Below are 57,671 nucleotides of genomic sequence, written 5' to 3'. Positions count from 1 at the left end.
GTCGGCAACCTCGGTTATTGGCGATATGAGTTTGCTGATCCCGATGGCGGGCCTTATCGACAAAGATGCAGAAATTGCCCGTTTGAACAAAGCTATCGATAAGCTCAGTGGCGATGTCAAACGCACGGAAGGCAAGCTGGCAAATAAGAACTTTGTCTCTAAGGCTCCTGCTGCGGTCATTGATAAGGAGCGCGCTAAACTTGACGATGCGAAATCGCAGTTAGAAAAATTAAAACTGCAAAAACAAAGCATTGAAGCGTTATAAGCCGGCTTAGTTAGATTTAAACCTGACATTAAAATCCCCCGCTCACCTGGGGGATTTTTTTACCCCCTGCGCCACTAAGCACTTCCACCTCCCTCTTCCACCTTATTCTTCCACCTCCCTCTTCCCAGCTCCCCCTTGCCTTTGCCAGGCGCAATCTTAGATTGCATGCTAGGAACGATTTTCAATCGTGTGACAGGAGCTGGCTTGCCAGCCTGCTCCTAGCTTCAAGTTACCCGAAGTAACTCTTCGAGTTATATTCCCGGAGCCAATGTATTTTCATTGGCGTACCCGGAATAAGGTCGAAGACTTTATGTACCCCCTACCAAATAAGTAGACTTTTGCTAGGCGCAATCTTTGATTGCATGATAGGAACGATTTTCAATCGTGTGCCAGGAGCGAAGCGTGCTCGAAACAAAGTGTGCTCTCGCCTTCCACCTTCCAGTGCGATTCTTTGCTTTTTCCGCGAAGTTTCCTAAATTTAACAATAACTAATAATAATCAGCAGAATAAGAATCGCCTTTGTCAGATAAAGTATTTCGTCCCCCTGTTATCTTCCTAACCTTAGCGTTGTTGGTCAGTTTCGCTATGGTCAATAACGCCCTCGCACAGTGGCAGGAACCCGAAGAATGGCCAATAAACCGACCGACGATGCCGATTCGCTTTGACTGGGTACTGCTTGAAAATGGCGAACTGATTGGTGGCGATTTGATTTCGATGTATCGCAATACCCTTAAGATTGATAGTGATGAGTTTGGCGTACTGGAAATTGACTTTGATGATATTCGACAGATTCGTACCAATGATATCGTCAGCATTCGTCTGGACAACAATCAGATATATGAGGGTCAACTTCTTCTCGATCGCACCAAAATTACTTTTTTCAATAAACCCCAGCTGATCTTCCCACGGGAACAACTGTTATCGATTACGCCGTCGAAGCAAAGTGAGGATAGTATCTGGAGTGGCAATGTCAGTGCCGGTTTAAACTTCAAAGAAGGCAATTCACAGCGCCTTGACTACACCATTCAGGGCAGCCTGCTAAGGTTGACACCTCTTGACCGGTTGCAGGTAAGCTACCTCGGCGTCTTTGCCCGCTCGGAGGATATAGAAACCGACCAACAGGTATTGACGGAAGAAAATCATCGGGTTAACTTTTCTTACGACTGGTTTTACACCCGTAAAATTTTTTTTCGTATGCCGGATCTGGAATTATTCAGTGATCACTTTAAAAATATCGATTATCAGGCTACCGCTGCAGTGGCCGCTGGTTTAATTCTGATTGATGAAGATGATTTTTTCTGGCGCATTTACTCCGGTCCTAACCTGCAATATACCCGGTTTGTCGAAGTCGAACCGGGTACCTCCAATCGTAATACGTCCTGGGGGATCCTCGCCGGTACCGATATTAGTTATGACTACACCAAGGATCTGACGTTGCTTTTTAGTTATGTCGGAAAAACCGCTTCGGAAGAATCCGGGAGCCTGATCCATCGCATCGAGGCTGGTATTGATGTGGAACTGATTGATGATTTGCAGCTGGAAGTTAAGTCGATACTTGATTACGTCGCCGAGCCGAGCCCAAATGAGCTTGGCGAAGTGCCAAAATCAACCGATATCCTGTTGATTTTAGGTTTAAAATATTCCTTCTAATTCTTACCTAATCAGGTAGACTCTATTAGGTTAGATAATTTCTTACCATTAACAAAAACAACAGGTAACACGATGAAAACTTGCCTTTCCCGTCTGGCACTTTGTAGTGCTGCGCTATTTACGTTTAGCTCTGCTGTCATGGCAGATCAATATCAAACCGTTGAAAAACTGTCTCTGGAAAACGAACAACAAGTGATTGACTGGCGTCGTCACTTCCATCAATTTCCAGAACTGTCGAACCGCGAATTTAATACCGCAAAAACCATTGCTAAAGAACTTGAAGCGATGGGTTATGAAGTTGAAACCGGTATCGCCCATACAGGCGTCGTTACCGTACTGGATTCTGGTAAGCCCGGACCGGTTATCGCACTGCGCGCGGATATCGATGGATTACCAGTAACCGAATCTGTGGATTTGGATTTTGCATCAAAAGTGACAACGGAATTTAATGGCCAGCAAGTTGGCGTAATGCATGCCTGTGGCCACGATACTCATATCGCCATGCTGCTAGGTGCGGCAAAAATCCTTAAGGAAATGCAAGGGGAGCTTAGCGGTAAAGTTAAATTTGTGTTCCAACCGGCCGAAGAAGGTGCCCCCGCGGGTGAAGAAGGCGGCGCTGAACTTATGGTTAAGGAAGGCGTGATGGAAGGCGTTGATGTGGTATTTGGCCTGCATATTAGCTCAGATACCGAAGTTGGCACGATTGAATACAAACCTGGCGGTATCATGGCCGCCGTTGATTCATATCGCATCCTGGTAAAAGGACAGCAATCACACGGCGCTTATCCGTGGATCAGCGTTGATCCCATTGTCACATCCGCGCAAATTGTAATGGGATTACAAACCATTGTCTCGAGAGAGTTAAAGCTTATTGACGAAGCCGCTGTAGTGACGGTCGGTTCAATACACGGTGGTACCCGTTCTAATATTATTCCGTCTGAAGTAGAGATTGTTGGTACATTACGCTCATTAAATGAAGACATGCGGATGCAAATTCGTGAAGCGGTAACCCGTAAGGCTGAGACCATTGCCGCCAGCATGAATGCAGAAGTTGAAGTGCAGGTGCCTTGGGGCGCGAATTATCCGGTTACCTACAATGACCCTGAATTAATGGAAGCCATGTTACCGACGATTCGCAGCAGTGCCGGAGCTGACAATGTTAAATTAACCAAAGCAGTTACCGGTGCCGAAGACTTTTCCTTCTTCCAGCAGGAAGTCCCTGGCCTGTATTTATTTGTCGGTGGCAAGCCAAAAGGATTACCAGCCGATCAGGCACCAGGTCATCATACGCCGGAATTTAAAATCGATGAAAGTGGCCTGATAACAGGTGTTGAAGTGCTGACTAACCTGACCATCGACTATATGAACAAGAAAAAATAATCGCTTATCAGGGTTGATAAAAACTAGACGGGGCCTTTCGGCCCTGTTTTTATTTCAATATCGCAAAACAGATTGCGGTCAGAGCATCATATAACATACACCTGAAACCTGAAACCCAGAATACTAACCTTATTTAGAAAGGTTGGTATTCGGTCTAGAACAACTCGTCTTCAAGGTTATATAAATGCGCTGCAGCACTGCGTGCAGATGCCATTAGTGATAATCGTCTAGGTAGCAGGCGGGCAAAATAATATCTTGCGGTGTGAACCTTCGCTTTGCAAAAGTCATTACTTGCCGACTCAGGCAAAGCCGCCAATGCCATGCGGGCCCACATAAAGGCAACAGCGGTATAGCCAAATACGTGTAAATAATCGCAAGCAGCACTGCCCAGTTGATTCGGATCGGTGCCTGCGGCAATAAGAATATCCTGAGTTAATCCTTGCAAGTCATCGACCGCTGCCGTTAATGGCTGGATAAATTCCTGCATCTCGGCTTGCGGGTTGGCCGCAATAAAGGCTCGTACATCGGCAATAAATAATTGCATATATTCGCCGCGGTTTGCGGCAAGTTTGCGGCCAATTAAATCCATGGCCTGGATGCCATTAGTGCCCTCGTAAATCTGGGCGATGCGACAATCACGCACCAGTTGTTCCTGCCCCCACTCGCGCACATAGCCATGACCACCGAGCACCTGTTGACCGGCAATGGTATTTTCCAGACCAACATCGGTGAAAAAGGCTTTCGCCAGTGGAGTCATTAATGCCGCCAGCGCTTCACCTTTTTGCTGCGCTTCGCCACTGGCAAATTTACTCAAATCGAGTTGCTGGGAAATGTACATAGCCAATGCCCGGTTACCTTCATTCATCGCCTTCATGGTCAATAGCATGCGGCGCACATCGGCATGGACCATGATGGAATCCGCTTCTTTATCGGGAGATTGAGGCCCGGTAGCCGCTCGGCTTTGCAACCGCTCTTTGGCATATTCCAGTGCATTTTGATATGAACGGACACTCGCACCTAAGCCCTGAATGCCAACGCCAATGCGCTCGTAATTCATCATCGTAAACATGGCTGCCAGTCCTTTATTCACTTCACCGACCAAATAGCCTTTTGCGCCATCAAAATTGATCACGCAGGTTGCCGATGCATGAATACCCATTTTATGTTCAATTGAGCCACAACTCACACCGTTGCGCTCGCCCAGTGAACCATCATCATTAACGTTAAATTTAGGAACCAGAAACAGGGAAATGCCCTTTGGACCTTTCGGTGCATCCGGCAGTTTGGCTAAAACCAGGTGAATAATATTCTCGGTTATATCCTGTTCACCGCCGGTGATAAAGATTTTGCCACCAGTAAGACGATAACTGCCATCATCATTGGCAACCGCTTTAGTACGAATGATCCCCAAATCAGTACCCGCGTGAGCTTCGGTTAAACACATGGTGCCTGCCCACTCGCCGGCGTACATGCGCGGCAAAAACTGCTCTTTCAAAGCTTCGCTGCCATGAGTTGACAGCGATAACGCCGCCCCTGAAGTAAGCCCAGGGTACAATGAAAACGACATGTCGGCAGCGCAAACAATTTCTTCCTGCAATGCGGTCAGCATTTTCGGCATCCCCATGCCACCAAAATTGATATCGCCACCAAGACCAATCCAGCCGCCTTCAGCATAAGTGTCAAATGCCTGTTTAAAGCCCGGAGGAGTGGTAATCGATCCTTCATTAAATGTCACCCCGACCTCGTCCCCCTGACGGGAAATTGGCGCAATTTCCTGTTCCGCAATTTTCGCACATTCAAGTAAAATGGCCTGAGCCGTATCTTTATCTAACGACTCCGCCAACTCCGGCAACTGCTGCCACATTTTGTCTGCCTGAAATACATCAAACAGTAAAAAATTCATATCATCTAACGCTACACTGTATTCAGCCACCTTGGCCTCCATCTAACAATCTGTCGGGAAAAGATTTTTATCTTTTATAAGTTTATATAAAGGTTGAAAGTTACACGCGAAATTCCGCCAGAAAATTGCTTGCCGGAAATTTTTAAACCGGTGATTAAAACCATCAATTTAAACACATGTTTTAATATAGCGATAGCCTGAGCCTGCTGTAAAGTCTTTTTGATGGAAAAACCAGGTGGTAATTTGTCACCATTGCCACAATAGAGCAGACCATTTATCCGTGCAGATAATGAATTAGCCTGTGTAAAGGGTCAGACTGGCGAAGATTGTTAAGGGTTCACAAGGGACAGAGCCGAAGCTTTGTCCCTTTTGGCGTTAGGTAGGCAATTTCTGTTACAGGTTCTCTTCGGCGAATGATGCTAACGACGAGCGCATCACGCCATTGAGATTAATCGTAGCGCTGCCAGTGTAGTCCTTAAACCGCTCGACGATATAGGTAAGACCCGATGTCAGAGCGGTCAGGTAGTTACTGTCAATTTGTGCCAGGTTACCAGAACAGATTATCTTGGTCCCTTCACCGCATCGGGTAATGATGGTTTTTAACTGCGATGCGGTCAGGTTCTGGCATTCGTCGAGGATTACCAGTGAATTCTGAATCGAGCGACCACGCATAAAGTTAATGGATTTAAACTGAATGTTGGCCTTTTCCATGATGTAATTCATGCTACTTGCCATACTTTCATCCTGTTTATGCAACACTTCTAATGAGTCGGTAATCGCCGCCAGCCAAGGGGCCATCTTTTCTTCTTCGGTACCGGGAAGAAAACCAATCGATTCGGCGATCTCTGGAGTTGAGCGGGTCACGATCACCTTATCGTACTGCCCCCTCTCTACTACCAGCTCTAATGCCGATGCCAGCGCCAATAGGGTTTTACCGCATCCAGCAGGCCCGGTCAGGATCACCAGGTCGATACTGGGATCGAGTAAGGCATCAAGTGCCATGCCCTGATAAATATTCTTTGGATGAATACCCCAGGCCTGGCGCCCCATCAAGCGATCATAACCGATATCCTGAACCGCTACCTTGTCCTCCTGAACTTCAACAATTTTACCGGCAAAGGTTTTTTCCTCATCAATCAAATATTCATTGATGAAAGCACTGGGGATAAGGCTTTTGTCGAGCAGGTGCTGAGTGTAACGGCCATCAGTTTCACTCTGGCAATCATGAACCTGGCGCCAGAAATCCCCTTCAAACTTATGATAACCTTTGGTCAGAAATTTAATGTCATCGACCAGTTGGTCGGTCCGATAATCTTCAACATAGGCCAATCCGGCACCTTTACCTTTAAGGCGCATATTGATGTCTTTGGTGACCAATACGACTCGTTTGTCGGCATTCTTCTCCTGTAGATAGAGCGCTGTATTGATAATGCGATTGTCATTGTCATTATCCGACAAGGCTCCGGCTTTTTGCTGCAGTGTAAAATCATTAAAAATCGACAGGCGGCCAGGTTTGCTCTGGGTCTCATTTTTATTTTTTAATTCAACCCCAGCCATAACCTGTTCTGGCGATGCATCCACCAGGGTATCTTCAAGTGCCCGAATCGCCACCCTGGCATCACGGCTGACATCCTTGCGGCGGTCCTTAATATTATCGAGTTCTTCGAGTACGGTCATTGGGATGACCACATCGTGTTCCTGAAAGGAAAGAAATGCGAATGGTTCATGAAGAAGAATATTGGTATCTAATACATAGATGGTGCTTTGTTCTGTCATATAAATTCCTGCTACCTACAAAATCGTTGTGAGCCAATACCGGAGCTGTGCGGAGCAGAACAGAGGTGAAAGTTGTCGCGGGGTCACCGTCCATGTCCCTCCCAGACCGGCCATCGGAGCCAGTGGTGCTAAATGACCAAGAAATCCCTCCCTTTCGCGTTTACTTTAACACCACTTTGACAGTTTATTGCGCAACTGGCAAGTGACATTTTCAAGTCAATGAATGAAAGTTATTCACCAATATGGGCCTCGTTTTTTTTATGGTATCGGCAAGAAATACGAATCGAACTATTCTTATTAGGGGCTTGTCATTGCTGCCTGATAGTGCCGATAGCGAACCGAGCGCCGATTGTCTGAAAGTCGCTTGCTGTCAATGAACTTGCTGAAAGGCGTTTATTTTACAAACGATATGTACAAATATCCTTCCGTGAAAGTAAACATCCTCTAAATAAGTACAAAGGCTGCAGATAAACCGTTAACATAGCGCCCCTTTTGACAGGCGCAGATTTTTACGGAGAGTTTTATGTCATTTTTTCTTGGTCAACGCTGGATTTCAGATAGTGAGTCAGATCAGGGATTAGGTACCGTAGTTGCGGTGGAAAATCGATTCGTCACCATACTGTTTACCGCCACTGGTGAGTCCAGACAATATGCAATTCAGGATGCGCCATTGACCCGGGTAATATTCAGCGTTGGTGATACGGTTCCGAGTCACGAGGGGTTCTCCATCAAAATTACCCGAGTGATTGAACAAGACCACCTCTACACCTATGAAGGTGTGCGCCAGGATAACGATGAAACGGTGCAACTGAAAGAAATGATGCTGGATCATTTTATCAAATTCAATAAACCTCATGACCGCTTGTTGAATGGTCAGTTTGACCGCCTTGACTGGTATCAGTTGCGTAAATGTTCATTGGCGATCAGTAATGAACAGCAACAATCTCACCTTACCGGCCTGACCGGTGGCCGGGTGAGTTTAATCGAGCATCAATTATATATCGCCGAAGAAGTCGGCCAGCGTTATGCGCCGCGGGTATTACTGGCTGATGAAGTTGGCCTGGGAAAAACCATTGAAGCTGGATTAATCATTCATCAGCAACTCGTTTCAGGGCGTGCCCAGCGCGTGTTAATTGTGGTCCCAGAAGCCTTGACTCACCAATGGCTGGTGGAAATGATGCGTCGCTTCAATCTTAAATTCAGCATCTTTGACGAAGAGCGCTGCAAACAATACGACAGCGAAGAAAATCCATTCAGTAGCGAACAGCTGGTGTTGGTCAATCTCGATTTTCTCGCCAATAACGCCGAGCAATTTGAAAATATTGGTAACGAAGAGTGGGATTTGCTGGTCGTCGATGAAGCTCACCATTTAGCCTGGGACGAAGCCAACCCCAGCATCGAATATCAATGTATTGAAATGTTGGCAGAATACATTCCGGGCATCCTGTTGTTAACGGCGACACCGGATCAGTTGGGTCATAAAAGCCATTTCGCCCGCCTGCGCCTGCTCGATCGTAATCGCTTTTACGATTATCAAAAATTTGTAGACGAAGAACAACAATATGCCCAGGTGGCAGATGCAGCCAATGCATTACTGGCAGATAAAGCGTTAACTGACAATCAGCAACATAGCCTGCAGGCATTGTTCGCAGAAAAGGACATCAGCAGTGAATTACAAGCCATTAATAATAATGATGCACAAAGTGAGCAAATAAAAGCAGGACTGGTTGGGCAATTACTGGATCGACACGGCACAGGCCGCATTTTATTCAGAAATTCGCGAAATACCATCAAAGGGTTTCCCAAGCGCCAGTTAATCGCCACACCGCTGCCCCTGCCGGAAGTTTACGATGAGTGTATCCAGGATTTTATCTCTGCAGCCGATACGGACGAGTTGTTAGAAAGCCCTCGGTGTAAGTACTTATTTACTCCAGAATGTTTTTACCAATTAGGTATCCAGGATACACCATGGGTTGATATCGACCCGCGCGTTGATTATCTGATTGAACTATTAAATCGCGACCGCCAGGCCAAGATCCTGGTGATTTGTGCCCAGGCGCAAACCGCAAAAGATTTGGAAGAAGCATTACGGGTGAAAGAAGGCATTCGTGCTGCCGTGTTCCACGAAGGGATGAGTATCTTTGAACGGGACAAAGCGGCGGCTTACTTTGCCCAGGAAGAAGACAGTGCACAGGTACTTTTGTGCTCAGAAATTGGTAGCGAAGGGCGAAATTTTCAGTTTGCGCACCAGTTAGTGTTATTTGACCTGCCGCTGAACCCGGATTTATTGGAACAACGAATCGGTCGACTCGATCGCATCGGTCAAACCCAGACGATAAAAATTCATACCCCGTATTTTGAGCAGTCGCCACAGTCAATGCTGCTCAACTGGTATCACCAGGCGATGAATGCGTTTGAACAGACCTGCGTTACTGCGCGCGCCATTTATGAAGAATATTCGCGACCATTAATGCAAACCGCACTGCAGGGTATCTGGCATGATCAAGGCATCGACAACCTGATTAGCGCCAGTCGGGACATGCACCTTAAACTCAAGGCCGAACTGGAATCAGGCCGAGATAAATTACTGGAAATTCATTCTTCAGGTCATGGCAAAGCAGCTCAACTGGTAAAAGAAATTCAGGCCCAGGATGAAGACACCAAACTGGCTCAATATATGTTCTCGGTGTTTGACGTATTTGGTATCAACCAGGATGACAAGGCCGACAACTCATTGGTCCTGACCCCGAGCGAACATATGCTTAGTCCTAATTTCCCCGGGCTCAGCGAAGACGGCACCACGGTCACGTTTGATCGTCAAACCGCGTTAAGTTGCGAGGATTACCAACTTCTGACCTGGGACCATCCCATGGTACGAGGTAGTCTCGATTTAGTATTAAGTGATGAAATCGGTAACGCCTCCCTGGCTATTCTGAAAAATCCGGCAATACCGGTGGGTAGCTTTTTCTTAGAGTGTATTTTTACCCTGGAAGGGATGGCGCCAAGCGAACTGCAGCTAGGACGCTACCTGCCAACCACACCAATTCGCCTGTTGCTCGATAAAAACGGCAATGATTTAGCCGCTAAAGTCAATGAGGCAGGATTCGATCAACAGCTAAAACCGGTGAAAAAGCAAACCGGTATGCAACTAGTTAAGGCACTACGAGGGTTGATTCCGCCTCTGGTCGACAAAGCTGAAATGCTATGCAAACAGCAGGTTTCAGGACTAAAACAGCAGGCAATGACGAAAATGCAGCAAAGTTTACAAGACGAGCATGCGCGCTTACAGGACCTGGCGGCGGTAAACCCTAACGTCCGTCAATCCGAGCTTGAATTTATTCTTGCTCAGCAACAACAACTCGCTCACTATATCGAGCATGCACAACTAAAATTTGAGGCGATTAGACTCATCGTCGTTAGTCACTAAAAGGGAGAGCTGAGGTGGAAGTTAATTAACTCTTCCCACTTAAAGCTTACAGCTTACAGCTTACAGCGTTATCTTATGTCAGCCAATCCGGATTTTATCTACACACCGCCGATGAATCCTTATCTCGAAATACTTTACCGGGATGAGGATCTTATCATCGTCAATAAACCTAGTGGCTTGTTGACCGTTCCTGGTCGATTGCCAGAACACCAGGACTGTTTGCAACACCGGGTGCAACGGGTATTGCCAGCGGCAACCATTGTTCACCGGCTCGATATGGCAACCTCCGGGGTGATGGTGATGGCCCTGAATAAGCCGAGTCATGTCGCCATATCCAGACAGTTTGAAAAACGTCAGACCGAAAAATACTATCTGGCACGAGTGTTTGGCAAAGTCGTTCCAGATTATGGCGAAATTGATTTGCCGTTGATCTGCGACTGGCCGAATCGTCCCAAACAAATGGTCGACCATCAACGTGGTAAACAAGCCATTACTCGATACCAGGTATTGACACACGAGGATAAAACCACCCTGGTGAAGCTGATGCCCGTTACCGGCCGTTCACATCAGCTACGCGTTCATATGCTGAGCCTGGGACACCCCATTATTGGCGATCGCTTGTATGCACATCCCGAAGCATTGGCACTAAGTCCACGCCTGCAGCTGCATGCGAAATCTTTGAGCCTATATCATCCCCACAGCGGTGAGAAACTGAGCTTCACCGCCGACGATGCATTCTGAAATAGAGTCACAAGGCATACCTGACTCGCCTGTTTAGCCGCAGACATAAAAAAAGCGCAACGAATAACGTTGCGCTTTTGCCTGATCACAATCACGGGTTACAGGTGATGGCGTAGGTCAAAGCGATCCAGTTGCATCACTTTACTCCAGGCTTTAGCGAAGTCTTTAACGAACTTCTCTTTTGAAGTGTCATAGGCATACACTTCAGCTACAGCGCGCAGTTCCGAGTTAGAACCAAAAATCAGGTCAACCGTCGTTGCGGTGTATTTTTTCTCGCCGGACTCACGGTCAAGTCCCTCATATACACCTTGTTCACCGGATTTCTGCCATGTGGTTGACATATCCAACAGATTTACGAAGAAATCATTACTCAAGGTACCAACGTTGTCGGTGAAAACACCGTGCTTAGCACCATCAGTGTTAGCACCCAGTACGCGTAAACCTCCCATTAGTACGGTCATTTCAGGTACGGTCAGATTCAACTGATCGGCTTTATCAACCATCATTTCCGCCGGGCCTTCATAACTGGCATCAGCATCAAAGTAGTTTCTGAAAGCGTCCGCTTTCGGCTCAAGCAGTGCGAAAGATTTTACATCGGTCTGCTCCTGAGTCGCGTCGGTTCTGCCCGGTGCAAATGGTACTGAAACCTCATAACCAAAATCTTTAGCGGCTTTTTCTACCGCCGCGTTACCAGCCAGCACGATCAAGTCTGCCATTGATATGCCCATGCCGCCGGAAGCATCGTCATTAAACTCCTTCTGGATACCCGCCAGCTTATCAAGGACTTTACTCAATTCATCCGGGTTGTTAACTTGCCAATCCTTTTGCGGTGCCAGCATAATTCGAGCACCATTGGCACCGCCACGCATATCCGAACCTCTGAAGCTCGATGCCGAAGCCCAGGCAGTACGAACCAATTCCGATACGCTAAGTCCGGAGTCTAAAACTTCCTCTTTCAGTGCTGCAATCGCTTGATCATCAACCGGTTTAAAACTTGCTTCTGGCACTGGGTCTTGCCAGATTAAGGCATCATCTGGTGCAGAATCAGCCAGGTAACGACTTTTCGGTCCCATGTCGCGGTGCGTTAACTTATACCAGGCTTTCGCGAAGGCCAGACGATATTCTTCTGGATTTTCCAGGAATCGTTCGGCGATTTTACGATACTCGGGGTCATATTTCAGGGCTAAATCCGCAGTCGTCATCACCGGGGGATTGCGCTTGCCTTTGACATGGGCATCAGGAACCGACTCATGCATGGCCTTGTTCTTAGGTACCCAGATAATCGCTCCTGCCGGACTCGTGGTTTGTTCCCACTCATTGTTTAACAGGTTTTGCAAATACAGCGTCGTCCATCGGGTTGGCTGTTGCGTCCAGGCACCTTCTAAGCCACTGGTGATGGTATTTTCTGAATGTCCTTTACCACATTTGTTTTTCCAGCCCAGGCCCTGCTCTTCGATACCGGCAGCGCCAGGTTCTTTTTCCAGACATTCTGCAGCCTTGGCTGCGCCATGCATTTTACCGAACGTGTGGCCACCAGCGACTAAAGCTACGGTTTCTTCATCATTCATTGCCATGCGGCCAAATGCAACACGGATATTTTTCGCTGAACCAACCGGATCCGGTTTTCCTTTCGGGCCTTCCGGATTTACATAAATCAGACCCATGTGAGTCGCCCCTAAAGGACGCTGTAGCTTGCCATCGCGATCCTCACGGTCACTTGCGAGCATTTCCACTTCCGGTCCCCAATAGACCAGATCTGGTTCCCAGTCATCGGTACGTCCACCGGCGAAACCGTAAGTTTTAAAGCCCATATTTTCCAGGCCCACGGTGCCTGCCAGGATCATCAGATCGGCCCAGGACAGGCTTTCACCGTATTTCTGTTTAACAGGCCACAATAAGCGCTTAGCTTTGTCGAGGTTGCCATTATCCGGCCAGCTGTTCAGCGGATCAAAACGCATTTGACCACCGTCACCACCACCACGGCCATCCAGGGTGCGGTAAGTACCCGCGCTGTGCCAGGACAAGCGAATAAAGAAAGGTCCATAATTACCAAAGTCTGCTGGCCACCAGTCCTGGGACTCGGTCAGTAACTTATCAACGTCGGCTTTGACCTGATCTAAATCCAGGGCGTTAAATTTTTCCGCATAATCAAAATCGGCACCATAAGGGCTGGAACTCGGGCGATGGTCACGCAGTGGCGACAGGTCTAACTGTTCGGGCCACCAGAATTGATTGGATTTCGGTTGGTGCGCTTTAGCTTCACCAGACCCCATTGCCCCAGCCGGTTTGCTTGAGGTTTGTTCAGCAGCAGTGCTCTGGGCTGATGATTGATCCGCACATGCTGGCGTTGCCACCAGCACTGTGCTTATCACAGCAGCTAATGCTGAACGTTGAAATTTGTTTGTTAACTTCATTGTGTACCCTCCAGTATTCAGGTATCTATAGCGAGTTGTTATGCCTTGGTAAAACCACTCGGATAACGCCTCGATTGTTTTGATTGATTTCGTCTCCTTAAGTCTAGTGCCTGATTTAGAATAGAAAAATTGATTTAATAGATTGTTAAGATTGATTTTTTCAATGGATTAAACCATTGAGTCAAGGCTTGTTTTATTAATAGAATGAAGGTTTATCAATAGGGGGTAATTAGAGCAGGAATGTGCGCAAAAATACTGGAGCAGCCGGGCGTTACGCAACCGATGACTTTCAGGCTGTCTGCTTAATCGAGTGATTAGGGTAGCAAAGATTGTGATGGGTGCCAGAGTGAGCGCAAAGTTGAGGGAGCCGCCGAGTGCTACCCCATCGAAAAATGTTATACCAATCACATTAAGTTTGTGCACAACTCAGAGTCAGCAATAATTTAGTGTGATTGGTATTAAGCTGCCTGCTTACTGATTAATTCATAGGCGGCTTGAATATCCTGCGCCTTTTGTTTCGCATCTTCCATCAGTTGCGGCGGCAATCCTTTAGCAATCAGTTTATCCGGGTGATGCTGAGCCATCAGCTTGCGATATGCCTTTTTTACATCCCTGGCCGATGTCTGTGGTGTGACCCCGAGAATTTTATAGGCATCTTCGAGACGTTGCTTTTGCTGTGCAGGCGACTGCTGTCCTCCTTGTTGATGAAAATGTTCACCAGCAATAATGCGGTCTAACATAAAATCCAGGTGGCGGGCAGGGATCCCCAGGGCGGCACCAATACCATGCAAAATTTCCCGCTCTTTGGGGTGTAAGTCATCGTCGGCAAAGGCTGCCTGAATCTGAATTTCGACAAACATTTGCAGTAAATCCTGGCGTCCAAAGCATACCCGTTTCAGGGTTTTCATCTGCTCCTGCAGGTTAAAATGCGGCTGTTTACCATCACCAAAAGCATTTTGCGCGGCCTGTCGGGCATCACCTGTTAACCCCCACCGATTCATATGTCCGGAAGCAAAAGCAATTTCATCGGCACTAACCTGCCCCGAGGCTTTGGCGATATGCCCCATTACCGAGAAGGTCACATAGAAAAAATCATTTTGACGCTGCGTTTCATTTTGCTGATTAAAGGCGCTGAAATCACCGCCAAGCCCCTGATCAAATTTATAACCGAGATAAAAACCAACGGCGGCGCCGATAATTCGTCCAACCAGAAAGCCCAGCAAGGTACCAAATACTCTGCCCCAAATTCTCATTTAACACCCTTAACTTTAAAATCTATTACCCGCACACGGGTTCTGTTAGTGCTACTGCGAATAGCACATATTACAAAGTCCAGCTTGACAAGTACAATATGATTCTTGGATATAACCCCGGTAGACGGCAGAAAATTTTCAGCCTGTTATATTTAGCCCAACATTTCCCTGCAGCTAATGTATTTTACCGGGAATTGCTATATCATAGACGCCAGTGTGATTAATCGTAGGTATAGCCACGATACGCAGAGCAGGCCAAAGGGTACCAGGAGTACAACACTGGTATCAGGCCAAGACTATAATAATTGAATTATTTGATAAAAATAAATTGTCTTATTCTTTCGGAAAGTACATGCCAAGCTCCCGTATTGCTGTATTGTTAGCCATCTTTAGCATTCCTGTATCTGCTCAGGACTCGGCCGACGCTAGTCTGTCTGGCGAACTTATTCAGTGTCCATTACCGCAAGTCGTTCCCATCGAACTTAAAGAAGACCTCAGCGATAGCTATGACTCCATTGTCATAGAATCAAAGACCTCAGAGACAGTCGCCGATCAGGCTACCAAGTTTTCCGGTGGTGTGACCCTGGCCTACCAAGACAAACGTATCCTTGCTGAAGAGATTTTAATCGATCGCGATGCCGGTAAAATTCGGACTTCAGGCGATACCCGGTTTCAGGATGGCAATATTACCATTCAGTCTGCTCAGCTTGAGGCTGACAATAACCAGAATTCGGTGATTATGAGTAACTCAAATTACCAATTGGGGTTATCACCAGGTCGTGGCGCGGCAGAACAATTAAATATTACCGAACAAGGGGTAACCCTTGAGCATGCCAGTTTTACCTCCTGTATCGACGCAACACCAGACTGGAGTATTTCCGCCAGTGAAATCAACTTGTCGACCGAAGATAATGCTGGCAGTGCCTATCACACCGTGTTTCGGGTTAAAGATATTCCGGTGCTGTATTTACCTTACTTCACTTTTCCACTGACCGACGAGCGCAAGACCGGATTTCTGTATCCGCAAATTTCTTCGTCAAGTAAGTCAGGTTTTGAGTTGGGCGTGCCGTTTTACTGGAACATCCGCGAGAATATGGATGCCACCATTACCCCATATTTTATGTCCAAACGTGGTACCCAGATACGCAGTCAGTTTCGTTACCTGGTTGATGAACAATATGGACAAGTGGATTTTGAGTACCTTGGTGCCGACGATGAGTTATCCAGTAATGAAGAACGTTATCTCGGGCGCTACCAGCATATGGGAACATTTTCGGATAACTTTCGGGTCTTTGTCGATTACAGCGATATCAGTGATGACAACTACCTGGTCGACCTGGAAAGCGATCAATTTTCCTCAACCGATGCATATCTATGGCGCATTGGTGAATTGTCATACTTTGCTGAAAACTGGCAGTCGAGTATTAAGGTTCAGGGACTAAAAGTTCTCGGTGACCGCAGAGACAGTTACCAAACCCTGCCACAACTGGATTTCCAGGCGTATCAGCCGCTTGGCTTCATGAACACTTCTTTTAATGTGTTCGGTGAATATAGCCGATTTGAAATCGACGATCCGACGCAACCAGAAGCCGACCGGTTACATATCGAAGCCGGTTTTGCCCTGCCGTATGCGATGCCAGGCTGGTTTGTGAATAGCGATGTGCGTCTGATGCATACCCGCTTCCAACAATACAATATCGAAAACAGTCCTCTTCTTGAAGAGGATGTTACCCGCACACTTCCTAAAGCACGGATCCATGCGGGTTTGAAATTCGATCGGTTTACCAGTTATTTTAACCAAAATTACGTGCAGACCCTGGAGCCACAGCTGCAATACTTGTACATCCCGAATAAAGACCAATCGATGATTGGTGAGTATGATACCACTAAGCTACAAGACGATTTCGATGGCTTATTTCGTGACCGGCGCTATAGTGGCTTAGACAAAATAGCCCGGGCTAACCAGATTTCCTGGGGTGTCACCTCACGATTACTCGATGATTCTAACGCGGAACTTTTCCGATTAAGTCTTGGTCAAATCGTTTACTTCAATGACAGTAATATTAATTTTAATGAAGAAAATGAACCTCAAAGCGAGTCGGCCCTGGCCGCGGATCTGTTTTTGCAGTTAACCGATCGTTGGCAGTTTCGTGGTGACATTCAGTATGACGCCGCGCAAAATAGTACCGAAAAAAGTCAGCTAACTATTGATTATCGTAAAAATGAACGTAATCTGGTGCAGTTAAATCATCATTACATCCGCAATCTGTCAGGTTCCGGTGAAGAAATTGAGCAAGTGTCTGCGTTAACAAGTTTCCCAATATCTCGCCACTGGCAGTTTATTGGGCATGTCACTGAAGATTTAGTACGCAGTCGCTCCCTGGAAGCCTATACCGGCCTTCAGTATGAAAGTTGTTGCTGGGCGGTACGGGTTGCATACTACCGCAACATCAATACCAACCTTGACCAACAGGACTTTTTGGCAGAAGATCGCAAAGCCTTTGATACCGGGGTGACCCTGCAATTTGTGTTAAAAGGATTAGGCGGCGAACAAAAGCCACTTGCGATCGATGATATGTTACGCTCAGGAATATTTGGCTACAAACGGCCCTACTTCCTCTCTAATTAATGAATAGATGTATGTTAAAGAAAAGAATAATTCGTAAGACCATAATGGCATCTGGCCTGATGTTAAGCTCACTGGCATTCAGCACATTGCTCCACGCCGAGGAACAACCTTTAGATAAGGTTGCGGCCATCGTAAATTCAGGCGTTGTACTGGAATCCGAGGTCCAGGGCCTGGTTGACCAGGTAAAACAACAAGCCGCAGCAGAAGGCCAGAGCTTGCCCTCTGATCAGGCGCTACGTACCCAGGCCATGGAAAAATTGATCACCGACAGTTTAATGATGCAACTGGGTGAGCGCATGGGGGTTCAGATCAGTGATGCCCAACTTGACGAAACCATTAAAAATATTGCCCGCGAAAACGGTTTCAACAACATTGTCGATTTTCGTATGCAAATTATTAACAGCGGCATGCAATGGGATAGCTACCGTGAAGATGTGCGCAAGCAAATGATAACCGGTGAAGTACGCCGAGCCAGTGTTCGCCGCCGCATCTCTATCACTCCTCAGGAAATTGATAATCTGGTGAAGATTATGCAGGAGCAGAACAACGCGGATATTGAATACAACCTTGGTCACATTCTTATCGGTTTTCCGGACAATCCTACCCAGCAGGACATGGTTAGTGCTAAAGAACGTGCTGACAAAGTCGTCGATTTGCTGAACAATGGTTCCGATTTCAAAAAAATTGCCATTGCCTCTTCAAGTGCACCGACAGCATTAGAAGGTGGTGATTTGGGCTGGCGCAGTATCAATGAAATGCCAACCTTATTTGCCGAGTTGGTAGATGGTAAAGACAAAGGCGATGTTTTTGGCCCGGTAAGAACCGGTCTCGGTTTCAATATCATAAAAATCATGGATATTCGTGGCAAACAAATGGTTGAAGTGACCGAGGTCAAGTCGCGTCATATCCTGATCAAACCTTCTATTATTTTGTCTGAAGAAAAAGCCGAGCAAATGCTACTTGATATGCTGGCGCAGATTGAAGCCGGAGAAGCGGACTTTGATACTCTGGCAAGAGAACATTCTGAAGGTCCAACGGCCACCCGGGGTGGCGATCTGGGCTGGGCAGATCCCAACAGTTATGATCCAGCGTTTAAGAATGCCCTGGCAACATTAGATGTGGATGAATACCACAAACCGTTCCGCTCTTCTTTTGGTTGGCACTTAGTACAGTTGACCGGTCGCCGCACTTTAGATGCGACCGATACCAATAATTCAAACCGCGCTTACCAACTGATTTATAACCGCAAGTTTGGTACCGAATCAGAGCGTTGGGTAAAAGAGATTCGCGACGAAGCGTATATCGAAATTATGGATGAAGGAAGTACTAACTGATGATCGCTAAAATCGCAATTACTCCAGGAGAACCTGCTGGTGTCGGCCCGGATATTCTGGTGCAACTGGCTCAGCAGGACTGGCCAGCGCAGCTAATTGCGATTGCCGATCCCGACATGCTTCAACAACGAGCAAAAATGCTGGGGCTTAACCTCGACGTTGATATTTACGACAGTAGCGCCGATGCGACTTCTCACCAGGCCGGCCGATTAACCGTATTACCGGTATCCCTGGCTGAACCGAGCGTACCGGGAGCGTTAAACCCTAATAATGGCGCCTATGTTGTGGAAACCCTGCGCCTCGCCTGTGAAGGAAATATGAGTGGCGAATTTCAGGCTATCGTCACCGGCCCTGTGCACAAGGGTTTGATCAACAAAGCCGGGATACCATTCAGCGGGCACACGGAATATTTTGCCCAACAGGCAAACTGTTCTGATGTAGTGATGATGCTGGCCACCGAGGGATTGCGCGTATCGTTGATGACGACCCATATTCCATTGGCTTATGTATCAAAAGCAATTACCTTCGAACGAGTGCAAAAGATTACCCGTATACTGGATACCGATTTAAAACAAAAGTTCGGCATCAGTGAGCCGAAAATTTACGTGTGTGGACTCAATCCTCATGCCGGTGAAGAAGGCCATTTGGGACGGGAAGAAATTGATGTCATTACCCCGGCTCTTGATGGATTAAGAGAGGAAGGCATGCATTTAGTGGGACCATTGCCCGCCGATACCATTTTCCAGGAAAAATACTTAGCCAAAGCCGACGCCGTCATGGCTATGTATCACGATCAGGGCTTACCCGTACTAAAATATAAAGGGTTTGGTGCCTCAGTAAATATTACCCTGGGATTACCCTTTATACGTACCAGCGTCGATCATGGCACCGCAATCGAACTCGCCGGCACCGGAGACGTAGATTGCGGCAGTTTTAAAGCCGCCCTGAACCACGCACTAGAGCTAGTAACGAACAGACAATGAGTAACAAAAGCCATTTAGGCCATCAGGCTAAAAAACGTTTCGGCCAGAACTTTTTGCACGATGATGCCGTCATCAGCCGAATCGTAGATGCGATCGACCCGACTGAGGGTGAAAATTTAATTGAGATAGGCCCTGGACTCGGCGCATTGACCGAACCGGTAATCGAGCGAGCCGGCGACATTAGTGTGGTAGAACTTGACCGCGATCTCGCGCATCGTTTGCGCCATCATCCATTTATTGCCAAGCATCTTACTATTTATGAGATTGACGCCCTGAAATTTGATTTCTCTGAGCTGGCCGGTGAACAACCCCTGCGCGTTTTTGGTAATCTGCCCTATAATATTTCCACACCTTTAATTTTTCATTTATTGTCGTTTAAAGATAAAATTAAAGATATGCACTTCATGTTGCAAAAAGAAGTGGTTAACCGAATGGCCGCAGCACCTGACAGCAAAGCCTATGGTCGCTTATCGATCATGTGTCAGTACTATTGCCAGGTAGTGCCTGTGATGGAGATTGGCCCAGAAGCATTTCAGCCACCACCGAAGGTAGACAGTGCCATTGTCAGGTTAATCCCCCATAAGGAAATCCCTGTTCCTGCCAAGGATGTCAATTGGCTCAATCGGGTATGTACCGAAGCCTTTAATCAAAGAAGAAAAACAATCCGCAACAGTTTGAGTAATTTACTATCTGCTGAGCAATTAGAAGATTTGGCCATTAAGCCCAGCTTACGCCCGGAAAATCTCAGCCTAAAGGACTATGTAAACATTGCCAATTACTTAGCAGATCGTTCAGCAGAGTGATCAATTAAATGAATAGCGTTAGTAGTCAGGATAATACTCAGGTAGACATTAATGCTCAGGTCCATTTTATTGAAGAGCAGTCTGATCAATATAATGAGCGTTTTGTGTTTAGCTATACCATCACTATAGAAAATCGCAGTGCCGAAACCTTGCAATTACTGGCTCGTAGTTGGTTAATTACCGATGCCAATGGTAACAAGGTATCGGTCGAAGGTGATGGAGTGGTCGGTCAAAAGCCGGTTATCGCCGCAGGCCAGTCTTACCAGTACACCAGTGGTTCAATTATCAAAACACCGCTTGGCACCATGGAAGGCTTTTACACGTTACAGGATCTCAACGGTAAAGAGCATAAAGTACAGATTCCAGTATTTCGCCTCGCCGTGCCCAATATACTGAACTAATCGATGGCGATATATCTGGTTGGTGATGTGCAGGGATGCTACGTTGAGTTACAACAAGTACTCAGCCAGGCTGGTTTTGAGGCCGGTAACGACGAACTATGGCTGACCGGTGATCTGGTAGCACGCGGCCCTGACTCACTGAAAACACTTCGCTTTTTGCAATCGTTAGGCAATAGCGCCAAACCCGTTTTAGGTAACCATGACCTGCACCTGTTGGCAATATGGCATGGATTACAAACACCACACCCAAAAGATTACCTCAACGCGCTATTAGAGGCTCCGGATGCGGCGGAGCTAATCGACTGGTTAGCTGCACAACCCTTACTGCGCAAACTTCCCAATGCCAACGCGTACATGACTCATGCAGGACTGGCGCCGCAATGGGATATCGATACCGCCCTGATTCAGGCAGAATTTGTGCATGCCTGTATCCGCGGCAATAACCGCCAGTATTGGCTGCAAAACATGTATGGTAACGAACCCTGCAACTGGGAGATGGCAACAACTGAGCTGGAAAAATTCCGCTACAGTGTCAACGCTCTGACCAGAATGCGCTACTGTACCGAGACCGGCGACCTGGAGTTTTCACATAAAGAGCACCCACAGCATAACCCGGATAATAGTCTGAAACCCTGGTTTGACTTGGATGAAAGTTTAACCGATAGCGAATGGGTCATCGGACACTGGGCAACGCTCGAAGGAGAATGCCCGCACCCTAATATTTACGCGTTGGATACTGGCTGTGTCTGGGGTGGTGATATGACGTTACTGCGCTGGGAAGATAAGAAACGCTTTCGGGTTGCATCGACAAGAACGGCAAGACATTAACGGCCAACTCCTGACAATCGCGTCAAACCGTCTGTGGTTACTCAATGTCGGGTCCTTACTAACTTACAACTTACATATAACTCTTTTTCATTTAACAATAAACTCATATACTTATCTGCAGTCCCCAAAAATAAGTAATGGAATATTCGATGGCAAGAGAGCAGTTTGGTGTCTGTGCGGAACCGAGTTTACATAGTTATTATCTACTTTTTAATGTCCTTGATAATAAGAATGACTATGTGCGCTATACCTTAGCTAAACTACCAGAGATATTTAACGAGTACAGTAACAGGTTCTCAGAAGCAAACCTGAGCACCGTTATCGCCATCGGCGCTACCTACTGGGATGAATTCTATCCCGATGCCAAACCTAAAGGCCTGCGCCCCTTTCCTGCCATGCAGGTCGAGGATCGTTTTGCTCCATCGAATAATATCGATTTATACATCGAGGTCAGGAGTGACCGCGCCGATGTTAACCATATTGTCAGCACCCGGGTTTGTGAAATGCTTAATTCCAGTGTTGAATTAATCGAGCAAGTAAAAGGCTTTCGATACCTCGATGGCCGCGACCTCACTGGTTTTATTGAAGGTTCCGATAACCCTCGTGGACCACATAAGCGCGAAGTCGCTTTAGTGAAATCCGACCAACAACCCCTATTTGCAAATGGCAGTTACCTGCATATTCAACGATACCGACATAATATGAAGTTATGGCAATCGTTGGAACTGAAACAGCAGGAAGATATATATGGCAAGAGCAAATTAGATGACATCGAGTATCCCGAGGCAGACAAACCTGACACCTCGCATAGTAAACGCACCAGAATTAAAGATGCACAGGGTAACCCCGTCGCCTTGGTTCGGCAGAGCATGCCATACGGCCATATGAAGGTGCAGGGATTATTTTCAGTCGCATACTGCCAGACTCCGGACAACTATGAGGTAATCCTGACTAGCATGATCCAAGGTGATGGCCATGGTAATTACGACCACCTGCTTAAATATACTCAGGCGGAGACCGGCGCGGCATTTTTTGCGCCATCGATAGATTTTATCGAGAACCTCGCCCCTGCCAGTGATTGAGTGGTTAGATTTTCTGGAAAAGCACCTGCAGTTTTTCCAAAGTAGTTGCGATCTCACTAACCTGAGTCGGAGCGATAAAAATCGTGTCATCGCCGGCAATGGTGCCCAACACTCCGTCTGCCTTACCTAAGGAATCCAGTAAACGGGCGATCAGTTGTGCGGCGCCCGGACTGGTGCGAACGATAATCATCATTTCATTCGCTTCAATATCCAGCACCAGTTGACGCAGAGGGCTTTTGGCCGTAGGAACACCCAATTCGGCAGGTAGACAATAGACCATTTCCTGTCGCGCATTGCGGGTTCTGACCGCACCAAATTTGCTCAGCATACGAGAAACTTTGGATTGACTGATATTGTCAAAACCTTGCCCACGCAACGCTTCAACAATCTCGCCTTGTGAACCAAAGCGCTCCTCTTTTAATAACTCTTTAAAAGCATTTACCAATGCTTCCTGCTTTTGTTGTAATGACATAATCGTTATTTTATCTACCTGACGAGAGTGAAAATACAGATTTAAACGTACTGGTCACCAAGCTTACCATTTTTTCCCCGCGGATAAAATTGCCCTATTTTCAAGTAACAATAGCAATTCCATTGACGGCCATAAATCGATTGTATTTTAAGGCACGATTCGGTAGAGTTTGTGCACCCAAAATTTGACTGATTTTGTCGTATCCGGTTCGATCACACTCGAATTTGCTGATAGCCTATGTGTCTCGGGGAATCGTCGATTTCGTTTTATCCCTGAGTACCTGCCTCAACTCAGCAAAGTTTGCACTACACTTGAACCTGTCCGGAAATCCGGATCAAGATCGGTTAAGCACAATTTTAAGTAATTACACAACCTCGGAGAAGTTAAATGAAAGTTACTGTCTTAGGCGCAGCTGGTGGTATCGGTCAAGCGTTATCTTTACTATTAAAAACCCAATTACCTGCTGGTTCAGAATTGTCTTTATATGACGTTGCTCCAGTGGTTCCTGGTGTTGCAGTTGATTTATCACACATCCCTACGGCGGTTTCTGTTAACGGTTACGGTAAAGAAGACTTAGACTCAGCTTTAGCGGGCTCCGACGTCGTATTAATCCCTGCTGGCATGCCTCGCAAACCAGGCATGGATCGTGCGGATCTTTTCGCGGTTAATGCCGGTATCATCAAAACCCTGGCTGAAGGTATTGTTAAGAATTGTCCTAAAGCACTTGTCGGTGTAATTACTAACCCGGTTAATGGCACGGTGCCAATCGTTGCGGAAGTATTCAAAAAAGCTGGTACTTATGAAGCAAACCGTGTTTTCGGTGTAACCACCCTAGACGTTATCCGTTCAGAAGCATTTGTTGCTGAGCTTAAAGGTCTTGATGTTGCAACAACTAAAGTTCCAGTAATTGGTGGTCACTCAGGTACCACTATCCTGCCTCTTTTATCTCAGGTTGAAGGCGTAGCGTTCACTGATGAGGAGGTTGCCGCCCTGACTCCGCGTATCCAGAATGCTGGTACGGAAGTGGTTAATGCGAAAGCGGGTGGTGGTTCTGCAACACTTTCTATGGGTGCTGCAGCGGCTCGTTTCTGTATGTCATTAATCAAAGGCCTGCAAGGTGAAGCAAACGTGATCGATTATGCATACGTTGAAGGCAACACTGGCGATGCACAATACTTCGCGCAACCAGTTCGTCTGGGTAAGAATGGTGTTGAAGAATACTTACCATATGGTGAGCTAAGCGCGTTCGAGCAAAAAGCGAAGAACGACATGCTGGCAACATTGAACAAAGACATTCAGGAAGGTGTTGATTTCATCAATCAATAACCTCTATTGCGAAAACCCTAAAAAGCCGGCGCCAGTCGGCTTTTTGCTATTTCCTCGGCTAAACTATCAAAACCAGTTAACAATAATAAATGAACTATGTTTCTGTGGTTTCGCCAGATACGTCACCGTTTGCTCGATAATGGAAAATTCATCACCTATTGTAAATATGCGTTAGGTGAAATCGTGCTTATCATTGCCGGGATCCTAATAGCCCTGCAAATTAATGTCTGGAATGAGCAACGCAAAGACACAGCGTTTGAGCAAACTCTGTTAGCCGAAATTCACACTTCACTCAACGCCGATATGGAATACTTTAAATTCCTACAAACACGGCTGTCCGACAATTTCGATGCCTGTCGCTCCCTGATCAACATCATCGCCAATAAAGAAACGATAGCAAACCATAAGTTAGCGGAGTTAGTTACCCAGGCCCAGGCAAATTATGTGTTTTACTACAATCGTGGTTCTTATGATGCATTGAAAGCATCAGGACTGGAAAAGCTTAGTGACAGGAAGTTAAGACATTCGTTAATTCGCTATTACGATTTTGAAGTGCCAAGAATCGAATCGATGATCCGTTTTACCGACAACAGCGAACGGTTAATGCACGCGGAATCGCTGCTATGGCAGGTCGGAGATTTTGTCGCGGATAACGACAATCGTTTTTTTGATATCCGCTTACAAGGCATTACCACCGAGCAATTAACGGATCCGCGGCTGTTACAGTTTATTCAAATCCAGAATTACCGTGTAAGCCACACCCTGTATCGTCTTGAACAACTTCTCTCGCAGACAGAAGCCGTGCAACAACAATTACAGGGATTTCTAACCTCGATCCAGTAATCCGTTAAGCGGTGCGATCTACAGCAATGTTAGCCAGGGCTATCAGGGCATTTTTGTATTGGCTATCAGGTAATTCAGACAACGCTGCAATCGCTTTTTGTGACTCTTCAACCGCTTTTTGGTAAGTGTATTCAAGGGCTCCGGTTCGTTCCAGAATTGCCAGTATTTCGTCAAGGTGCTCCATACCGTTACAGGTTTCAATGGCCTCACGAATGCGGTTGCTTTCACCTTCACTGCCCTGCTGCATGGCATACAACAGTGGCAGTGTTGGTTTCCCTTCACTCAGGTCATCACCAACATTTTTACCCATCTCCTGCGCATCAGCGGTATAGTCGAGCAAATCATCAATTAACTGGAATGCTGTGCCCAAATGCCGACCATAAACCGTCATCGCCTGCTCAATCTCTTGAGGCTGCTCCATAATCACCGCAGCAAGACGAGTTGCTGCTTCGAACAACTTCGCCGTCTTACAATAAATCACCTGCATATAGCTCTGTTCAGTGGTGTCCGCATCATTGCAATTCATTAATTGCAGTACTTCACCCTCAGCAACGATATTGGTGGCATCAGAAAGAACTTCCATAACAGTCATATTCTGCAATGTGACCATCATCTGAAATGAACGGGTGTATAAGAAATCCCCGACCAGCACACTGGCACTGTTGCCAAATAAAGCATTGGCGGTCTCACGGCCACGACGCAGTTCTGATTCATCAACGACATCATCATGCAATAAGGTCGCAGTGTGAATAAATTCAATAATGGCAGCCAGGCAAACGTGATCTTTGCCCTCATAGCCCATCGCCCTGGCGGCGAGTACGGTTAGCAATGGTCGCATCCGCTTACCACCAGCATTAACGATGTACATGCCCAACTGATTGATCAAAGCCACATCTGAAGTCAGCTGCTCGAATATCAGCTGATTAACGGCGTTCATGTCAGTTTCGGCCAGAGATTGAATTTGTTCGATTTTCATAAAATTGCTGCTATTACCGGTTAGCTCTTGTTGTTGAAAAAATAGCTAAAAGTGGACCACAAATATGATCGTAATTTAAGTATGCTGATTTTACACGATTTTACATTTTAACAAACCCTTAATCGAATCGCGTCAATAGCCGCACCGGCAAGCAACCGGGATGTGGGAAAGGGTAAAAAGGAATATGAAAAATCTGGCATAAATTTTATAATTGGGCTTGCCCTGCGGAGAATCTTAGCGTAGAATCCGCGACCTATTATTTTAATTTGCGCGTCCATTTATGAGACGCATTACGGAGTAGCTATGTACGCGGTATTCCAAAGTGGTGGTAAACAGCACCGTGTGAGTGAAGGTCAAACCATTCGCCTAGAGAAACTAGAGCTTGAAGTTGGTGCGACAGTTGAGTTCGATAATGTATTAATGGTTGCCAATGGCGACGATATCAACGTAGGTGCCCCTTACGTTGACGGTGGTAAGGTTACAGCTGAAGTTGTCAGCCAGGGCCGTGCCGACAAAGTGAAAATTGTTAAGTTTAAGCGCCGTAAGCATTCACGCAAGCAGATGGGCCACCGTCAGTGGTTCACTGAAGTGAAAATTACTGGTATTAACGGTTAATAGGAGTCGTTTGAGATGGCACATAAGAAGGCAGCTGGTAGTACTCGTAACGGTCGTGATTCAGAAAGCAAACGCTTAGGTGTTAAGCGCTTTGGTGGTGAGTCAGTTCTTGCGGGTAACATTATCGTTCGTCAACGTGGTACTAAGTTCCACGCTGGTACTAACATGGGTATTGGTAAAGACCACACTCTATTTGCTTTAACCGACGGTAAAGTACAATTCGAAGTGAAAGGTCCTCAAAACCGTAAATACGTAAGCATCGTTGCTGAGTAATTACCCGAACTAAGTTCGTAAAAAACCTCGCTCTGCGAGGTTTTTTTTTGTACACGGATGTATATATGCCCGGAGAACAGGATGCGGTACGGGTATATTGAAGTAAATGTATGTATGCCCACAGAGCAGGACGCGGTACGGGTATTTTAAGAATCGAGAGTCTAGAATAAAGAGACGTGAAATTGAAAGCTAAGTCTTTTTACTAGATGTAGAGCTAGTTTCTAGTTTCTAGTTTCTAGTTTCTAGTTTCTAGTTTCTAGTTTCTAGTTTCTAGTTTCTAAACATTAAACCGGAGTAATAGAACCCCTCATGAAATTTGTTGATGAAGTTGAGATCCGCGTTGAAGCCGGCGATGGCGGCAACGGTTGTGTCAGTTTTCGCCGGGAAAAATATGTCGAATTTGGCGGCCCTGACGGCGGCGATGGCGGCGATGGCGGCGACGTGTACCTGATTGCAGACGAAAATCTCAATACCTTGATCGACTATCGGTTCGAGCGCTTTCACAGTGCAACCCGTGGAGAGAATGGTAAGTCCCGCAACTGTACCGGTAAAGGTGGTGACGATTTAATTCTCAAGGTTCCGGTTGGTACTCGCGCCATTGATATGGATACTGGCGAACAAGTCGGTGATCTAACCCACCACAAGCAAAAGCTGATGGTTGCTAAAGGTGGTTGGCACGGACTCGGTAACACCCGTTTTAAAAGCAGCACCAATCGTGCGCCGCGGCAGAAAACCAATGGTACCCCAGGTGAGATTCGTAACCTGAAACTGGAGTTATTATTACTTGCCGATGTTGGTTTACTCGGTCTACCCAATGCAGGTAAGTCGACGCTAATTCGCAGTGTTTCAGCCGCCAAGCCTAAAGTTGCCGACTATCCTTTTACCACGTTAGTACCTAACCTGGGGGTTGTTCGTTTAAACGCACAGCGCAGTTTCGTAATCGCCGATATTCCAGGCCTGATTGAAGGTGCCTCCGATGGTACCGGACTCGGTATTCGTTTTCTCAAGCACCTGGAACGTTGCCGGGTACTATTGCACCTGGTGGATGTTTTACCGGCCGATGAAAGTGATCCAGCCGAAAACGCCATGACCATCGTCAAAGAACTCGAGCAATATTCCGAAGAGCTTGCACAGAAGCCAAGGTGGCTGGTCTTCAATAAAATGGACTTACTATTGGAAGATGAAGCTAAAGAGGTGAAAGATCGGGTGATTGAAGCCCTGGATTGGGATGGCGAGGTTATTGAAATTTCCGCCTTTAACCGCGACGGCACCAAAGAGCTTACTGAAAAGTTGATGAACTTTATCGAAACTCTGCCAAGTGTTGAAGAAACTCTGGAAGAAGAGAAAGAAGTTGAATTCAAGTGGGATACCTACCACAAGGATACAATCTCCGAGTATGAAGATGATGACCTGGACGATGATGACTGGGACGAAGACGACTACGATGTAGAGGTCGAATATCGTAAATAAGCAACAACTCACGGTTTGCCCGAAAAAACTCCGCTTTGCGGAGTTTTTTACTTTTAGCAACTCCACTGGTGTCATTGCTGTGCTCAGCAATTCATGACACAATTGTGGTTCCGTTTTAATATCAACCAAGCAAAGCGTAAACCCATGCCTGTTTTATCAATGATTGTTGCCCACGCAAAAAAACGTGTGATAGGTAAAGACAATCAAATGCCCTGGCATATGCCAGCGGACCTGAAATACTTCAAACAAACCACATTAAAAAAACCCGTGGTGATGGGCCGAAAAACCTTTGAATCCATTGGTTTTCCACTCCCTGGTCGTCGTAATATCGTAATTTCCCGGGATCCCAGCTATCAGGCTGACGGCATTGAGGTGGTCAGCAGTATTGAAGCGGCGCTCAAATCCGCAGAAGTGAGCGAAGAGATTATGGTTATTGGCGGTGGTAGTATATACGAACACTGCCTACCGTTCGCTGATCGCCTTTATGTTACCGAGATTGACCTTGCTACCGACGGAGATACCTTTTTTCCCGATTATCTGAGTGACGGCAATTGGCAATGCGTACTTGAAGATGCACATCAGGCAGATTCCGATAACCCTCATAATTACTGCTTTAAAGTTTACCAGCGCGCGTAATCTATCAAAGCACCTGGCCTGAAACTTAATACCAATCACATTGAGTTTGTGCACAGCTCAGAGTTTGGGCAGAGGTTCAGTTACAACATAGATTTCATTGATATAGTCATCCTATATTAATGAAATATAGGGCCGTAAATGGGCCTCTGATAAACTCCCAAAGGGTGAGTTTTAAAGGCTTTTATACGGCGTTACTGACTTTGGCTGATTTTGACAACGGAACGACCATTCTCTGCAATCAAAGCCTTGCCTAAACGCCTTTAAATTATCACTGAGTGAGCGATAATTTAATGTGTTTGGTATAAATCAGGCCAATTTTCACCACTTATATTTTGTCCCTCTGATTGATTGTGGTCTAAAATTTCAATGTACGGAATGTGATTACGATAAGCAGGATCATCGTTACCAATCATCAGTTAGACTCATGGATAGCAATTCTTTATATCAGTGCGTCTACGGCTGTGTTGCCATGGCGCTCCAAGATTGGAATGCGCTATGGCAAACATTGTTGAACAATCTCTCTTTTATTTTCGTAAGCCGAAAACCGTCCTGATCCATGTTGGCAAGTGCGGTGGCGGTACATTGCAAAAGACCCTTAGCCAAGACCCAAGAAACATTCGCTTTTACTCGTTTCACGTTGAAAAGCCAATTTATCGGGCAAAAGATCAATACTATATCCTCGCGCGTGATCCCATTTCACGCAGCATTTCTGCCTTTAACTGGCGTTATAAACTGGTAGCAGAAACCAGGCAACAAGCAGAGCGATTTGCCGGTGAATACCACGTTTTGTGCAAATACAAGACATTGAATAATATTGCTGAATGCCTTTACGATGAAAATGGTGCCCCAAACCAGAAAGTCATGACAGAGTTTGATTGTATTCATCACCTTAAAGAAGACATCAGTTTCTATTTAAAAGAATTTCTCGATAAATGCCCGGTGGAAAAGATCAGGGGAGTATTAATGCAGGAATCTCTTAATACCGATATGCAACGTTTTTTTTCACTATCCAGTGAAGAAATCGGCCATGATAAACATAACTCCAGTCCCCATGACAAACGCTTAACCGCGCGTGCCAGAAAGAATTTAGTGCGTTACCTGGAAGATGATTATCACTGTTTGTTTAAGCTTCACAATATGGGGCTGATTTCCGATAACGCGATGTTCAATATTTATCAGAATGCGATGGTCGATACAAAGGCGGATGCTTATGTCTAAAGCCAACAGACTGGTTAATTTTATTATTGTCGGAACCCAGAAAGGGGGGACAACGGCTCTGGACTTTTACTTACGGCAACATCCAGATATCACCATGGCCAACAAAAAAGAAGTCCATTTCTTTGACCACGATAACCGCTATCATCGCTGGAGGAACCTGGCCTACTATCACAGCCATTTTGACTTTTCTGATGCCAATAAAGTTATCGGCGAAGCGACGCCCAGTTATATGTATTGTGAAGCAGCAATAAAGCGGATTTACCAATACAATGCAAAAATCAAGCTGATTGCCATACTTCGTAATCCGGTCGAGCGCGCCTACTCGCACTGGAATATGGCGCGCCTGAATAAATTCGAATCATTACCTTTCAGACAAGCCATTGCCGAGGAACGCCACCGTTGCCAGCAGCTATTGCCTGATATTTGTCACCGTTATTCCTACACCGATCGGGGTTTTTATAGCGAGCAGATCCGGAGATTACAGCGCTACTTTCCTGACCCACAGTTACTGTTCCTGCGTCATGAATGGTTAAAACAGTCGCCTGCCGAGGCGCTAAAATCCGTTACCGATTTTCTTAACGTCTCGCCCTTTATTGAAATTGAAGCTAAAGAGGTACACAGTCGACCTTATGCCAACTGTTTGAGTGACCGTGATCGTCAATATCTGCTGGAACTCTACGAGCTGGAGATTAAACAGCAGGAGAAGCTACTTAATTGGGATTTAGGTGACTGGCGAAAAGCCCGCCCGGAAAGGAAAAGCATGTAAACCCAATAACCATTGGAATCACATGCTCTTCTACTACCTTCCCTGGTGGTAGGGTTGAATTTTTCTTAAATGGTTGACCGGCGATACAGACGGTATTGCGGCTTCCAGAAATTTTTCTCGATGTTTTTATGTAATTGTTCGTCACTGATTTCCAGCGCCAGGCCCTGATCCTGAGCCAGTTTGCCAATGGCAAAAGCGATTTGCTTGCTTAACTCAGCGATCTTAGTCAAAGGTGGTAATAGATCACCACTACCTTCATTGGCCAGAGGCGAAGCGTTCGCCAGTGTTTCACTGGCCACCATTAACATCTCATCACTAATAAATTTAATATTGGCAGCCAATACACCAAGTCCGATACCCGGGAAAATATAGGCATTGTTGCACTGTGAAATGGTAAAAGTCTTACCTTTATAAGTCACTGGTTTGAACGGACTGCCGGTTGCGACAATCACTTCACCATCGGTCCATTCAATCACCTGTTCAGGACGAGCTTCTACCTGACGGGACGGATTACTTAATGGAAAGACAATCGGTTTATCGCAACCACTTTTCATGGTTTTGATCACTTGTTCGGTAAACAGGCCACCGACACCAGAAACTCCTACGAGTACGGTGGGTTGGACATGTTCAACCACTTCCAGTAGAGAGGCATTCTCGCCCTGTAACGACCAGTTAGCAATGACATCGACTGGTTGTGCCAGCGCCTGTTGGAAATCGCGCAGACCTTCCATATTATCGGTCACCAGACCGTGGCGGTCGACCATAAACACCCGCGCGCGAGCTTCACTGTCCGACAGGCCTTCTTTGATCATTTGTGCAACCACTTGTTCGGCAATACCACAACCCGCACTTCCGCCACCAACAAACACGACTTTTTGCTGGGACAAGGTTTCAGACTTAGTGCGACATGCCGCCAGCAAGGTACCCACAGTCACAGAAGCCGTGCCCTGAATATCATCATTAAAGCAGCAGATTTTATTCTGGTAACGCTGTAACAACGGCATCGCATTCGGTTGTGCAAAGTCTTCAAACTGCAGCATAACATTTGGCCAGCGACGTTTTACCGCCTGAATAAAGAGTTCGACAAACTCATCATATTCCTGCTGACCTATACGTTTGTGGCGTGCTCCCATATACATGGGATCATTGAGTAATTTTTCATTATTGGTACCCACATCCAGCATCACTGGCAATGTGTAAGCAGGACTAATACCACCACAAGCGGTATAGAGCGATAACTTACCAATTGGGATTCCCATGCCACCAATGCCCTGGTCACCAAGACCTAGAATGCGCTCACCGTCGGTAACGACGATGACTTTTACTTTCTGTTTGGTGGCATTATGGAGGATGTCATCGATTTGATGGCGTTCAGCATAGGAGATAAACAAACCACGATTCGAACGATAAATATCAGAGAACTTCTCACAGGCATCACCAACTGTCGGGGTATAAATGATTGGCATCATTTCTTCCAGGTGAGCCTGAACCAGGGCATGAAACAAGGTTTCGTTTTTGTCCTGGATATTACGCAAATAGATATGTTTGTTTAACGAGTCACGAAAACTCGAATACTGCATATATGCACGTTCAACCTGCTCTTCGATGGTTTCAAAGCGAGGCGGCAGTAATCCGGTAAGGTTAAAACTGACCCGCTCCTGGGCTGAAAAGGCACTGCCTTTATTCAGTAACGGGGTTTCTAACAGGGTTGGACCAGCATAGGGAATATACAAGGGGCCTTTTTCAGACGGTTTTGTCATAAATACTTCGCTTGTTCGCTTATCAAAGTGTGCCAATGGAATAGAAAGCCGCGTATTGTACTTATTTTTCACCAAAGTTAATACTATATCGTCGCAGATCAGACCTGTTTATGGGTAAATTATCTTGATAAGGCGAGATCAATCCATCTCGTCCATCCACGCCAGCTGAATTGCCTCAAGAACGCGTTCTCCGCAGTGCCCGGGATCGTCGTCAAATCGCTCCAGCGCCAACACCCACTGCATTAATTCGGCAAAGCGCAACTGCCTGGGATCAACATCCGGGTGCTGTTCAATTAAATCCAGCGCGATCTCCTGTGAATCGACCCATTTTAAGCCCACCTTTATCTCCCCTTTTATACCAATCTCTTTAAATTATTGCTCACTCAGTGAGAATTTAAAGGCGTTTAGACAAGGCTTTGATTGCAGAGAATGGTCATTCCATTGTCAAAATCAGTAACGCAGGATAAACGCCTTTAAAGCTCACCCGGAGGGAGTTTATCAGAGGCCCATTTACGACCCTATATTTCATTAATATAGAATGACTATATCAATGAAATCTATGTTGTAACTGAACCTCTGACCTAACTCTGAGTTGTGCACAAACTTAATGTGATTGGTATTAGACTTGCAATTCTATACCAAAGCATAGTAAAAACCCGCCGGATGTCACCCCGGCGGGTTGTTATGTTGTAATCAATGTTGATGCTAATTCAGCAGGGCAAAGCCACCTGGAACATGATACACGTGTTCAAATTCAAGGCGTTTTAACGCATTGGCCGCTGCCGCGCTGCGACTACCACTACGACAAATACAGATGAATTTGGTCTCTCGCTTTTCGCCCTTAAAACGGTGAATAAAATCGGTGATTCGAGTCAGTGGAATATTGACAATCTTCTGCTCGTCGAGATATTCACGACGGTGAGCCTCAAACTCAAACGGTTCACGCACATCTACAACCTGCACATCCGGATTCGCCGCCAGGAAACTCTGCAGCTTATCGGGAAACACATCGATCAGAGACTTACTGTGCTGAGTAATTAAGCCGCATAATGCTTGTTCGGTGATATCCTGCAATTGCTGATCCAGGCGTTCCTTTTCATCGATAAACTGAGCGCGGGTCAAATCCCCGGTTAACAGCTTAGCCAGCAGCGGATTAGATTTCGCCTCTAACGCCAGGGTGGTAGAGAACAATTGTTGATAATCATGGGCTGGGCATATCAGCGTTGATTCTGCGACAACTTCGGTCAATAGCTTAATGGAATCAAATAATTGATCCGGCCTGGCGCCATGGATGTCACTGCGACCAAGACCACCAATCTGAATTAAGTCGCCAGCAAATACATAATCGATGTTGGTTTTACCAAGACGTCCGTCAACCGCATTACCGAGCAGATAAGCGCGACTATTTTCGGTATGCCCTGGCAAATCAAGTTTGGCCAGGATCTTGTCACCGAGCGCGATAGCAGCAACGCTCTGGCCATTTTCCAGCATCACTTCGGACGCCGTTTCTGGCCAGCCTAACGAGTCATGGCTTTCACTGCGAAGGGTTTCCTGAACTATGCCTCGTAACATCGCCGCACAATCTTCCTGGCCATCATGCAAATGGGTATTCAATACGGCTGCGACGGTAAATTGACGACAATTAACCAGTGTCTGAAAACGCTCGCTTAACTCGACAACCGGATCAATGAGTAATACCTGTTTCGTTGCCTGATCGACATAACACCAGGTTAACTGGTTATCAAAGGTCCATTGCTGCAAACCGTCGACATAGACGTCCGATTCACCCTGAGCATCGGTTAATAACAAACAATGATGTTGCATCGCCTTTGCAGCGGCTTCGATTGCTGAACAGGCGCGATCAATCTCATCCTGAGTGGATGCTGGTCCGAACGATAAACGAATAGCTCCCTCACTCTGCCACTTAGATTTGCCCATCGCATCGAGCACAAAACTGCCGGTAACTTTTGAGCTACAGGCTGAGCCACTGCTAACCCTTATTCTCGCTGCATCGAATAAATCCATAATGTCCTTACTGGACAACCCTTTTACTGAGAAATTCAGGGTTGTTGGTAATGAGCAGGAAAAATCATGATTATAGACAATATTAGGAAATACCTTATTCAGGGTTTCTGCCAGTTGCTGACGATAGGCGCATAACTGCTGATGACTTTTGAAGGTAGTATCATCGTCATCGACCAATAACTTAAAAATTGCATTAAGCGCCGCAATTCCTGGCAGGTTTTCGGTACCTGAGCGCAAGCCACTCTCCTGGCCACCACCAGCAATAATTGGCGTATAAGGAGCCTGGTCGCGCACATAAAGCATACCAATCCCTTTCGGCCCATAGAGTTTATGGCCGGAAAACGGTGCATAATCGATGCTGGTGTTGGCAAGGTTTAAGGCAATTTTCCCTAATCCTTGAACACAGTCAACCATCCATAATACGTCGGGGTTATGCTGGCGAATAACCTGCTCAAGCAGAACAATATCCTGAAACACACCGGTTTCATTATTTGCCACCATAGTACAAATAATCAGCGCATCGGCGGCATGTTCTGCAATGAAATCAACATCAAGGATACCTCGCTCATCGACTGGAATGGCGATTACCTCGGCATTAATGTTGAGCATCGCGTTCCAGTGTTTCAATGTTTCAGGCACGGCTTTATGCTCGGTTGCACCATACAGTAACACTGGGTTTTGTATCACCCTGGCCTTATCCCGTGAGGCATTTAACGCCGAGATAATCGACGTTTGAATGCCTTCTGTGGCACCAGAGGTAAAGATGATCTCGCCGCTATCGGCACCGATGACCTGCCTTGCCAATGTTCGCGTTGATTCGAGGATATATTTAGCTTTCAGGCCAGTCATGTGACTGGAACTTGGATTACCATAGCAGAGATTCATGGTATGAATCGCCGCCTCCGCCGCCTGCGGCAACACCGGCGTGGTAGCATTATTATCGAGATAAATTTCGTCAACCTGTGGCTGGATATCGGTAAGGTTTAACATAGCAATGGAGATAATCACAGAACAAAAAAGAAGCTTATACTACAAAATTATATATTGTAACGCTAGGTTATAAGCATTCTTTTTTCTATCCAGTCAAAAGGTCAAACCAGCAGAACAGGCAATAGTAAAATATAAGCATTTTTAGGATTTTCCCTGCAAGTTTGTTAAAGCCCGATTTCCTTGCATATACTAGAAAAGCATCACAGTTAAAATTTCACGCAACACTGAGAACTGTCAATGAAAAATAATCACCAGTTGTCGTGTCTTGCCGTTATACTTGCCGGTTTTTGCAGCCCCAGTTTTGCCGCAATTGAAGTATTTAAAGACGAACATACGTCGATCGTTACCCAGGGATTCATTCGTGTAGTTTATCAAAAAGTCGATGAATTCGATCAGTTTACCGACTCTGGTTCCCGCCTTGGCTTCAAGATTTTTCACCAGATTCAAAATGACTGGACCATTGGCATTAACGTTGAGTGGGGAACTCAGTTCGAGGTTAATGGTAATTTTTCCATTGGCGGCAATTCGCAGCCACCAGCCGATGGCAGTGATGCAGCCCTGACCTCGCGCCTTGGAAATGTATTTTTAACTCATGATGACTGGGGCCAGATTACGCTGGGTAAGCAGTTCTCGGTCTACTATCTGGCGCTTTATCATACGGATTGGTATAACTTCTGGGGTGGCTCGGCAAATGGCGCCTTTAACTTAGGTACCGATGGCGGATTTTCGGGCACCGGACGCGCTGAGCAGGCACTGAGCTGGACCAGGTCATTTGGCGCAATTGACTTAGGCGTACAACTTCATGTCCAGGATGAACCGCTCAATATCAATTTACGCTCGTGTGCCGAAGAAGATTTACCCGACCAGTTGTGCCGGCTGATTCGGGAATTTAATGGCCAGGAACTGGGTCGCACTGGCAATGGCTACGGCTTATCCTTCGGCTATAACTGGAACCGATGGTTATTCTCTCTGGCCTATAACCTTAACAACGTAAATGTGGACCCAGTCTTCGGCAACCTTGGCTTTAAGGATGGCAAAGATGAAATTTGGGGTGCCGGTATCAAGTATGGTGAATATGGTGCTCAGGGACTGTATGCGGCTGCTATGTATAATGAATCATCCTTGCATGAGGTCGATGATAGCGGCCTGTTTTATGATGCCAAAGGCTCTGAACTGATGGTCAAATATAACGTCAACAACTACGGTGCTTACGCTGGCTACAATGATCTCAGGGCCAGGGACTCTTCCACCCCATATCAACTGCACCACACTCTCGCAGGTGTTGAATACCGCTTCGATCACATCAGTGGCCTGGTATTCTTCGAAGCCAAACGCAATGATCTGGTATTTAATGATGGTTCGGTAAACGACGAATTTGAATTTGCCGTCGGTGTTACCTACAACCTTTACTAAATAAAGACATAGGCAGAATGCCCCTGGTATCCCTATAGCAATAACCAGGCTTTACCATTATCATAGCCAGTTAGTGAGTCATATTGGCAGGGTAAAATAATGCGCGCCGTCTTCCTGGACCGAAATACCATCAATCAGGACATCAGTTTTCACGCTATTGAGCAAGCGGTGGATAATATCAGTTACTTCGCGACGACAAGCGATGAAAAAATTGTTACCCGGGCCAAATTTGCCGATATTGTGATTACCAATAAAGTCGAGCTCAGTGCCGCTGTAATCGCTCAGTTACCAAAACTAAAATTAATCTGCATTACCGCCACCGGGACCAACAATGTAGACTTACAGGCGGCCAAACAGGCAAATATTCAGGTCTGTAATGTGGCCGGCTATTCAACCGCTTCGGTGACCCAATACGTATTTGCCATGCTATTAGAATTCTACCAGCAGACTGCACTGCAGTTGCATGATGTGCGGCAGGGTCATTGGCAACAAAGTTCGGTATTTTGTCACTTTGCCCGACCGGTAGAAGAGTTGGCTGACAAGTCCATGGCGATTGTCGGCTATGGCGCTATCGGTCAATCCGTTGCACAGGTCGCGAAAGCATTTGGCATGCGGGTGTTAATCTGTGAACGACGCGGGGCGACATCGGTTCGCCCTGGTCGGGTCCCATTTGAACAGGGCCTGAAGGAGGCTGACATTATCAGTCTGCATAGCCCGCTTACCCCACAAACAGAAAATTTGATTGATCAGCAAACCCTGGCGTTGATGAAGCGATCGGCAATTTTAATCAATACGGCACGAGGTCAGTTGGTTAACAGCGCTGCACTGTTAACCGCTCTGCGCAGTAAACGAATTGGCGGTGCCATTCTCGATGTGCTGGAACAGGAACCACCACCCGCGGATCACCCCTTGTTACAACAATCGATGGACAATCTGATGATCACCGCTCATATCGCCTGGGGAAGTCGTGCTGCTCAGCAACGGCTGATCAATGCTACCGGTGCCAATATCAATAACTATAGCCGCGGTATATTGACCAATCGCGTGGTTTAATAAAAGCGCTTGGTTTGCGGTTCAGGCACAGGCGGAGACTGGTAAAATTCGGTCTCCGACTTTATTGAGGACATCAACCTCGCCTTCACAAACCGCAATGATCGATTTTCCTTTTCTGAATTGTTCGGGAATTATCACCCGGCCACTAGTTTTACACTCCACATCCAGGGTTCTATGGTGAAGCTCTAATGAGCTATTGTCGTAATAAATTACCGTAACAATCATACGTTATCCGATTTGATAGCAGTGCTAGTGAAGTCTCTGTCGAGGCTGTCCGTTTCTGTTCACACTTATGGAAAAATAAACCATACTTCCATTCAATTCTGACAATGTAACCAACTCAACCACAGATAACAACCACAAGGTAAATAAACTGTTTAATTAACCTTACAGTGCTGTTAAAAATATTTATCCTTGACCCGGCCATACTGAAAGTACATCCACTGCCCGGTGCGCCGCATTGCTGGTAATGGAAACTTACTCAGCCCACGAGAGTATAGTGGTAATTGCGGCATCGGCATTCCCGCGACCCTTTGAGCCAGACGCTTGCCCGCCTGTACCGAAAATGACACCCCAGAGCCACAATACCCCATCCCGTAAAATACATTATCTTGTTCATAGATATGAGGGATATCGTCCAGTGACATACAGATCCAGCCCGCCCAGGCATAGTCATAGCCAATCGCTGATAAAGCCGGGAAGCTTTGTTTTAATACCGCTAACAGACGATCGGCATAATAAGGGTCTTGTGCGCCTTTACCGGTTATCGCCCCGCGTCCACCAAATAAAATGCGGTTATCGGGTAATTTACGGTAATAATACTTAAGCGCCCGCGTGTCCATAACCACATTGGAGGTCAGGAAATTACAGGCTTGGAGTTGCTCCTGAGTCAGTGGCTGGGTCACGATTATTTGCGACAACACTGGCAAAAAGCGATTATTAATCACCGGATTAAATCCTTTCGCTGTGTAGCCATTACTGGCAATGACCAGCTTTTTGGCTTTTATCCGTGCCTTGGGAGTGGTGACCACATGCCAGTCGCCATGACGTTCGCAGCTTAATGCTGGCGTCCCCGTATGCACTTTAACGCCGGCCTTCGCCAGTAGTTCCTGGTATCCCAATGCCAGTTTCAGAGGATTTAACCCGAAGCCATCATCAAATCGAATCGCCCCAAAAGCCATCTCATCCTGCATATAATGTTGATGCAATTCCTGTTTTGACAGGACCTGAACATCATAACCAAACAGTCGATTTAACAGGCTGGCCTGCTCGGTAAGCGTATTCATCATGCTCGGCTTATGGGCGACTTTTAGATAGCCTTTTTCCTGGACCTGGCAATCTATTCCTTCGTCAATCAGGTTATTCACCAATTCGACACCAGAACAGGCTTCCTGATAGATGCCACGCATGACCTCTTCGCCCCACTTTTTCTGCATTGCGCTCCAGGCCATACGACCGGTCGATTTCAGAATAAACCCGGCATTACGACCACTGCAGCCCCAGGCGGTCTGGTTAGCCTCAATGACCAGCGGTTGAATATGGTGTTCGCGCGCCAGGTGCAGTGCCGTTGACATTCCGGTGTAGCCTGCGCCGATAATCAACACCTCGGTTTCAATGTCACCTGTCAAAGATTCACGCACTGAATTCTGGGTTTCTATTGTGGTTGCCCAATAGCTGTTCGGATATGGTTCACCGCTGCCGGGATTAGGGTGATGAAGAGGATCGTACATCTTAGATTTAAATCACTTACAGACAAATTGGTGCCTATCATGGCAAAATACCAACATGATTAACAGGACTGTATAAACTTATCTCTATGCTCGATCGAAAAATACATTATCTGGAATTGGATAAAACCCATTTTGACGCAGTGATTGCACTTGGTAACCATGTACATGGTGATGGCTACCTGGATCAGGATAAAATGGCCGAGTGGGTGGCAAAAGGCATTAAAAACGGAATTAACTCGAATTTTGTCGCCATGGATGAGGATAAACTGGTCGGATTCCGAATTTGCTACAGCCCAGGTCAATGGCAGGCCGATCAGTGGTGCAGTCCTGATATGTGGAAATCAGAACAAGAACAGACGGCCTATTTTAAATGTAATACCGTTGATGCAACGTATCGGGGTTATGGCATTGGTTCAAAATTGCTCAAGCTAGCAAGCAAGGCATTGCAAAATCAGGGAGCAACGGCGGGAGTCAGCCACCTGTGGCGCCAGAGTCCGGGTAATAGTGCGGTAAAATACTTCACCAAGTGCGGTGGCATTTTGATTCAAAATCACCCGGACAAATGGCATCAGGATTCAATAGAAGGTTATGACTGCCCGGTATGCAGCGGTGAGTGCCATTGCGTTGCTGCAGAAATGATCATTTATTTTTAACCCGGTGAGGACTTTCGCTCTCACCCGAAAAGGCATCGTTTAAAACAACGATGCCTGCGTTGCTTGTTGTTTGCTAATACCAATCACATTAAATTATTGCTCACTCAGTGAGAATTTAAAGGCGTTTAGACAAGGCTTTGATTGCGGAGAATGGTCGTTCCATTGTCAAAATCAGTAACGCAGGATAAATGCCTTTAAAACTCACCCGTAGGGAGTTTACCAGAGGCCCATTTACTTCCCTATATTTCATTAATATAGAATGACTATATCAATGAAATCTATGTTGTAAATGAAGCTCTGCCTTAACTCTGAGTTGTGCACAAACTTAATCTGATTGGTATACAGGTATTTGCCAGCTGATCGGCGTTACCCTGTGTTTCTGCAAAAACTCATTGGCGCTGGAAAAATGGCGACAGCCAAAAAAGCCTCGGTAGGCACTCAGCGGCGATGGATGGGCACTGGACAGAATCAGGTGATTTGGGTTATCAATTACCTGACCTTTCTTTTGCGCATGTGCTCCCCACAACAGAAACACTATTGGCTGAGGCTGTCGATTCAACTCCATCATGACTTCCCGGGTAAAGGTTTCCCAACCAAGCTTACTGTGGGAATGCGCTTTGCCCTGTTGCACCGATAACACGGTATTTAACAACAATACTCCCTGTTTTGCCCAGGAGCGTAAATCACCATTTTCGGGTGCCTTGAATTCCGTAATATCCTGCTCAAGCTCGGTAAACATATTGCGCAGCGACGGTGGGATCTTCACCCCCGGATTTACCGAAAATGCCAGCCCATGAGCCTGATCGGGTCCATGGTAAGGATCCTGGCCGAGAACGACGACTTTCACCTTATCCAGTGGCGTTAACTCGAAGGCTTGAAACAATTGTTCATCGGCAGGATAGATCACCTGCCCTGCTTGCCGCTGGGCGGTAACCGCCTGTTCTATTTCCCGGAAATATTGTTGTTCAGACTGACGTTGAAAAAACGCCTGCCAACTGCCCGCAGGTAATCGCCAGTTCGTCATTAACATACCGCCTCATTCGGTAGCGGAGATGCGTAGTTACCAAGCAACAGAGTACGTAATTGTGAAAAATCATTATCGAGCGGTAGTGAAAGAATTTTCTCAGACGCACAATCCGCCAGTTCTTTGGGCAACGCTAATGGCTGTCCCAAAACACTTTCTACCGTCTCTTTAAATTTTGCGGGATGGGCGGTACCAAGAAAAACGCCAAACTCGCCTGCCTCCAGGCTTTGTTGTAGCGCGCGGTAAGCTACACAGGCATGAGGCTCACTGATATAACCGAGGCTGTTTAACTTGAGCAGGGTCATCTGAGTTTGCTCTTCATCAATCATTTGTGCGGTTAAACACTGTTCATCGACCAGCCCGGTTGTTAACAAATGCTCAACCCGAGGCCAGTTATTAGGCCGTGATACATCCATGGCATTGGACATGGTTGCGACCGTCGGGTTTGGCTGCCAATTACCGGACTGCAAATACCTGGGTACGGTGTCATTGGCATTGGTGGCAGCAATAAATCGTTTAATCGGCAGTCCCATGGCTTTCGCCAGTAAGCCAGCGGTCAGGTTACCAAAATTGCCACTCGGGACGGAAAAGACCAAATCATCAATTTTTCCTCGTTGACGATACAATTGGGCTGCGGCTTCAAAGTAATAGCAAATTTGCGCCAGCAATCGGGAGATATTAATTGAATTTGCAGAATTTAAGCCGATGGCCTGATTAAGTCCTTGATCATCAAAACAGTCTTTTACCAGCTGTTGGCAATCGTCAAAGCTGCCATTTACTGCCAGGGTTGAGATATTACCGCCCAGGGTAGTAAACATTTTTTCCTGTAACAGGCTGATTTTTCCCTGTGGATACAAGATTACGACATTGATATTCTCGAGGCCATAAAAAGCATGCGCCACCGCCGCTCCCGTATCTCCGGATGTCGCCGTTAAGATGGTGATCTTTTCATTGCTCTGGCGGGTAAAAGCCTGCAGACATTGAGCCATAAAGCGACCGCCAAAATCCTTAAAAGCCAGAGTTGGACCATGAAATAACTCCAACACCGAGCAGTTTTCCGATATCGGCTGAACTAGTGCAGGGAAGTTAAACGCCTGGGTGACAATATCTTTCAGTTGTTCGGGGCTTAGCTCTTCACCGACAAAAGGGGCAAGAATTTTGCAGCTACGCTCCACCAGAGGTAGTGATAACAAGCCTTCAAGATCGTCAATATGCGGTACCGACTCAGGAAAAAATAACCCCTGATCTTTCCCTAGTCCCTGACGAACGGCCTGACTAAAACTGACCTTTTCGGTGGGATGTTTTAAATTATAAAATTGCATCTTAATTACGTTTCCTTACTCTGGCGTTAGCCATTGTTCTTACTCGAAAATGGTTAACTATTTAATTGAGGCTAGTTTGTCGATTTCAATTGAACGGCACAAAACCGTTAGCAAACCAACCTGGCGCCATGAACATCGGTCTGACAGATATATACAAATCCCTGTTCTGACTGCAGGTATTGTTGTTGTAAAAATGCCTGAATGGTTTCGGCATTTTGTTTACTATCACTCACCACAAACATGGTCGGCCCGGAGCCGGAAATGCCACTCGCTAAAGCCCCTAGCTCGGTCACTCCCTGGCGGCAATGGGCAAAACCTGGTAAGAGTTCAGCACGATAAGGCTCTGCCAATACATCCCGTAAATGTGACATCGCCTGTGCTAAGTCCTGGCGATAGCAGGCATCAATGAAAGTCGCCAGGTTCTGCCCAAACTCAATAGTGGTCGACTTATTATATTGATCGGGTAGCACTTCCCGGGCAGCCTTGGTTGATACCTGAATCCCCGAATAGGCCATCACATAGTAACATTGCTGAAAGCTAGGAATTTCCCGACTAATAATCCGCGGGTCGTTGACCATTAACTGTAACCCGCCTAAAAAGCACGGAGCGACATTATCATAGTGCAGGCTGCCGCTGATTTTCGATTCCATCTGCCCCATCATCGCCAGCAGCTGTTGGTCAGTAAACGGCTTTTGATAATATTCATTCAAAGCGACTAACGCAGCAACAATCGAACAGGCACTCGAACCCAGGCCACTGCCTACCGGCATGCGTTTTTCCAGCGTTAACTTCACCCAGCTATAATCCTGGTGTTGCCTTTGCATTTGCTGTTGAAATAACTCGATGCAGGCAAAGACAATATTGTCTTTAGGATCTTCTGGCAGCTTACTGACAAAAGGCCCTTCCATAATCAATTGGTTATCGTTGCCATCACACCCTTCAATGCTTACCAAGTCACCGAGCAGTTCACCATTAACTGGCTGCACGGCCATACCCAGCAAATCAAAACCCACGCTGACATTACCAATTGATGCCGGGGCAAATACCTTAATTGTCATTTATAACTCCTGCTTCCATGCCAGGGTACGTAGTAGATCCCCAAATACGCCAGCGGCAGTTACCTGGGCACCGGCGCCATAACCGCGGAGTACGAACGGAATCGGTTGGTAATACCGAGAGTGAATAGCCAGGGCATTCTCACCATCTTTTATGGCGTACAACGGGTGCCCCACATCGACCGCTTCGATAGCGACTTTACAACCTTGCTCATCAATACTGCCAACATAACGAAGGGCTTTCCCCTCACCGGCGGCAGATGCTACTTTATCCGCATAGCTTTTATCTAGCTGACAAAGGTTATTCATAAACTCCTCGACACTGCCTTCACTATTAAAACTGTATGGCAGCACCGACTCAACCGCAATGTCATCAAGCTCCAGTGACATGCCAGCTTCGCGCGCCATAATTAGCAGTTTGCGCGCCACATCCATGCCACTCAAATCATCCCTGGGATCCGGTTCGGTAAAGCCATTTTTACGGGCAATCGTAGTCGCCTCTGACAAACTCATGCCTTCATCCAGTTTGCCAAAAATATAAGACAGGGAACCCGACAATACCCCCTCAAAGCGTAATAACTGATCACCGGCCTTGAACAGGTTCTGAAGCGTGTCGATCACTGGTAACCCTGCACCAACGTTAGTTTCATATAAAAACAGGCGGTGAGTTTTGCTCGCCGCTGCGCGCAGTTGATGGTAATAAGCCATGGCCATGGTATTGGCTTTCTTATTTGGAGTAACCACGTGAAAGCCTGCCGAGAGAAAGTCACAATATTGCTCCGCTAACTGGCTACTTGACGTGCAATCAACAATAACCGGATTGATTAAATGATTATCCCGGACAAATTGCTTCAAGGTTTCCAGATCCCACGGGGCAGCCTTAGCAATTAATTCTGGCCATTGCTGTAAATCCAGGCCATTACTGTCGAGCACCATGCCCTTACTGTTTGCCAGGCCGTGGACCCGGACCTCAATTTGCTGACGTTTCAGGCTATCCTGTTGACGGTGTATCTGGGTTAATAGTTCGGCCCCTACCACCCCGGAACCAATCACAAAGGCATCGATGGTATGACGATGAGAAAAGAAGTTCTGATGGCACACTTTCAGTGCATCAGTACATTTACGTTGCTCAATGACCACGGAAATACTGCGCTCTGATGAGTCTTGGGCTATGGCAATAACATTAACACGAGCCTGGGACAGGGAGCCAAATAACCGTGCAGCAACACCTCGTTGTTGCTGCATACCGTCACCGACTAAGGAAATAATGGATAAGTTTGATTGCAATGACACAGGTTCAAGTAACTGGTTTAATAATTCCAACTCAAATTCCTGTTGCAGGCTCTGTCTTGCCCGATACGCATCCTGGCCGTGAATACAGAACGAAATACAATACTCTGACGAAGACTGACTGATCATCACCACAGAAATTTGCTCTCGGCTCATGCAGGCAAACACCCGGCTGGCCATACCAACCATGCCCTTCATACCCGGCCCGGATACATTAACCATGGTCAGGTTATCCAGATTAGAGATGGCTTTTACCTGCTTTTTCCCTTGATCTTCGTTAGCTATCAGGGTGCCTGGCGCGTCTGGATTGGTTGTGTTTTTGATTAAACAGGGAATATGATATTGGGCGATTGGACCGATGGTTTTTGGATGGAGTACCTTAGCACCAAAGTAAGATAATTCCATTGCCTCCTGATAGGACAGGTAATCGAGCAACCTGGCGTCGCCGATTAACCTTGGGTCGGTATTATAAACACCATCTACATCGGTCCAAATTTCGCAACACTCTGCATGGCAGCATACCGATAACACCGCTGCCGAATAATCCGAACCATTGCGGCCAAGGGTGGTCAATTGTCCCTGACCATCGACACCAATAAAGCCGGGCATTAATGCGATCCCCTCAATTTCGGGATAAGCGTCAGCAAATTTCTTTCGGCACAGAGGCAAGTCGGCGATGGCATTTAATGGCGTATCGTTGGTTTGTAAAAACCGTTCCGGTTCGAGCACACAGCAGGGCTGGTTATTGGCACTAAACAATGCATTTAATGTAGCAACACTCAGGTGCTCACCCACACTGATGATCCGCGCTTTGATATGATCAGGGCAGTGACTAAGCAAAGCTGCGCCCTGTAAATAGCGACGCAACAATTGCAGCCGCTCTAGCAATGCCTGTTCGGCCGAGGCCGCATCGAACGACACCTCAGATGTTGTCAGTTCCTGAAAAATCGCCTGTACTGCTACTTGCAGCTTTGCTAAATCATTGTCCAGAGCTTCACCCTCTGGCAATTCTTCGGTTAATTTAACCAGGTGATTAGTAATGCCCTGTGGGGCGGAAACGACAACCGAGACCGGAGAATGCTGGCTTTTGTCGGTAATAATGTTGTACACGGTCAAAAACCTGTCAGCATTGGCTAATGAAGAACCACCAAACTTCAGTACTCGCATATTTATCAACTCCTGAACTGTTACTGTTATTGTTTTGGGATCTAAACCGACTCCCTTAAAACGACAAAACCCGTGAGCTTTGCAGGTCACGGGCTTAGGTAAAAAGGTATATTTTACGCGTTAGCCAATGCCCACCATGAGAATGGTGGTGGTAATAATAATGCGGAAAAAGTGCGTAAATATTTTCATAAAATCACTCTGCCGTACAAAGAATCGACTGTCAACCGATTTTTAACAAATACAACAATAATTTAACTTTGGCAAGGTTTATACCAATCACACTAAGTTTGTGCACGACTCAGAGTTAGGGCAGAGGTTCAGTTACCACATAGATTTCATTGATATAGTCATTCTATATTAATGAAATATAGGGCCGTAAATGGGCCTCTGATAAACTCCCTGCGGGTGAGTTTTAAAGGCGTTTATCCTACGTTACTGATTTTGACAATGGAACGACTATTCTCTGCAATCAAAGCCTTGTCTAAACGCTTTTAAATTCTCACTGAGTGAGCAATAATTTAATGTGATTGGTATTAATCAAAAACACAGGGAATTTTATTGTTGATGAGCAATAAAAATATGACGTTATAAAAAACCTACCCGGGATCTGGAACAATTGTGAGGAATTAAGGATTCATGATTTGAGGAGGTATTTGTATTGCTTTAGTGTTGCAGAAGGTTGGCCTGATGCTGTCGTAACCAACGCCGGGGTTCTTGAAACTGAGGGTAAAAGTGTTCAACCAATGACCAGAAATCTGGTGAATGATTGGCATGTTTAATATGGCATAATTCGTGGACGATAACATAATCGAGCACCGAATCAGGCGCCAATACCAGGCGATTATTGAGTGTTAACCGGGCACGATTATCGCAACTACCCCAGCGGGATTTATAATAACGCACCTTTAAGCTTTGTGCCGTTAATCCGGTCACTTGTTGCCAATGTTGCAGTCTGGTTGCAAACCTTGGCATTGCCCGGCACTGGCAAAATTCATCAAAGTATCGACTTAACATGTGTTGCTTTTCAGACTCAGACCAGGCACGTATGTGCGAGGTCAGGATAAAAAACAAACGACTGTCAGCAACATCAAAATAGAGATATGGCGGCATCATGTTATCTGCCTGCTGCGAGCTCAATCGTTCTGTCAGGTCCAGATATGCAGTACTATCTGCTTCGATATGTTTGATCTCGCATAGCTTGCCATCAATAAAGACTTTTTCTCCATGCGCCAGCCAAAACTCTGGGAGTTGTGCCAGTTGTTGCTGTTGATGTGCCAGTTTTTCCTCGACCCAGGATTGCTTTTCTCGCAATAATGCCCGAATTTTTGCCGTCGGCAACCAGCTTGGGCAAAGCACCCGGACTTTTCCGGCTTTTATCTGCAACGAAACGGTTTTTCGCCTGGCTGAGCGAACTACCGCCACCCCGTCCACTAAGGTAGCATTGTCCACATGGCTCGCGGGCGAGCGTCTTTTTAACCAGCGCATCTGTCTGTCACCCTGATGGGTTTATGCTGATTTTTTTGCTTTGGTTTTTGCTTTCGGTGCCTCGGCAGGGGTCTCAACCGCTTTAGGCTTAGCAACTTTCGGCTTCTTCGCCTGCAACGCTACCAGGATATCCTCACGGTTCTTGGCCAGGAAAATACTGATTTCTTCAACGCTGTCTTCGGAAAGGTTTAGTGGCGATTGCTCCAGTAAAGCGCTCAGGTTATCTGCCATATCGAGCATTTTGTCATACTCATCAGCCGCTTTTTTATCCATAAACGTTTCGACCTCCACGCCATTACGAACTACTACGAATCGACTTTCTACAGCCATAATTATCCCTTCATCTCGATGTTTTAATTCAGCCAGCCGATAATCCGGACCGACACAATATAGTGGATATTTATCCAGTACATTAACAAATTAATTAATTAACCGCTACAAGCAATGACAAATTTGCTGTGTATTTATGATCGAATGTAAAACTTTATATCGACCTTTCCTCTGCAGATTTCGCGGCATTAGCAAATTTACCGGGCGCCAGACGTTTAACTCAATGCCATAACAACTCGCCCCTGAAATGAATGCTTACATCTAGCCCGCGAATCGAAACAACTTTTGTCAGCAAATAAGCCACTATGACATTGAACGACACAACATTGTTTATTGGGGAACCATTATGAAAACTTTGATTTTGACCTGTACCGCAACGTTATTAACCTTATCTTCTGCACACGCTGCCAATAACCTGGATCCGTACGTTGAAAGTGCGCTTCAGGAAATTTGTAAGTCCGCATCCAGCGATAATGTGCTGCGCATGGATCGCACCATCAAACAGTACCAACTTGATCACCAGACCGTCGCATTGAATGTGGTTTGCAACGATCAGGACATTATTAGCTTCGCCTATGATAGTGGTGCCAGGAAAACAGCGAACCGCCTGCAACGCAGTATTGGCGATACTGAGATTACCGATTTAGCGATGTTAAAGTAATACCAATCATCCAGTAGAACCCGCGGTGCCCTTTACCGGGCACCAGCACCATCTATCGCTAACTGAATCTTCGCATCCAGCCGAGCGGCAACCAGGCCAGCAAATGACGCAGTAGTGCCCAGGGCCAGAAAGGAACATAGGCGATATCCACTTCCTTTTCGATCGCCTTAATAATACTGCGACAGCCGGTTTGCACATCGACCATAAACGGCGGCTTTGTACCTTCATCAATGATTTCCGTATCAATATAACCAGGATGAATCGTGGTTACCGAGATTGGCGTGTGTAACACATCGATACGTATACCCTCGGTCAACGACGCCAGACCCGCTTTGGTAGCGGCGTACGTTGTAAAGGCACCACGAAAGCCCCGCACTGAACTGACCGATGAGATGGTGACCAGATGTCCGTCATTCTGTTGGCGAAAGATTTCCATTGCCGCTTCACACTGGGCTAATGCAGCGACAAAGTTAGTCTCAGCAGTTTGCCGATTAGCGTTAAAAAAACCTTTACCTATTGAGCCGCCCTTGCCAATGCCAGCATTAACGATAACCCGGTCCAGTTTCCCGAATTCATTGGCTACCGAGTGAAACACGGTAAATACCTGCTCATGCTCGTTGACATCCAATGCCCTAATTTGCACTTTGATATCTGGATACTGGCTGGTTAACTCGCTGGCAAGCGCCTGCAGAGCATCCCGGCGACGGGCGCAGAGTACCAGGTTTCTGCCCATTGCTGCATACTGGCGTGCCATTTCCTTGCCCAGGCCAGAGCTTGCTCCGGTAATGAGTATATTTTTACGCATATTCAATAATTACGAAATTTGATGAATTTACATACGTTACCTTGAGTAAGAGCAAAAACCCAGTTTATATCACTAGAGAATCGTCTTCGCGCTCAAATAAAATACTCACTTAATAGTGCCAGAAATTGCCTTCAGTCGTGACTGGCGCTGCTGTTTAAGGCGAAACTTAGCCAATTTTTCGGCATTCTGAATATTTTAAAAACAAACAAATCAGACAGTTATTTTTTCATTTGATCTTATAAAAAAATTTGCCTATTTTTGCATTTAAACCCCAGCAAAAACCGGGTTGCCTTCAATAACCCCCATTTCCCGTTCCTATTTATTTCGAGGTATAACAAATGACTGGTAACGAGATGAATGATGATGATTTTGACGACGGCGCCGACTTCGAGCCCGATGCTACCGATACGGATTTACCAAAGTCAGATAATCAAGTGAGTAAACGAACTCGCAAGAGAATTGATGAGTTGCTTGAGAAAAAACGCTTAAAAGAGTTACTGGATGAGGATGATTGGGAACTATAAAAAACAATGGGGAGCAACCAGCTCCCCATACTCACATTCTATTCTTCGAAATAAGTGCCCCAACCGTCGTAATCAAGGTTATGTTTTTGTGCCAATGCGAACATACTGCGGGTTTCTTCCAGTAACACATCTTCTTCAAGATATTGCTCGGTAATAATATCAAAACAGAATATGGTGCCGCCACCTTCCAATTCCGCCTGTTCCGGTTCCTGCACTTCAAAGCCTAACTTAAAGGCAGCAACAGCGGCATTTTCCAGGGTTGTAAAATCTTCACTGGCAAAATGATGTTCGATGGTATGTACCGCTTCCGGATTTGAACCATCTTCCAGTAACTCGTCAATTAATACTGAGGTATGTTCTAACCACTGCTGTAACTCTGAATTTTCCATCTTAGCTCTGCTCTGCCTTTTGGTTTTCGTGTAACTGCTGAAACGGGTTGCCAGCTTCTTCACTAAGCTCATTAATTTTCGCCAGCATTAACTCATGGGTATTGTTGGCAATATGCCGGATACCTTCTTTTGAGGTGTCCTGAATATGAATTGGCGGTAAAAACTCGATGATCATTTTGCCATTTTTCCAACGGTTTAAATCCACCATATCATGAGAATTACTCACACAAACCGGTACGATAGGTACGCCTGCCTGAGCTGCGGTATGAAACGCACCAGTCTTAAAAGGCAATAAACCGCGACCATAGCTGCGGGTACCTTCTGGGAACAGCCAAACCGAAATGTTCTTTTCTTTGATTTTCTGCGCCGCCGAAGCAATGGTACTGTGCGCTTTTGACCGATTGGCGCGATCAATCAGAATGTTACCGGTAAACCAATACATTTGACCGAAGAATGGAATCCATTTCAGGCTCTTCTTACCGATACTCACCGTACCTTTGGGCAATGATTTACTCACCGTAAATATGTCATAGCTATTTTGATGATTACAGACATAAACCACCGGGCCTAAATCTTCGATTTCTTTGCGACGCCTGATTTCCAGTTCTACACCGATAACCGGTGAGAGACTGCCAACGATATTAGCCGGAAAATGAACATTGTCTCGGTGAAACGGACGAATAATACACATTAATAATGACGCGAGCGTTGTCAAAATTAACGAAAGCGCTAATGTCAGAATGCGCAATATAGCTAACACAATATACCTCTATAGACCAAATAGCCTGATAATAAGGGGCGCAATTATACACAATAGTATGGAATTGAGGAAAGCTTCTTACAATTTTACAAAAATTGCTTTAAAAAAAAGATAAAGCCGGCAAATGCCGGCTTTTAAGATTTTACGACTCTTCAGCAGGTGCCGCGGCTTCCGCCGGTTTTGGCGAATCAATTTCCATTCGCTCAACCCGTTGCAAACCTCTGGGTAGCTTGTTACCACGTCGGCCTCGTTCACCACGATAATGCTCCAGGTCGCCCGGTTTTAACGTAAGCTTGCGCTTGCCAGCATACAGGGTTACCGAATCTTCTGCACCGACCACGCTGAGTACTACCAGCAATTCTTCCCGGGCTTTGGCCCGGGCTGACGGGATATTGATAATCTTATTACCTTTACCTTTGCTCAATTGCGGTAAATCTTTCATTGGAAACAACAGCATCCGCCCTTCGCTGGTGATCGCTAAACAAGACTGATTATCGATGTCGTTAACCTGTTGAGGTGTCAACACTCGTGCGCCCTGTGGTAGGCTTAACAGGGCTTTACCATTTTTATTACGTGATACCATATCGGCAAACTTACCGATAAAGCCATAACCACTATCGCTGGCTAACAAGAAGGTTTGTTGATCATCGGCCATTACCGATTGGGTAATCGTCTGGCCGGCGGCAATACTAAACCGCCCGGTTAACGGCTCGCCCTGACTTCGCGCTGATGGCAGGGTATGGGCATCGGTTGCAAACGCCCTTCCGGATGAGTCAATAAACACCACCGGACGATTACTCCGCCCTTTTGCAGAACACATATAGCTGTCCCCAGCTTTGTAGGACATGGCTTGTGGATCAATATCATGGCCCTTGGCACAGCGCGCCCAGCCTTTTTCTGAAACGACCACCGAAACCGGTTCGGAAGGTACCAGGTCTTTTTCCGACATGGCTTTGGCTTCGGCACGTTCAACCAGTTTCGAACGTCGCTCGTCGCCATAATCTTGCGCCGCTGCCAGGATTTCCTTTTTCATCAGCGTATTTAACCGTGCCTTAGAAGCTAAGATCTTTTCAAGTTGATCACGCTCTTTACTCAGCTCCTCCTGTTCGGCACGAATTTTTATCTCTTCCAGTTTCGCTAACTGACGAAGTTTTATTTCGAGGATCGCTTCCGCCTGTAGCTTAGACAGGCCGAAACGCTGCATTAATTCAGCCTTAGGATCATCGTATTCGCGAATTATCGCAATCACTTCATCAATGTTCAGGTAGGCGATTAGCAAGCCATCAAGAATGTGTAGTCGTGCCAATACCTTATCGAGTCGATATTGTAATCGACGACGAATGGTTTCACGGCGATACTCGAGCCATTCACTCAGAATTTGTTTCAGGTTTTTAACTGCCGGACGATTGTCGAGCCCAAGCATATTGAGATTTACCCGGTAGTTCTTTTCCAGATCCGTTGAAGCAAACAAATGCTGCATTAACGGCTCAATCTCAACGCGATTCGAGCGTGGCACAATAACCAGGCGAGTCGGATTTTCATGATCAGACTCATCACGCAAATCAACAACCATAGGTAATTTCTTGGCCTGCATCTGCGCCGCAATCTGCTCGAGGATTTTCGCCCCCGACGCCTGATGAGGCAGCGCACTTATAACGATTTCACCCTGCTCTACCTCATAGACGGCACGCATTTTGATGCTGCCACGTCCAGACTGATAGATCTTTTCGATCTCAGTTTTTGGGGTAATGATTTCCGCATCGGTTGGATAGTCCGGGCCTTTAACATGCTCAAGAAGCTCTTCAAGCCCGGCTTTCGGCTGTTCAATCAAATGCACGCAGGCATTGGCAATTTCGCGGACATTATGCGGCGGTATGTCAGTTGCCATACCAACAGCGATACCGGTAATGCCGTTTAGCATAATGTGCGGCAATCGCGCCGGTAAAGACTTCGGTTCCTTCAATGTACCATCGAAGTTTGGTAACCAGTCAACGGTGCCCTGGCCAAGCTCCGAAAGCAATACTTCGGCAAATTTCGACAGTTTCGCTTCGGTATAACGCATCGCCGCAAAGGATTTTGGATCATCTGGTGCGCCCCAGTTCCCCTGACCATCCACCAACGGATAGCGATAGGAAAATGGTTGCGCCATCAATACCATGGCTTCATAACAGGCGGAGTCTCCGTGCGGGTGAAATTTACCTAAAACATCACCAACGGTACGGGCCGATTTTTTATATTTGGCCAGCGCGGTCAGGCCCAGTTCTGACATCGCATAAATAATGCGGCGCTGAACCGGCTTTAAGCCGTCTCCAATATGGGGAAGTGCACGATCCATGATGACGTACATGGAATAATTCAGGTAGGCATCTTCTGTAAATCGTCTTAATGGAAGTTGTTCTATTCCATCAAGGCTCATATCAATTGCATCAGACATAATATTACAATTTCCTGGAGGTTCGCCTGTCGATTATTAATTTTTTGTTAACCCTAGCTTATCCGATATTTTAATCCCGCAAAATAGTGAAAATAAAATATTCCTTAAAATTTAGTGGGTTTGTCGAGAAAACATCCCGGTTAACCCTTGGTTTTCAATGCTTCTGCCAGTTCAAAATCCCAGAAACTGGCTTCAATGCGGTGGCCTTCCGGATCGATAATAAAGCAGCCGAAATAGGCTTCACCATAATCCTTGCGAGGCCCCGGGGCACCATTACACCTGCCGCCACAAGTTAAAGCCTCATGGTAGAAGTTTTCAACCTGTGCTTTGCTGGTTGCCATAAAGCCGATATGGCTGCCATTACCTACGGTTGCCGCCTGGCCATCAAACGGCTTTTGTATCCAGAAGGTTGGATAGCCTTTACCATAAGCAATAGCGCCGGTGTGCTCGGCAGCGATGTGGATATCCAGCGTTGCCAAAACTGGTGTATAAAACGCAATCATCCGCTCAAGATTATTACAACCTAATGATAAGTGGCAGATGCTTTTTTGTGACTGTTTTAACATTTTCTCTGTGGCTGACATATTGCTCTCACTAAATTGACGTTTGTATGGATGAATCGGACGGTTGTTCCGGAGACGGCACAAATTTCACGGTAATAGTGGATATCACTAACAATAACGTTGCACTACCCAGACAGGCTTCCAAACCATAATTCAAATACATGAACCCTGATGCCAAGGTGCCAATGAGGCGCCCCATGGCATTGGCCATATAATAAAATCCTACATCCAGGGACACACCATCAGATTTTGCCAGGGCAACTATTAAGTAGCTATGTAAGGATGAGTTAATGGCAAACGTAAAGCCAAATAGTATCAGGCCAGCCACCAACACCCAGGTTAGAGGTTGGCTTTCAGAGCCATAAAGAACAAACGCCAGGGCCAGCAATAGGGTTACGAATGTCAGGATCCAGCCCCAGAATGTCGCATTTTGTACGACATTGCGCTTACTGCGACCCGTTATTTTCGGTGCCATCCCCTGTACTACCCCATAGGCAATTACCCAGCAGGCCATAAAGGCTCCAACACTCCAGTCATCCCAGCCAGACTGGCTGGCAAAATAAACCGGCAAGGCGACAACAAACCATACGTCTCGGGCCGCAAACAGGCACATTCTCGCCAACGATAAGCGGTTAATCGCCTGACTCTTGGAAAAGATTTCCTTAAATTTGGCCTTAAAGCTGGCCTTACCCATGTCCCGTTTAAGATAACTTGCTGAGATGATTGCCATCACCAGCAAAAACAGCGCCATTGCCAGCATCGCATATTGAAAACCAAGGCTGGTTAACAATACGGCGCCAAGGAAAAAGCCGACGCCTTTGAGGGTGTTTTTCGAACCCGTTAAAATCGCTACCCATTTATACAACCTGCCTTCCTGCTCCGCCGATACTAAATGTTTAACACTGGATTTAGCACTCATTTTATTTAGATCTTTAGCGATGCCAGACAGTGCCTGTGCGGCCATCACCCAGGGGATAAACAGATACTCTGAAGGCAAGGTAAGCATTAGCAATGCGATGACCTGCAACACCAGGCCAATTTGCATGGTTCGATTTAAGCCGATGCGGGCTCCGAGCCAGCCGCCGACTAAATTGGTAACGACACCAAAGAACTCATAAAACAAAAATAGCATAGCGATTTCCAGGGCGTCGTAACCTAACTCATGAAAGTGCAAGACCACCAACATACGCAGGGCGCCATCGGTTAAGGTAAATGCCCAGTAGTTAATGGTGACCAGCAAATACTGGCGCACCTTATCCGGTAAAGCTTGAATCCTGGCAATCATAGTTTCACAGCCTGCTGAGTTACAACGATTTCGCGACTTTCAACATTAACTCGGCTGCACGATTCGCGTATCCCCATTCGTTATCGTACCAAAGATACAATTTCACCTGACGTTTATTGATCACCATGGTCGACAAGGCGTCGACAATACAAGAGCGTGGATCTGTCTTGTAATCGATGGATACCAGTGGCCGCTCTTCGTAACCCAGTATTCCCTGTAACTCCCCCTGCTCAGCTTCTGAAAACAAACGGTTGATTTCGTCAACATCGGTATCACGATTCATTTCAAACGCGCAATCCGTTAAAGAGGCATTCGCCAGAGGGACGCGTACCGCATGGCCATTTAACCGGCCTTTAAGTTCCGGGAAGATATGAGTGATTGCGGTTGCCGAACCTGTGGTAGTAGGTATCAGACTCATTCCACAGGCCCTTGAGCGGCGCAGGTCTTTGTGTGGGGCATCGAGAATGGTCTGGGTGTTAGTAATATCATGAATCGTGGTCATGCTGCCGTGCTTAATGCCGATTGCTTCATGCAACACCTTCACCGCAGGTGCCAGGCAGTTAGTGGTACAGGATGCCGCGGTGACGATATCGTATTTGTCGGGTTCGTATAAATAATCATTAACGCCCATGACGATATCAAGTACACCGTCCTGTTTGACCGGTGCTGTAACCACGACCTTTTTCACGCCTTGCTGCAAATAGGCAGCGAGTATTTCTTTGGTTTTCATCTTGCCGCTGGCTTCAATAACAATATCGCAGGATGACCAGTCGGTCGTTTCAATCGTGGTATTTTGACTGGTCGTTATCACCTGATGTTCAATGATCATTTGTTCTTCAGTCGCCGACGCTTCTTTATCCCAGCGGCCATGAACGGAATCAAAATTAATTAAGTGGGCTAAGGTAGTAGCATCACCTGCCGGGTCGTTGATATGAACAAAATCAATTTCTGGCCAGTCCCAAGCCGCTCTCAGAACCAGGCGACCCATACGGCCAAAACCGTTTATACCTACTTTAATCGTCATACTAACTTCCTAATAACATTTCATTTTTAAATTTAAGTACAATTTGGTGCTAAACGTGTCAGGCTTGCAAGCGCCTCTGAGGTGTAACCAACGTTCTGCTCAAAACACATTTTTAGTGTTTGTAAGCACCAGTGTGGTAAAGACTCAGATAAGGAATAAAACACCCACTGCCCTTGTCGGCGACTTTCGATAAGACCCTGTTGTTTTAACAAGGCAAGATGGCGGGAAATTTTCGGCTGCGAAAGGTCTAATGCAGACGTAAATTCACAAACGCATAATTCCTGCTCACTAACAAGCAAAAGCAATATTTTTAACCGCGTATCATCGGCGAGGGATTTGAAAAATATCAGAGGGAAATTATCTTGAGTCATGCGATAAGTCTCAATTATCGGAGATCGCTGGGATATAGCAAAACAAGATATATGAAAATACATATATATGCAAATTCATATGTGCGGATTTTAG

50 protein-coding genes (1 of these 50 running past the window's edge) are annotated in these 57,671 nt (G+C 46.3%); 25 read left to right on the top strand and 25 right to left on the bottom strand.

The features are described 5' to 3' along the window. The 3 genes from E8M12_RS03040 to E8M12_RS03030 all read left to right on the top strand — a co-directional run. A protein-coding gene (locus E8M12_RS03040; RefSeq protein WP_136734612.1) for a valine--tRNA ligase crosses the window boundary here: on the top strand, positions 1-265 show its end. Its footprint begins 2,591 nt before the window's first position; 265 of the gene's 2,856 nt are visible here — the last part of the coding sequence; its start codon lies beyond the left edge, outside the window; its stop codon occupies positions 263-265. A 519-nt stretch (positions 266-784) separates the two neighbouring features. Beyond that, the gene (locus tag E8M12_RS03035; protein ID WP_136734611.1) at positions 785-1,915 is read left to right on the top strand and encodes a DUF481 domain-containing protein; all 1,131 of its coding nucleotides are present in this window, start codon (positions 785-787) and stop codon (positions 1,913-1,915) included. Positions 1,916-1,987: 72 nt separating this feature from the next. Continuing rightward, a complete protein-coding gene (locus tag E8M12_RS03030) occupies positions 1,988-3,295 on the top strand; it encodes an amidohydrolase (RefSeq protein WP_211244973.1) in 1,308 nt (435 codons plus the stop codon). A 154-nt stretch (positions 3,296-3,449) separates the two neighbouring features. Here E8M12_RS03030 and E8M12_RS03025 read toward each other — a convergent pair whose 3' ends face one another. After that, positions 3,450-5,228: an acyl-CoA dehydrogenase C-terminal domain-containing protein gene (locus tag E8M12_RS03025; RefSeq protein ID WP_136734610.1), complete on the bottom strand. Its 1,779-nt coding sequence runs from the start codon at positions 5,226-5,228 to the stop codon at positions 3,450-3,452. Between the two features lie 363 nt (positions 5,229-5,591). Next, entirely contained in the window at positions 5,592-6,974 is a 1,383-nt protein-coding gene (locus E8M12_RS03020; RefSeq protein WP_136734609.1) for a PhoH family protein, read from the bottom strand. A 523-nt stretch (positions 6,975-7,497) separates the two neighbouring features. Between E8M12_RS03020 and rapA the strand changes: the two genes are divergently transcribed. Both rapA and rluA read left to right on the top strand, forming a co-directional pair. Further along, positions 7,498-10,401, top strand: coding sequence for an RNA polymerase-associated protein RapA (gene rapA / locus E8M12_RS03015; RefSeq protein ID WP_136734608.1), 2,904 nt, complete (start codon positions 7,498-7,500; stop codon positions 10,399-10,401). 75 nt (positions 10,402-10,476) lie between these two features. Beyond that, positions 10,477-11,142, top strand: coding sequence for a bifunctional tRNA pseudouridine(32) synthase/23S rRNA pseudouridine(746) synthase RluA (rluA, locus tag E8M12_RS03010; protein WP_136734607.1), 666 nt, complete (start codon positions 10,477-10,479; stop codon positions 11,140-11,142). 98 nt (positions 11,143-11,240) lie between these two features. Here rluA and katG read toward each other — a convergent pair whose 3' ends face one another. Next, positions 11,241-13,556, bottom strand: coding sequence for a catalase/peroxidase HPI (gene katG, locus E8M12_RS03005; protein ID WP_136734606.1), 2,316 nt, complete (start codon positions 13,554-13,556; stop codon positions 11,241-11,243). A 458-nt stretch (positions 13,557-14,014) separates the two neighbouring features. Then, complete coding sequence (djlA, locus tag E8M12_RS03000) at positions 14,015-14,809, bottom strand: co-chaperone DjlA (protein ID WP_136734605.1); 795 nt, start codon at positions 14,807-14,809, stop codon at positions 14,015-14,017. A 352-nt stretch (positions 14,810-15,161) separates the two neighbouring features. Here djlA and lptD point away from each other — a divergent pair, with 352 nt between their 5' ends. The 7 genes from lptD to E8M12_RS02965 all read left to right on the top strand — a co-directional run bounded on the left by lptD (position 15,162) and on the right by E8M12_RS02965 (position 22,869). Then, complete coding sequence (gene lptD / locus E8M12_RS02995) at positions 15,162-17,438, top strand: LPS assembly protein LptD (protein WP_136734604.1); 2,277 nt, start codon at positions 15,162-15,164, stop codon at positions 17,436-17,438. Between the two features lie 11 nt (positions 17,439-17,449). Beyond that, a complete protein-coding gene (surA, locus tag E8M12_RS02990) occupies positions 17,450-18,772 on the top strand; it encodes a peptidylprolyl isomerase SurA (RefSeq protein ID WP_136734603.1) in 1,323 nt (440 codons plus the stop codon). Beyond that, positions 18,772-19,755, top strand: coding sequence for a 4-hydroxythreonine-4-phosphate dehydrogenase PdxA (gene pdxA, locus E8M12_RS02985; protein WP_136734602.1), 984 nt, complete (start codon positions 18,772-18,774; stop codon positions 19,753-19,755). Before surA ends, pdxA begins: the two co-directional genes overlap by 1 nt. Continuing rightward, on the top strand, positions 19,752-20,558 hold the full coding sequence (gene rsmA / locus E8M12_RS02980; RefSeq protein ID WP_136734601.1) for a 16S rRNA (adenine(1518)-N(6)/adenine(1519)-N(6))-dimethyltransferase RsmA: 807 nt from the start codon (positions 19,752-19,754) through the stop codon (positions 20,556-20,558). Before pdxA ends, rsmA begins: the two co-directional genes overlap by 4 nt. Positions 20,559-20,566: 8 nt before the next feature. Next, on the top strand, positions 20,567-20,959 hold the full coding sequence (gene apaG / locus E8M12_RS02975; RefSeq protein ID WP_136734600.1) for a Co2+/Mg2+ efflux facilitator ApaG/CorD: 393 nt from the start codon (positions 20,567-20,569) through the stop codon (positions 20,957-20,959). A gap of 3 nt (positions 20,960-20,962) precedes the next feature. After that, the gene (locus E8M12_RS02970) at positions 20,963-21,787 is read left to right on the top strand and encodes a symmetrical bis(5'-nucleosyl)-tetraphosphatase (RefSeq protein ID WP_136734599.1); all 825 of its coding nucleotides are present in this window, start codon (positions 20,963-20,965) and stop codon (positions 21,785-21,787) included. A gap of 149 nt (positions 21,788-21,936) precedes the next feature. Beyond that, a complete protein-coding gene (locus tag E8M12_RS02965; RefSeq protein ID WP_246033992.1) occupies positions 21,937-22,869 on the top strand; it encodes a Dyp-type peroxidase in 933 nt (310 codons plus the stop codon). Between the two features lie 4 nt (positions 22,870-22,873). Here the strand turns inward: E8M12_RS02965 and argR are convergent, their stop codons facing one another. Further along, a complete protein-coding gene (gene argR / locus E8M12_RS02960) occupies positions 22,874-23,341 on the bottom strand; it encodes a transcriptional regulator ArgR (RefSeq protein ID WP_136734597.1) in 468 nt (155 codons plus the stop codon). Between the two features lie 387 nt (positions 23,342-23,728). On the opposite strand from argR, the gene mdh reads away from it, so the two are divergent. Beyond that, positions 23,729-24,667: a malate dehydrogenase gene (mdh, locus tag E8M12_RS02955; protein WP_136734596.1), complete on the top strand. Its 939-nt coding sequence runs from the start codon at positions 23,729-23,731 to the stop codon at positions 24,665-24,667. Positions 24,668-24,763: 96 nt separating this feature from the next. Beyond that, entirely contained in the window at positions 24,764-25,510 is a 747-nt protein-coding gene (locus E8M12_RS02950; RefSeq protein WP_136734595.1) for a DUF6090 family protein, read from the top strand. Between the two features lie 4 nt (positions 25,511-25,514). Here the strand turns inward: E8M12_RS02950 and ispB are convergent, their stop codons facing one another. Beyond that, entirely contained in the window at positions 25,515-26,486 is a 972-nt protein-coding gene (gene ispB, locus E8M12_RS02945) for an octaprenyl diphosphate synthase (RefSeq protein ID WP_136734594.1), read from the bottom strand. A 303-nt stretch (positions 26,487-26,789) separates the two neighbouring features. Between ispB and rplU the strand changes: the two genes are divergently transcribed. The 6 genes from rplU (at position 26,790) to E8M12_RS02915 (ending at position 31,464) form a co-directional block, all read left to right on the top strand. Continuing rightward, positions 26,790-27,101, top strand: a complete 312-nt coding sequence (gene rplU / locus E8M12_RS02940) for a 50S ribosomal protein L21 (protein WP_136734593.1) — start codon at positions 26,790-26,792, stop codon at positions 27,099-27,101. Positions 27,102-27,116: 15 nt separating this feature from the next. Further along, entirely contained in the window at positions 27,117-27,374 is a 258-nt protein-coding gene (gene rpmA / locus E8M12_RS02935; RefSeq protein WP_136734592.1) for a 50S ribosomal protein L27, read from the top strand. Positions 27,375-27,683: 309 nt separating this feature from the next. Beyond that, a complete protein-coding gene (cgtA, locus tag E8M12_RS02930) occupies positions 27,684-28,844 on the top strand; it encodes an Obg family GTPase CgtA (protein WP_136734591.1) in 1,161 nt (386 codons plus the stop codon). Positions 28,845-28,988: 144 nt separating this feature from the next. After that, positions 28,989-29,480: a type 3 dihydrofolate reductase gene (folA, locus tag E8M12_RS02925; RefSeq protein ID WP_246033991.1), complete on the top strand. Its 492-nt coding sequence runs from the start codon at positions 28,989-28,991 to the stop codon at positions 29,478-29,480. 495 nt (positions 29,481-29,975) lie between these two features. After that, positions 29,976-30,698: a hypothetical protein gene (locus tag E8M12_RS02920; protein WP_136734590.1), complete on the top strand. Its 723-nt coding sequence runs from the start codon at positions 29,976-29,978 to the stop codon at positions 30,696-30,698. Further along, on the top strand, positions 30,691-31,464 hold the full coding sequence (locus E8M12_RS02915) for a sulfotransferase domain-containing protein (RefSeq protein ID WP_136734589.1): 774 nt from the start codon (positions 30,691-30,693) through the stop codon (positions 31,462-31,464). Before E8M12_RS02920 ends, E8M12_RS02915 begins: the two co-directional genes overlap by 8 nt. Positions 31,465-31,529: 65 nt before the next feature. On the opposite strand, the gene E8M12_RS02910 is transcribed toward E8M12_RS02915, so the two are convergent. The 3 genes from E8M12_RS02910 to E8M12_RS02900 form a co-directional block, all read right to left on the bottom strand. After that, on the bottom strand, positions 31,530-33,224 hold the full coding sequence (locus tag E8M12_RS02910) for an NAD-dependent malic enzyme (RefSeq protein ID WP_136734588.1): 1,695 nt from the start codon (positions 33,222-33,224) through the stop codon (positions 31,530-31,532). 138 nt (positions 33,225-33,362) lie between these two features. Further along, positions 33,363-33,563: a Fe-S cluster assembly protein IscX gene (gene iscX / locus E8M12_RS02905; protein ID WP_136734587.1), complete on the bottom strand. Its 201-nt coding sequence runs from the start codon at positions 33,561-33,563 to the stop codon at positions 33,363-33,365. A 366-nt stretch (positions 33,564-33,929) separates the two neighbouring features. Beyond that, positions 33,930-36,239, bottom strand: a complete 2,310-nt coding sequence (locus tag E8M12_RS02900) for an aminotransferase class V-fold PLP-dependent enzyme (protein WP_136734586.1) — start codon at positions 36,237-36,239, stop codon at positions 33,930-33,932. A 237-nt stretch (positions 36,240-36,476) separates the two neighbouring features. Between E8M12_RS02900 and E8M12_RS02895 the strand changes: the two genes are divergently transcribed. Together E8M12_RS02895 and E8M12_RS02890 are read left to right on the top strand one after the other, a co-directional pair. Beyond that, a complete protein-coding gene (locus tag E8M12_RS02895; protein WP_136734585.1) occupies positions 36,477-37,652 on the top strand; it encodes a porin in 1,176 nt (391 codons plus the stop codon). Positions 37,653-37,751: 99 nt separating this feature from the next. Further along, complete coding sequence (locus E8M12_RS02890) at positions 37,752-38,705, top strand: D-2-hydroxyacid dehydrogenase (protein WP_136734584.1); 954 nt, start codon at positions 37,752-37,754, stop codon at positions 38,703-38,705. 21 nt (positions 38,706-38,726) lie between these two features. On the opposite strand, the gene E8M12_RS02885 is transcribed toward E8M12_RS02890, so the two are convergent. Then, positions 38,727-38,930, bottom strand: coding sequence for a TIGR02922 family protein (locus E8M12_RS02885; RefSeq protein ID WP_136734583.1), 204 nt, complete (start codon positions 38,928-38,930; stop codon positions 38,727-38,729). 173 nt (positions 38,931-39,103) lie between these two features. After that, positions 39,104-40,435, bottom strand: coding sequence for an NAD(P)/FAD-dependent oxidoreductase (locus tag E8M12_RS02880; RefSeq protein ID WP_136734582.1), 1,332 nt, complete (start codon positions 40,433-40,435; stop codon positions 39,104-39,106). Positions 40,436-40,521: 86 nt separating this feature from the next. On the opposite strand from E8M12_RS02880, the gene E8M12_RS02875 reads away from it, so the two are divergent. Then, positions 40,522-41,088 carry a GNAT family N-acetyltransferase gene (locus E8M12_RS02875; RefSeq protein WP_136734581.1) on the top strand — a complete coding sequence of 189 codons (567 nt, stop codon included), beginning with the start codon at positions 40,522-40,524 and terminating at the stop codon, positions 41,086-41,088. Positions 41,089-41,413: 325 nt separating this feature from the next. Here the strand turns inward: E8M12_RS02875 and ung are convergent, their stop codons facing one another. The 6 genes from ung to E8M12_RS02845 all read right to left on the bottom strand — a co-directional run bounded on the left by ung (position 41,414) and on the right by E8M12_RS02845 (position 48,761). Next, positions 41,414-42,112, bottom strand: a complete 699-nt coding sequence (gene ung, locus E8M12_RS02870; RefSeq protein WP_136734580.1) for a uracil-DNA glycosylase — start codon at positions 42,110-42,112, stop codon at positions 41,414-41,416. After that, complete coding sequence (gene thrC / locus E8M12_RS02865; protein ID WP_136734579.1) at positions 42,112-43,434, bottom strand: threonine synthase; 1,323 nt, start codon at positions 43,432-43,434, stop codon at positions 42,112-42,114. Before thrC ends, ung begins: the two co-directional genes overlap by 1 nt. 107 nt (positions 43,435-43,541) lie before the next feature. Then, positions 43,542-44,492: a homoserine kinase gene (gene thrB, locus E8M12_RS02860; RefSeq protein WP_136734578.1), complete on the bottom strand. Its 951-nt coding sequence runs from the start codon at positions 44,490-44,492 to the stop codon at positions 43,542-43,544. Continuing rightward, positions 44,493-46,946 (bottom strand): bifunctional aspartate kinase/homoserine dehydrogenase I, encoded by a 2,454-nt coding sequence (gene thrA / locus E8M12_RS02855; RefSeq protein ID WP_136734577.1) that lies wholly within the window; start codon positions 46,944-46,946, stop codon positions 44,493-44,495. A 663-nt stretch (positions 46,947-47,609) separates the two neighbouring features. Continuing rightward, complete coding sequence (locus E8M12_RS02850) at positions 47,610-48,431, bottom strand: M48 family metallopeptidase (RefSeq protein ID WP_136734576.1); 822 nt, start codon at positions 48,429-48,431, stop codon at positions 47,610-47,612. A gap of 21 nt (positions 48,432-48,452) precedes the next feature. Beyond that, positions 48,453-48,761 (bottom strand): YebG family protein, encoded by a 309-nt coding sequence (locus E8M12_RS02845; protein WP_136734575.1) that lies wholly within the window; start codon positions 48,759-48,761, stop codon positions 48,453-48,455. A gap of 346 nt (positions 48,762-49,107) precedes the next feature. On the opposite strand from E8M12_RS02845, the gene E8M12_RS02840 reads away from it, so the two are divergent. Beyond that, positions 49,108-49,422, top strand: coding sequence for a DUF3718 domain-containing protein (locus tag E8M12_RS02840; RefSeq protein ID WP_136734574.1), 315 nt, complete (start codon positions 49,108-49,110; stop codon positions 49,420-49,422). Between the two features lie 58 nt (positions 49,423-49,480). Here the strand turns inward: E8M12_RS02840 and E8M12_RS02835 are convergent, their stop codons facing one another. Continuing rightward, entirely contained in the window at positions 49,481-50,227 is a 747-nt protein-coding gene (locus E8M12_RS02835; RefSeq protein WP_136734573.1) for an SDR family oxidoreductase, read from the bottom strand. A 338-nt stretch (positions 50,228-50,565) separates the two neighbouring features. Between E8M12_RS02835 and E8M12_RS02830 the strand changes: the two genes are divergently transcribed. Continuing rightward, complete coding sequence (locus E8M12_RS02830) at positions 50,566-50,751, top strand: PA3496 family putative envelope integrity protein (RefSeq protein ID WP_136734572.1); 186 nt, start codon at positions 50,566-50,568, stop codon at positions 50,749-50,751. A 38-nt stretch (positions 50,752-50,789) separates the two neighbouring features. Here the strand turns inward: E8M12_RS02830 and rraB are convergent, their stop codons facing one another. The 7 genes from rraB to E8M12_RS02795 form a co-directional block, all read right to left on the bottom strand. Next, positions 50,790-51,140 (bottom strand): ribonuclease E inhibitor RraB, encoded by a 351-nt coding sequence (gene rraB / locus E8M12_RS02825; RefSeq protein WP_136734571.1) that lies wholly within the window; start codon positions 51,138-51,140, stop codon positions 50,790-50,792. A 1-nt stretch (position 51,141) separates the two neighbouring features. Then, the gene (locus E8M12_RS02820; RefSeq protein WP_136734570.1) at positions 51,142-51,900 is read right to left on the bottom strand and encodes a 1-acylglycerol-3-phosphate O-acyltransferase; all 759 of its coding nucleotides are present in this window, start codon (positions 51,898-51,900) and stop codon (positions 51,142-51,144) included. Positions 51,901-52,042: 142 nt separating this feature from the next. After that, the gene (gene parC / locus E8M12_RS02815; protein ID WP_136734569.1) at positions 52,043-54,334 is read right to left on the bottom strand and encodes a DNA topoisomerase IV subunit A; all 2,292 of its coding nucleotides are present in this window, start codon (positions 54,332-54,334) and stop codon (positions 52,043-52,045) included. A gap of 140 nt (positions 54,335-54,474) precedes the next feature. Beyond that, positions 54,475-54,918: a VOC family protein gene (locus E8M12_RS02810; protein WP_211244972.1), complete on the bottom strand. Its 444-nt coding sequence runs from the start codon at positions 54,916-54,918 to the stop codon at positions 54,475-54,477. 10 nt (positions 54,919-54,928) lie between these two features. Continuing rightward, the gene (gene arsJ / locus E8M12_RS02805) at positions 54,929-56,182 is read right to left on the bottom strand and encodes an organoarsenical effux MFS transporter ArsJ (protein ID WP_136734568.1); all 1,254 of its coding nucleotides are present in this window, start codon (positions 56,180-56,182) and stop codon (positions 54,929-54,931) included. Between the two features lie 19 nt (positions 56,183-56,201). Continuing rightward, on the bottom strand, positions 56,202-57,206 hold the full coding sequence (locus E8M12_RS02800) for an ArsJ-associated glyceraldehyde-3-phosphate dehydrogenase (RefSeq protein ID WP_136734567.1): 1,005 nt from the start codon (positions 57,204-57,206) through the stop codon (positions 56,202-56,204). Positions 57,207-57,238: 32 nt separating this feature from the next. After that, positions 57,239-57,577, bottom strand: a complete 339-nt coding sequence (locus E8M12_RS02795; protein ID WP_136734566.1) for an ArsR/SmtB family transcription factor — start codon at positions 57,575-57,577, stop codon at positions 57,239-57,241. Between the last annotated feature and the right edge of the window lie 94 nt (positions 57,578-57,671).

The sequence above is a fragment of the Thalassotalea mangrovi genome (assembly GCF_005116735.1).
GTDB classification, from domain to species: Bacteria; Pseudomonadota; Gammaproteobacteria; order Enterobacterales; family Alteromonadaceae; genus Thalassotalea_A; species Thalassotalea_A mangrovi.
The sequence above is the reverse complement of the archived record's forward strand: the minus strand, read 5'-3'. Positions and strand labels throughout refer to the sequence as shown.

Coding starts and splice junctions, on each gene's coding strand:
- E8M12_RS03030 (WP_211244973.1), top strand. CDS start 1,988: ATGAAAACTTGCCTTTCCCGTCTGGCACTTTGTAGTGCTGCGCTATTT.
- E8M12_RS03020 (WP_136734609.1), bottom strand. CDS start 6,974: ATGACAGAACAAAGCACCATCTATGTATTAGATACCAATATTCTTCTT.
- rapA (WP_136734608.1), top strand. CDS start 7,498: ATGTCATTTTTTCTTGGTCAACGCTGGATTTCAGATAGTGAGTCAGAT.
- rluA (WP_136734607.1), top strand. CDS start 10,477: ATGTCAGCCAATCCGGATTTTATCTACACACCGCCGATGAATCCTTAT.
- katG (WP_136734606.1), bottom strand. CDS start 13,556: ATGAAGTTAACAAACAAATTTCAACGTTCAGCATTAGCTGCTGTGATA.
- djlA (WP_136734605.1), bottom strand. CDS start 14,809: ATGAGAATTTGGGGCAGAGTATTTGGTACCTTGCTGGGCTTTCTGGTT.
- lptD (WP_136734604.1), top strand. CDS start 15,162: ATGCCAAGCTCCCGTATTGCTGTATTGTTAGCCATCTTTAGCATTCCT.
- surA (WP_136734603.1), top strand. CDS start 17,450: ATGTTAAAGAAAAGAATAATTCGTAAGACCATAATGGCATCTGGCCTG.
- pdxA (WP_136734602.1), top strand. CDS start 18,772: ATGATCGCTAAAATCGCAATTACTCCAGGAGAACCTGCTGGTGTCGGC.
- rsmA (WP_136734601.1), top strand. CDS start 19,752: ATGAGTAACAAAAGCCATTTAGGCCATCAGGCTAAAAAACGTTTCGGC.
- apaG (WP_136734600.1), top strand. CDS start 20,567: ATGAATAGCGTTAGTAGTCAGGATAATACTCAGGTAGACATTAATGCT.
- E8M12_RS02970 (WP_136734599.1), top strand. CDS start 20,963: ATGGCGATATATCTGGTTGGTGATGTGCAGGGATGCTACGTTGAGTTA.
- E8M12_RS02965 (WP_246033992.1), top strand. CDS start 21,937: ATGGCAAGAGAGCAGTTTGGTGTCTGTGCGGAACCGAGTTTACATAGT.
- argR (WP_136734597.1), bottom strand. CDS start 23,341: ATGTCATTACAACAAAAGCAGGAAGCATTGGTAAATGCTTTTAAAGAG.
- mdh (WP_136734596.1), top strand. CDS start 23,729: ATGAAAGTTACTGTCTTAGGCGCAGCTGGTGGTATCGGTCAAGCGTTA.
- E8M12_RS02950 (WP_136734595.1), top strand. CDS start 24,764: ATGTTTCTGTGGTTTCGCCAGATACGTCACCGTTTGCTCGATAATGGA.
- ispB (WP_136734594.1), bottom strand. CDS start 26,486: ATGAAAATCGAACAAATTCAATCTCTGGCCGAAACTGACATGAACGCC.
- rplU (WP_136734593.1), top strand. CDS start 26,790: ATGTACGCGGTATTCCAAAGTGGTGGTAAACAGCACCGTGTGAGTGAA.
- rpmA (WP_136734592.1), top strand. CDS start 27,117: ATGGCACATAAGAAGGCAGCTGGTAGTACTCGTAACGGTCGTGATTCA.
- cgtA (WP_136734591.1), top strand. CDS start 27,684: ATGAAATTTGTTGATGAAGTTGAGATCCGCGTTGAAGCCGGCGATGGC.
- folA (WP_246033991.1), top strand. CDS start 28,989: ATGCCTGTTTTATCAATGATTGTTGCCCACGCAAAAAAACGTGTGATA.
- E8M12_RS02920 (WP_136734590.1), top strand. CDS start 29,976: ATGGCAAACATTGTTGAACAATCTCTCTTTTATTTTCGTAAGCCGAAA.
- E8M12_RS02915 (WP_136734589.1), top strand. CDS start 30,691: ATGTCTAAAGCCAACAGACTGGTTAATTTTATTATTGTCGGAACCCAG.
- E8M12_RS02910 (WP_136734588.1), bottom strand. CDS start 33,224: ATGACAAAACCGTCTGAAAAAGGCCCCTTGTATATTCCCTATGCTGGT.
- E8M12_RS02900 (WP_136734586.1), bottom strand. CDS start 36,239: ATGTTAAACCTTACCGATATCCAGCCACAGGTTGACGAAATTTATCTC.
- E8M12_RS02895 (WP_136734585.1), top strand. CDS start 36,477: ATGAAAAATAATCACCAGTTGTCGTGTCTTGCCGTTATACTTGCCGGT.
- E8M12_RS02890 (WP_136734584.1), top strand. CDS start 37,752: ATGCGCGCCGTCTTCCTGGACCGAAATACCATCAATCAGGACATCAGT.
- E8M12_RS02885 (WP_136734583.1), bottom strand. CDS start 38,930: ATGATTGTTACGGTAATTTATTACGACAATAGCTCATTAGAGCTTCAC.
- E8M12_RS02880 (WP_136734582.1), bottom strand. CDS start 40,435: ATGTACGATCCTCTTCATCACCCTAATCCCGGCAGCGGTGAACCATAT.
- E8M12_RS02875 (WP_136734581.1), top strand. CDS start 40,522: ATGCTCGATCGAAAAATACATTATCTGGAATTGGATAAAACCCATTTT.
- ung (WP_136734580.1), bottom strand. CDS start 42,112: ATGACGAACTGGCGATTACCTGCGGGCAGTTGGCAGGCGTTTTTTCAA.
- thrC (WP_136734579.1), bottom strand. CDS start 43,434: ATGCAATTTTATAATTTAAAACATCCCACCGAAAAGGTCAGTTTTAGT.
- thrB (WP_136734578.1), bottom strand. CDS start 44,492: ATGACAATTAAGGTATTTGCCCCGGCATCAATTGGTAATGTCAGCGTG.
- thrA (WP_136734577.1), bottom strand. CDS start 46,946: ATGCGAGTACTGAAGTTTGGTGGTTCTTCATTAGCCAATGCTGACAGG.
- E8M12_RS02850 (WP_136734576.1), bottom strand. CDS start 48,431: ATGCGCTGGTTAAAAAGACGCTCGCCCGCGAGCCATGTGGACAATGCT.
- E8M12_RS02845 (WP_136734575.1), bottom strand. CDS start 48,761: ATGGCTGTAGAAAGTCGATTCGTAGTAGTTCGTAATGGCGTGGAGGTC.
- E8M12_RS02840 (WP_136734574.1), top strand. CDS start 49,108: ATGAAAACTTTGATTTTGACCTGTACCGCAACGTTATTAACCTTATCT.
- E8M12_RS02835 (WP_136734573.1), bottom strand. CDS start 50,227: ATGCGTAAAAATATACTCATTACCGGAGCAAGCTCTGGCCTGGGCAAG.
- E8M12_RS02830 (WP_136734572.1), top strand. CDS start 50,566: ATGACTGGTAACGAGATGAATGATGATGATTTTGACGACGGCGCCGAC.
- rraB (WP_136734571.1), bottom strand. CDS start 51,140: ATGGAAAATTCAGAGTTACAGCAGTGGTTAGAACATACCTCAGTATTA.
- parC (WP_136734569.1), bottom strand. CDS start 54,334: ATGTCTGATGCAATTGATATGAGCCTTGATGGAATAGAACAACTTCCA.
- E8M12_RS02810 (WP_211244972.1), bottom strand. CDS start 54,918: ATGTCAGCCACAGAGAAAATGTTAAAACAGTCACAAAAAAGCATCTGC.
- arsJ (WP_136734568.1), bottom strand. CDS start 56,182: ATGATTGCCAGGATTCAAGCTTTACCGGATAAGGTGCGCCAGTATTTG.
- E8M12_RS02800 (WP_136734567.1), bottom strand. CDS start 57,206: ATGACGATTAAAGTAGGTATAAACGGTTTTGGCCGTATGGGTCGCCTG.
- E8M12_RS02795 (WP_136734566.1), bottom strand. CDS start 57,577: ATGACTCAAGATAATTTCCCTCTGATATTTTTCAAATCCCTCGCCGAT.